The organism is Aliiglaciecola sp. CAU 1673 (assembly GCF_029223185.1).
GTDB lineage: Bacteria > Pseudomonadota > Gammaproteobacteria > Enterobacterales > Alteromonadaceae > Bowmanella.
In genome coordinates this window covers 288,357-346,027 of the sequence record NZ_JARHUG010000002.1, presented here as the reverse complement: position 1 = coordinate 346,027, position 57,671 = coordinate 288,357, and the positions used below count along the sequence as shown (strand labels likewise).

Annotated in this window: 52 protein-coding genes (2 of these 52 cut by a window edge); 20 read left to right on the top strand and 32 right to left on the bottom strand. The window is 50.4% G+C overall.

Annotated features, from left to right (window positions below; genetic code table 11):
* The 3 genes from P2G88_RS03330 to P2G88_RS03320 all read left to right on the top strand — a co-directional run.
* Window positions 1–369 carry the end of a DUF3570 domain-containing protein gene (locus tag P2G88_RS03330; RefSeq protein ID WP_275794248.1) on the top strand. It extends 933 nt beyond the left edge of the window, so the window shows 369 of its 1,302 coding nt (coding positions 934–1,302); the start codon falls outside the window, past its left edge; its stop codon occupies window positions 367–369.
* A gap of 8 nt (window positions 370–377) precedes the next feature.
* Window positions 378–1,274, top strand: coding sequence for an FAD:protein FMN transferase (locus P2G88_RS03325; protein WP_275794247.1), 897 nt, complete (start codon window positions 378–380; stop codon window positions 1,272–1,274).
* A gap of 299 nt (window positions 1,275–1,573) precedes the next feature.
* Complete coding sequence (locus tag P2G88_RS03320; RefSeq protein ID WP_275794246.1) at window positions 1,574–2,110, top strand: cytochrome b; 537 nt, start codon at window positions 1,574–1,576, stop codon at window positions 2,108–2,110.
* 156 nt (window positions 2,111–2,266) lie between these two features.
* Here the strand turns inward: P2G88_RS03320 and P2G88_RS03315 are convergent, their stop codons facing one another.
* Complete coding sequence (locus tag P2G88_RS03315) at window positions 2,267–2,944, bottom strand: tRNA (adenine(22)-N(1))-methyltransferase TrmK (protein ID WP_275794245.1); 678 nt, start codon at window positions 2,942–2,944, stop codon at window positions 2,267–2,269.
* 202 nt (window positions 2,945–3,146) lie between these two features.
* Between P2G88_RS03315 and P2G88_RS03310 the strand changes: the two genes are divergently transcribed.
* Window positions 3,147–3,542, top strand: coding sequence for a hypothetical protein (locus P2G88_RS03310; RefSeq protein ID WP_275794244.1), 396 nt, complete (start codon window positions 3,147–3,149; stop codon window positions 3,540–3,542).
* Between the two features lie 8 nt (window positions 3,543–3,550).
* On the opposite strand, the gene P2G88_RS03305 is transcribed toward P2G88_RS03310, so the two are convergent.
* From P2G88_RS03305 to P2G88_RS03280, 6 genes are read right to left on the bottom strand one after another with little or no spacing between them, the layout of a single operon-like run.
* Window positions 3,551–4,225 (bottom strand): hypothetical protein, encoded by a 675-nt coding sequence (locus tag P2G88_RS03305; RefSeq protein WP_275794263.1) that lies wholly within the window; start codon window positions 4,223–4,225, stop codon window positions 3,551–3,553.
* Window positions 4,226–4,247: 22 nt separating this feature from the next.
* Entirely contained in the window at window positions 4,248–5,018 is a 771-nt protein-coding gene (locus P2G88_RS03300; protein ID WP_275794243.1) for a hypothetical protein, read from the bottom strand.
* Window positions 5,008–5,358: a cupredoxin domain-containing protein gene (locus P2G88_RS03295; RefSeq protein WP_275794242.1), complete on the bottom strand. Its 351-nt coding sequence runs from the start codon at window positions 5,356–5,358 to the stop codon at window positions 5,008–5,010. The genes P2G88_RS03300 and P2G88_RS03295 overlap by 11 nt, the downstream gene beginning before the upstream one ends.
* Window positions 5,351–6,670, bottom strand: a complete 1,320-nt coding sequence (locus P2G88_RS03290) for an ATP-binding protein (RefSeq protein ID WP_275794241.1) — start codon at window positions 6,668–6,670, stop codon at window positions 5,351–5,353. Before P2G88_RS03290 ends, P2G88_RS03295 begins: the two co-directional genes overlap by 8 nt.
* A gap of 9 nt (window positions 6,671–6,679) precedes the next feature.
* Complete coding sequence (locus P2G88_RS03285; RefSeq protein ID WP_275794240.1) at window positions 6,680–7,339, bottom strand: response regulator transcription factor; 660 nt, start codon at window positions 7,337–7,339, stop codon at window positions 6,680–6,682.
* Between the two features lie 14 nt (window positions 7,340–7,353).
* Window positions 7,354–8,004: a tetratricopeptide repeat protein gene (locus tag P2G88_RS03280; RefSeq protein WP_275794239.1), complete on the bottom strand. Its 651-nt coding sequence runs from the start codon at window positions 8,002–8,004 to the stop codon at window positions 7,354–7,356.
* 101 nt (window positions 8,005–8,105) lie between these two features.
* Here P2G88_RS03280 and P2G88_RS03275 point away from each other — a divergent pair, with 101 nt between their 5' ends.
* Complete coding sequence (locus P2G88_RS03275; RefSeq protein ID WP_275794238.1) at window positions 8,106–10,163, top strand: protein-disulfide reductase DsbD domain-containing protein; 2,058 nt, start codon at window positions 8,106–8,108, stop codon at window positions 10,161–10,163.
* Window positions 10,164–10,178: 15 nt separating this feature from the next.
* Window positions 10,179–10,793 carry a thioredoxin family protein gene (locus tag P2G88_RS03270; protein WP_275794237.1) on the top strand — a complete coding sequence of 205 codons (615 nt, stop codon included), beginning with the start codon at window positions 10,179–10,181 and terminating at the stop codon, window positions 10,791–10,793.
* Here the strand turns inward: P2G88_RS03270 and P2G88_RS03265 are convergent.
* From P2G88_RS03265 to P2G88_RS03235, 7 genes are all read right to left on the bottom strand, one after another.
* Entirely contained in the window at window positions 10,790–12,553 is a 1,764-nt protein-coding gene (locus tag P2G88_RS03265; protein WP_275794236.1) for a GGDEF domain-containing protein, read from the bottom strand. The genes P2G88_RS03270 and P2G88_RS03265 overlap by 4 nt on opposite strands.
* Before the next feature lie 139 nt (window positions 12,554–12,692).
* Complete coding sequence (locus tag P2G88_RS03260; RefSeq protein WP_275794235.1) at window positions 12,693–13,352, bottom strand: rhomboid family intramembrane serine protease; 660 nt, start codon at window positions 13,350–13,352, stop codon at window positions 12,693–12,695.
* A 91-nt stretch (window positions 13,353–13,443) separates the two neighbouring features.
* Window positions 13,444–15,681 carry a molybdopterin cofactor-binding domain-containing protein gene (locus P2G88_RS03255; protein WP_275794234.1) on the bottom strand — a complete coding sequence of 746 codons (2,238 nt, stop codon included), beginning with the start codon at window positions 15,679–15,681 and terminating at the stop codon, window positions 13,444–13,446.
* Window positions 15,678–16,145, bottom strand: coding sequence for a (2Fe-2S)-binding protein (locus tag P2G88_RS03250; protein ID WP_275794233.1), 468 nt, complete (start codon window positions 16,143–16,145; stop codon window positions 15,678–15,680). Before P2G88_RS03250 ends, P2G88_RS03255 begins: the two co-directional genes overlap by 4 nt.
* Entirely contained in the window at window positions 16,123–16,740 is a 618-nt protein-coding gene (locus tag P2G88_RS03245) for a nucleotidyltransferase family protein (protein ID WP_275794232.1), read from the bottom strand. The genes P2G88_RS03250 and P2G88_RS03245 overlap by 23 nt, the downstream gene beginning before the upstream one ends.
* Window positions 16,731–17,771 carry an XdhC/CoxI family protein gene (locus P2G88_RS03240; protein ID WP_275794231.1) on the bottom strand — a complete coding sequence of 347 codons (1,041 nt, stop codon included), beginning with the start codon at window positions 17,769–17,771 and terminating at the stop codon, window positions 16,731–16,733. Before P2G88_RS03240 ends, P2G88_RS03245 begins: the two co-directional genes overlap by 10 nt.
* Window positions 17,772–17,885: 114 nt before the next feature.
* A complete protein-coding gene (locus P2G88_RS03235; RefSeq protein ID WP_275794230.1) occupies window positions 17,886–18,419 on the bottom strand; it encodes an SRPBCC family protein in 534 nt (177 codons plus the stop codon).
* A 145-nt stretch (window positions 18,420–18,564) separates the two neighbouring features.
* On the opposite strand from P2G88_RS03235, the gene P2G88_RS03230 reads away from it, so the two are divergent.
* Window positions 18,565–20,127, top strand: a complete 1,563-nt coding sequence (locus P2G88_RS03230) for an amidohydrolase family protein (protein WP_275794229.1) — start codon at window positions 18,565–18,567, stop codon at window positions 20,125–20,127.
* Here the strand turns inward: P2G88_RS03230 and P2G88_RS03225 are convergent, their stop codons facing one another.
* Together P2G88_RS03225 and P2G88_RS03220 are read right to left on the bottom strand one after the other, a co-directional pair.
* A complete protein-coding gene (locus P2G88_RS03225; protein WP_275794228.1) occupies window positions 20,128–20,589 on the bottom strand; it encodes an isoprenylcysteine carboxylmethyltransferase family protein in 462 nt (153 codons plus the stop codon). It abuts the gene before it with no gap.
* The gene (locus P2G88_RS03220; protein WP_275794227.1) at window positions 20,589–21,332 is read right to left on the bottom strand and encodes an alpha/beta hydrolase; all 744 of its coding nucleotides are present in this window, start codon (window positions 21,330–21,332) and stop codon (window positions 20,589–20,591) included. The genes P2G88_RS03225 and P2G88_RS03220 overlap by 1 nt, the downstream gene beginning before the upstream one ends.
* A gap of 136 nt (window positions 21,333–21,468) precedes the next feature.
* Here P2G88_RS03220 and P2G88_RS03215 point away from each other — a divergent pair, with 136 nt between their 5' ends.
* Genes P2G88_RS03215 through P2G88_RS03205 form a run of 3 tightly spaced genes read left to right on the top strand, consistent with a single transcriptional unit; the run spans window position 21,469 to window position 24,499 of the window.
* The gene (locus P2G88_RS03215; RefSeq protein WP_275794226.1) at window positions 21,469–22,335 is read left to right on the top strand and encodes a mechanosensitive ion channel; all 867 of its coding nucleotides are present in this window, start codon (window positions 21,469–21,471) and stop codon (window positions 22,333–22,335) included.
* Window positions 22,332–23,156 carry a CBS domain-containing protein gene (locus P2G88_RS03210; protein ID WP_275794225.1) on the top strand — a complete coding sequence of 275 codons (825 nt, stop codon included), beginning with the start codon at window positions 22,332–22,334 and terminating at the stop codon, window positions 23,154–23,156. The genes P2G88_RS03215 and P2G88_RS03210 overlap by 4 nt, the downstream gene beginning before the upstream one ends.
* An 8-nt stretch (window positions 23,157–23,164) precedes the next feature.
* A complete protein-coding gene (locus P2G88_RS03205) occupies window positions 23,165–24,499 on the top strand; it encodes a magnesium transporter (RefSeq protein WP_275794224.1) in 1,335 nt (444 codons plus the stop codon).
* Here the strand turns inward: P2G88_RS03205 and P2G88_RS03200 are convergent, their stop codons facing one another.
* Window positions 24,500–25,957: a TIGR00366 family protein gene (locus P2G88_RS03200; protein WP_275794223.1), complete on the bottom strand. Its 1,458-nt coding sequence runs from the start codon at window positions 25,955–25,957 to the stop codon at window positions 24,500–24,502.
* Between the two features lie 85 nt (window positions 25,958–26,042).
* Between P2G88_RS03200 and P2G88_RS03195 the strand changes: the two genes are divergently transcribed.
* The gene (locus tag P2G88_RS03195; RefSeq protein WP_275794222.1) at window positions 26,043–26,978 is read left to right on the top strand and encodes a hypothetical protein; all 936 of its coding nucleotides are present in this window, start codon (window positions 26,043–26,045) and stop codon (window positions 26,976–26,978) included.
* Here P2G88_RS03195 and P2G88_RS03190 read toward each other — a convergent pair.
* The gene (locus P2G88_RS03190) at window positions 26,970–28,004 is read right to left on the bottom strand and encodes a 2-dehydropantoate 2-reductase (protein WP_275794221.1); all 1,035 of its coding nucleotides are present in this window, start codon (window positions 28,002–28,004) and stop codon (window positions 26,970–26,972) included. The genes P2G88_RS03195 and P2G88_RS03190 overlap by 9 nt on opposite strands.
* Window positions 28,005–28,105: 101 nt before the next feature.
* On the opposite strand from P2G88_RS03190, the gene P2G88_RS03185 reads away from it, so the two are divergent.
* The 3 genes from P2G88_RS03185 (at window position 28,106) to P2G88_RS03175 (ending at window position 29,776) form a co-directional block, all read left to right on the top strand.
* Complete coding sequence (locus P2G88_RS03185; protein ID WP_275794220.1) at window positions 28,106–28,504, top strand: DUF3224 domain-containing protein; 399 nt, start codon at window positions 28,106–28,108, stop codon at window positions 28,502–28,504.
* An 8-nt stretch (window positions 28,505–28,512) separates the two neighbouring features.
* The gene (locus tag P2G88_RS03180; RefSeq protein WP_275794219.1) at window positions 28,513–29,061 is read left to right on the top strand and encodes a GNAT family N-acetyltransferase; all 549 of its coding nucleotides are present in this window, start codon (window positions 28,513–28,515) and stop codon (window positions 29,059–29,061) included.
* 124 nt (window positions 29,062–29,185) lie between these two features.
* Complete coding sequence (locus tag P2G88_RS03175) at window positions 29,186–29,776, top strand: nucleoside deaminase (RefSeq protein WP_275794218.1); 591 nt, start codon at window positions 29,186–29,188, stop codon at window positions 29,774–29,776.
* 59 nt (window positions 29,777–29,835) lie between these two features.
* On the opposite strand, the gene tnpA is transcribed toward P2G88_RS03175, so the two are convergent.
* The 5 genes from tnpA to ahpC all read right to left on the bottom strand — a co-directional run bounded on the left by tnpA (window position 29,836) and on the right by ahpC (window position 36,066).
* Window positions 29,836–30,282, bottom strand: coding sequence for an IS200/IS605 family transposase (tnpA, locus tag P2G88_RS03170; protein WP_275794217.1), 447 nt, complete (start codon window positions 30,280–30,282; stop codon window positions 29,836–29,838).
* A 142-nt stretch (window positions 30,283–30,424) separates the two neighbouring features.
* Entirely contained in the window at window positions 30,425–31,834 is a 1,410-nt protein-coding gene (locus P2G88_RS03165) for a UvrD-helicase domain-containing protein (protein ID WP_275794216.1), read from the bottom strand.
* A gap of 3 nt (window positions 31,835–31,837) precedes the next feature.
* Entirely contained in the window at window positions 31,838–33,565 is a 1,728-nt protein-coding gene (locus P2G88_RS03160) for an AAA family ATPase (protein ID WP_275794215.1), read from the bottom strand.
* 221 nt (window positions 33,566–33,786) lie between these two features.
* Window positions 33,787–35,346, bottom strand: a complete 1,560-nt coding sequence (gene ahpF, locus P2G88_RS03155) for an alkyl hydroperoxide reductase subunit F (RefSeq protein WP_275794214.1) — start codon at window positions 35,344–35,346, stop codon at window positions 33,787–33,789.
* A 150-nt stretch (window positions 35,347–35,496) separates the two neighbouring features.
* On the bottom strand, window positions 35,497–36,066 hold the full coding sequence (ahpC, locus tag P2G88_RS03150) for an alkyl hydroperoxide reductase subunit C (protein ID WP_275794211.1): 570 nt from the start codon (window positions 36,064–36,066) through the stop codon (window positions 35,497–35,499).
* Between the two features lie 206 nt (window positions 36,067–36,272).
* Between ahpC and P2G88_RS03145 the strand changes: the two genes are divergently transcribed.
* Together P2G88_RS03145 and P2G88_RS03140 are read left to right on the top strand one after the other, a co-directional pair.
* Window positions 36,273–37,193: a LysR family transcriptional regulator gene (locus P2G88_RS03145; protein WP_275794209.1), complete on the top strand. Its 921-nt coding sequence runs from the start codon at window positions 36,273–36,275 to the stop codon at window positions 37,191–37,193.
* Entirely contained in the window at window positions 37,193–37,606 is a 414-nt protein-coding gene (locus tag P2G88_RS03140) for a hypothetical protein (RefSeq protein ID WP_275794208.1), read from the top strand. Before P2G88_RS03145 ends, P2G88_RS03140 begins: the two co-directional genes overlap by 1 nt.
* On the opposite strand, the gene P2G88_RS03135 is transcribed toward P2G88_RS03140, so the two are convergent.
* The 5 genes from P2G88_RS03135 to smc all read right to left on the bottom strand — a co-directional run bounded on the left by P2G88_RS03135 (window position 37,600) and on the right by smc (window position 45,186).
* Window positions 37,600–38,091 carry a DUF2919 family protein gene (locus P2G88_RS03135; protein ID WP_275794207.1) on the bottom strand — a complete coding sequence of 164 codons (492 nt, stop codon included), beginning with the start codon at window positions 38,089–38,091 and terminating at the stop codon, window positions 37,600–37,602. The two genes, P2G88_RS03140 and P2G88_RS03135, sit on opposite strands and share 7 nt — an antisense overlap.
* 1 nt (window position 38,092) lies before the next feature.
* Entirely contained in the window at window positions 38,093–38,416 is a 324-nt protein-coding gene (locus tag P2G88_RS03130) for a DUF3392 family protein (RefSeq protein ID WP_275794206.1), read from the bottom strand.
* Window positions 38,417–38,418: 2 nt separating this feature from the next.
* Window positions 38,419–40,446 (bottom strand): NAD-dependent DNA ligase LigA, encoded by a 2,028-nt coding sequence (gene ligA, locus P2G88_RS03125; protein WP_275794205.1) that lies wholly within the window; start codon window positions 40,444–40,446, stop codon window positions 38,419–38,421.
* Between the two features lie 79 nt (window positions 40,447–40,525).
* The gene (gene zipA / locus P2G88_RS03120; protein WP_275794203.1) at window positions 40,526–41,701 is read right to left on the bottom strand and encodes a cell division protein ZipA; all 1,176 of its coding nucleotides are present in this window, start codon (window positions 41,699–41,701) and stop codon (window positions 40,526–40,528) included.
* An 8-nt stretch (window positions 41,702–41,709) separates the two neighbouring features.
* Window positions 41,710–45,186: a chromosome segregation protein SMC gene (gene smc / locus P2G88_RS03115; protein WP_275794201.1), complete on the bottom strand. Its 3,477-nt coding sequence runs from the start codon at window positions 45,184–45,186 to the stop codon at window positions 41,710–41,712.
* 145 nt (window positions 45,187–45,331) lie between these two features.
* On the opposite strand from smc, the gene cysZ reads away from it, so the two are divergent.
* Window positions 45,332–46,084 (top strand): sulfate transporter CysZ, encoded by a 753-nt coding sequence (gene cysZ, locus P2G88_RS03110; protein ID WP_275794199.1) that lies wholly within the window; start codon window positions 45,332–45,334, stop codon window positions 46,082–46,084.
* On the opposite strand, the gene P2G88_RS03105 is transcribed toward cysZ, so the two are convergent.
* Together P2G88_RS03105 and P2G88_RS03100 are read right to left on the bottom strand one after the other, a co-directional pair.
* Window positions 46,081–48,117 carry an EAL domain-containing protein gene (locus P2G88_RS03105; RefSeq protein ID WP_275794197.1) on the bottom strand — a complete coding sequence of 679 codons (2,037 nt, stop codon included), beginning with the start codon at window positions 48,115–48,117 and terminating at the stop codon, window positions 46,081–46,083. The two genes, cysZ and P2G88_RS03105, sit on opposite strands and share 4 nt — an antisense overlap.
* Before the next feature lie 158 nt (window positions 48,118–48,275).
* Window positions 48,276–50,435: a S46 family peptidase gene (locus tag P2G88_RS03100; RefSeq protein WP_275794196.1), complete on the bottom strand. Its 2,160-nt coding sequence runs from the start codon at window positions 50,433–50,435 to the stop codon at window positions 48,276–48,278.
* A 371-nt stretch (window positions 50,436–50,806) separates the two neighbouring features.
* Between P2G88_RS03100 and P2G88_RS03095 the strand changes: the two genes are divergently transcribed.
* Window positions 50,807–51,100 carry an RNA-binding protein gene (locus P2G88_RS03095; RefSeq protein WP_275794195.1) on the top strand — a complete coding sequence of 98 codons (294 nt, stop codon included), beginning with the start codon at window positions 50,807–50,809 and terminating at the stop codon, window positions 51,098–51,100.
* A 207-nt stretch (window positions 51,101–51,307) separates the two neighbouring features.
* On the opposite strand, the gene P2G88_RS03090 is transcribed toward P2G88_RS03095, so the two are convergent.
* Together P2G88_RS03090 and P2G88_RS03085 are read right to left on the bottom strand one after the other, a co-directional pair.
* Window positions 51,308–54,448: an efflux RND transporter permease subunit gene (locus tag P2G88_RS03090; protein ID WP_275794194.1), complete on the bottom strand. Its 3,141-nt coding sequence runs from the start codon at window positions 54,446–54,448 to the stop codon at window positions 51,308–51,310.
* Window positions 54,445–55,653 (bottom strand): efflux RND transporter periplasmic adaptor subunit, encoded by a 1,209-nt coding sequence (locus tag P2G88_RS03085; protein WP_275794193.1) that lies wholly within the window; start codon window positions 55,651–55,653, stop codon window positions 54,445–54,447. The genes P2G88_RS03090 and P2G88_RS03085 overlap by 4 nt, the downstream gene beginning before the upstream one ends.
* 369 nt (window positions 55,654–56,022) lie before the next feature.
* Between P2G88_RS03085 and P2G88_RS03080 the strand changes: the two genes are divergently transcribed.
* Together P2G88_RS03080 and ppc are read left to right on the top strand one after the other, a co-directional pair.
* The gene (locus tag P2G88_RS03080) at window positions 56,023–56,331 is read left to right on the top strand and encodes an isoamylase early set domain-containing protein (protein ID WP_275794192.1); all 309 of its coding nucleotides are present in this window, start codon (window positions 56,023–56,025) and stop codon (window positions 56,329–56,331) included.
* A 248-nt stretch (window positions 56,332–56,579) separates the two neighbouring features.
* A protein-coding gene (gene ppc, locus P2G88_RS03075; RefSeq protein WP_275794191.1) for a phosphoenolpyruvate carboxylase crosses the window boundary here: on the top strand, window positions 56,580–57,671 show its 5' end (the start). 1,530 nt of this gene lie beyond the right edge of the window; only the first 1,092 of its 2,622 coding nucleotides appear in the window; its start codon is at window positions 56,580–56,582; the stop codon falls past the right edge of the window.

Sequence of the window (57,671 nt, the reverse complement as noted above, 5' to 3'; positions counted from 1 at the left end):
GATTGGGATATTCATTCCCATACATTGGATTCCAAACTGCGTTTCGATTTATCCGATAACACCTATATCCAGCCGCACTTTCGCTACTATCAGCAAAGCGCCGCCGAATTTTACCGGCCTTATCTGATGCAAGGTGATGCCTTACCGGACTTCGCCAGTGCCGACTACCGTATCGGTGAGATGACAGCCTATACCTTAGGTTTGAAATACGGCATATTGCTGAAAGAAGGCCGCGAGTTGGCATTCAGGCTCGAGTACTACCAGCAAGATCCCAAGAATGCCGGATTCGAGGCGCCGGGTGTACTGCAGGATCTGGACTTATACCCCAGCGTTAAGGCGGTGATTGCCCAGGTCAGTTATCGGTTCTAAGGAGATTGATGCAGGATTTATCCTCCAGCCTGGCATGGCGCGGCGACCACTTTTGTGGTCGCTTTCGCGCCATGGCCAGCCCCTGCGAACTGTTGATCGACTGCCAGGATGAAATACTGGCCCGCCGTATTCTGGATAGCGCCATCAGTGAAACCCGGCGCATCGAGCAAAAATACAGCCGCTACCTGCCCGATAATATGATGGCGCAGATCAATAATGGCCAGGGCCAACCCGTTGCCATTGATGATGAAACCTATCGATTACTGCAATTTGCCAACACCTGTTATGAGCTTAGCGATGGTTTGTTCGATATCACCTCCGGTGTGCTAAGACGCGCATGGAAGTTTGATGGCTCAGACCGCTTGTCCAGCGCAGAAAAAGTTCAAGCTCTGCTGCCACTGATTGGCTGGCACAAGGTTAACCTTGATGAGAAGACACTCTCCATGCCCCCAGGGTTTGAACTGGATTTTGGCGGCATCGGCAAAGAGTATGCGGTAGATGCGGTGGCTAAACTTGCCATGCAAATCGCTCCAAAGCATTCAGTATTGGTCAATTTTGGCGGTGATATTCAAGTTACCCAGCCAAGGGCGGCACAACAGCCCTGGCAAATCGGTATCGAAGATCCCAATCGCGATGACCACGCCCTTAAGCTGATTCAAATTCGCCACGGCGGTCTTGCCACCAGCGGCGATGCCAGGCGTTTTTTGCTTAAAAACGGTATCCGCTACGGTCATATCCTCAACCCCAAAACCGGTTACCCTATTGTTGGCGCCCCGCGCAGCGTAACTGTCGCCGCAGAGCATTGTATTCAGGCTGGTATGTTGGCCACTCTGGCCTTGCTGCAGGGACCTGATGCCAAGGACTTTCTGGAGGCTCAGGGAGTGTGTTACTGGATTTGTGAATAGTCGCTTTTAACCACGGACAAACTGAGGGCATGAGGCTTCAAAGACTCAACTCTGAGAAATGTCATGGCCATGCTCATGGCAGACAACCTGAGCTTCAGAGTAAAGAAGGCGTGCTTTGCAATTTGCCAATTTCAAGACCTGTCCCTGAAAAAGCGTAAGCATATAAATGCAAGTAATTCATACCGTATTTCCGTCATGTTAGTAGCGGGAACCTGCTATAAAGCAATTCAGTGCAGCTGACCTAAAATCATCACCAAAGACTTGTAACTTATACGAAAACAATAAAACGGAGCAATCCTATGCAACAGACCTACAGATACCACAGTGCCAGTATTGTTCTGCATTGGCTGATGCTGATTCTGCTGGTAGCGGTTTACGCTTGTATCGAGTTACGTGAGTTTTTTGAGCGCGGCTCTGAAACCAGAGAATTGTTCAAGCACTGGCATTTTATGCTGGGCTTGTCGGTGGGTTTATTGGTCATTGCGCGACTCTATTTTCGGCTTCGTTTCCCCACTCCGCCCATTATCCCCACACCACCTGCATGGCAAAGCAAACTGGCCAAGCTGGTGCATGGCCTGCTGTACCTGTTAATGATTGGCATGCCGATTGGCGGATGGCTTATCTTAAGCGGCGAGGCCAAGCCCATCCCCTTCTTTGGGTTGGAACTGCCTGCCCTGATGGGCCCCGATAAAGATCTGGCGCACAAAATCGAAGAGATCCATGAAACCGTGGGTAAAATAGGCTACTTCCTGATTGCCCTGCATACCGTGGCAGCGCTGTTTCATCATTATGTGGTGAAGGACGATACGATGCTGCGGATGAAGATTGGAAAATGAATAAGGTGTAAAAACCACAGGGTCACAAAGAGCACAGAGAAGTTCACATATTGTTAAATATCCCTAAGAGTCCCTCTTATTGGTCAAGATTGTGAAGTCGAAAGAAAGGAACAAGCAGTTAAAATCTCTGTGCTCTGCGTGTCTATATGGTAAAAATCAGCCATTATCCAAACAAACTGCCGAGTAAGCGGCAATTTCTTCCCGCACATCAACCTTGCCCCCTTTTTCAATGCGTTGGTAATGGGCCAGGGTCTTGTGCAAATAACGCTGAGCCCTCAGCGCTTCTTCCTCGCTGTTTGCCTGCCAAAGCTTATCCCCCACAGGATGTACATTGGCCAGAGCTTCTCCATATACCGACAAATGCAGTATTTCATAAAAGCGCTGATTATCTTCCACCAGCACTTCGTCAATCAGACCCAACTCCAGTTCGATGAGTCGTTGGCGCAAGGCATATTGGTGATACACAGGGCAAAGCAAAAACTCCAGTTCGGCGGCCCGGTGGTTCTTCACTAAGGCGCTGACAAAGTCCATCATCAGATCGCCGCCAACGCCGGCAATAATAATCAGTTGTTTCCCCTGATACTTTTCAAGTGGCAGTAAGGACACATCCAAACAATGGGTTTGCCAGGCCCCATGAGGGTAAAAGCGCAGCAGCTTAGCGTTAACCTCATCAATCAGCTTTTCAACGATATCGACAAAATGCACCGTTTTGCCTACCTTGCGGGACAACAGCGAAGCACCTAGCAAACCGTGATCACAACAACAGTCCCAAATATGATCGAAGGGACCTGTCACCATTTTTTCAAGCTGCGTTAATCTTTGGCCAAGTTTCAATCGTAAAAGCTAATGTAAAGGTTTAATTAGAGCGTATTGTAGAGTGTCACCTTGTGCGGCGATATCAGTTTTAAGATTTGCTGCGATGTGATTGGTTCAGGTATTTCACTGCCAGCAAAGGTGCAATATTCACCACTTTTGCAATGCTTTCGCTACAGTTACTGTTGTACGTGATATGGATTAATCGCTTATAGGAGTTGTTATGGTGGAGTTTGAACCACATGGTGAATTCAGTCTTTCCACTTCAGGACGGGTGTTGACCATACGCGCCACCGGCGCCTTTAATGCAGAAGCCTGCAAAAAGTTTTTTCACGATTCGGTAAAAATAGCTGAAACCGGCTTTTATGATGAGCCATGGGGCTGTGTGATGGTTTTTAAAGATTGGTTTCCCACCCATGACTCCATCGACATCTTAAAGGAAGTGAATGAGAACGCGCTTCGCAATAGACGGGCAGCCATCGCCATCGTTGTCGGAGAAGCCCTGCCCAAACAAATATTAAAAATAATCTTGGGCCATGAAACCCATATATTTACTGATGAAAACGAAGCAAATCAGTGGGTTAACAATAAGTTAATCGCTTTGATACGCGCTGGGTAACCCCAACGCTAAAATTCATACTCCAATACAAAGCGCAAGGTATGATCTTTAGTCACGCCGCTAAGTTCAGAGATAAAGCCCAGTTCCCACTTTAATTGCTTTTGCGCTTCGAAGCGTTGAATGCCCATCAGGGCCGGGCCAATACCGACAAAATCTTCACCCACAAACAGCTCCAGCGAGGGTTGTACTTGTGGTTTCCAGCGAAAGCGGTATTGCATCCGAAACTCACCTTCCCACTCATCCTGGATATCATTGCCCCATTCATAAATAGAAAACCAGTTAAGGGTCAGGCTGTTACGACCAAATTCCTTCTCCATCAACAGGCCGGCGCTGGCCTCCCAGGCATCCAGGCCGTGGCGCTTTTCCAGCTCAAAGACCATCCCCCAATCAGCCCAGTAGCGGCCTTGTTCGGTTATCATCCAACGGCTTTCCAGCTCATAAGCTTCAATACCGAAGTTGTCGTCCCGATCTCGCTCTCCGAGCAAATAGAACTCCACCGTCACAGTCTCAGACAGGGACTGACCATAGCCAATACGCTGAGCCAGGATATTTTTTTCTTCTGTCTGTCGCGACATAAAGCGCCATTCAACCCGGTGCTCATTGGGTAGCACGATAGGATGATAAACCTTATCCACCACCGTGCCATCGGCTCTGATGCTGAGTGAGGCAGCCATCAGCAGCATGGCGAAAGCAAAACGCCACATATCAGTTCCTCCCTTTACCAAGCTTTAGTTGTCTGCTCAGGCCAAGCCCTAACAGCGGCAGACCAACCGCTAAAAAATACACCAGCAATTGCAGTGGACCAGGCGCCTCTTCATAGCCCATCAATGAATTGAGCAAATGCCCTACCTCCGACTCATCGCTGATCCAGGCACTGCTGTCCCAAAGAGATGGGAAGCTGGGTAACAAATCGACCTGAGAGAGTAAGGTAAATGCCTGTGTCAGCTGTCCTGCGGCATACAGCAATACCAAGCAAATAAAGGCTCGGCGAGCACCATTTAAAAGCAGATGATAGGCAGCTAAATAGAGCAGTACCGCCAGACTAAAACACAGCGCCAGCCCCATTACGGTGCCTAAGATTAGCGCCAGAGGTGTCTCTTCAAAGGCCCAATATCCCCAGAGATAAACCAGCAAATTGGCGCCGTTTAACATCACCGTGATGGCAAAAGCCGCCAGCGCGAACGCTGGATGAGAATGCTGAGCGCGACAGAAATCCACTACTATCAGTATCAAGAACAGGTAAGCCAGGCTCTGAGAGCAGAACAGTATCAGTTCCAGTCCAGCCCCTTCCTGCCACTGACTGATAACGTTCACCAGCGCGGTTAATATCAGTGCACCGCTCAACCCCAGCACAGTCCCCCAACCTAACCAGTGATGATTGGCCTTAGTGTGATTACTCCAGGCAAGGAGAAAACTTGCCAGCACAAAGACCGGTAAGGCATCACGTAAAAACAGAATAATGGAGTTAATCAGCATCCTTAACCTCCACCGCAATCACTTCACCTCGTGCCGTATGGGGATTAAATTCGCCGAAAAACTCGTAAGTGCCAGGCTTCAGCGGGCCGATGTAGATGGTGGCTTTACGCTGCGGGAAGACTACTTTTTCCCGGTTAAGGTCAAAACTGTCAAACTCTTCGGGGGTGTCGTCCTGATTATGGATAATCAGCCGCACCTTTTGACCACTGGGCACCTCGACCTTGGCGGGATAAAACAGATGATCTTTGAGCACCAGCTCAAAGGCCGGGACTTCTGCCCAAATCGGTGCAGCAAACAACCACAGGCCGAAGGCAGGGAAATGGCGCATCAGTCTATCCATGGATCTTTCCTTTTAAGGGAAAGGTGATATTGACCGCCAACCCGCCGAGAGAAGCGGAACGGCCCAATGTAATCGCGGCCCCATACAGCTCGACAATGTGTTTAACGATGGCCAGCCCCAATCCACATCCACTGACGCCAGATTGATGGCGATCGGCCCCCACCCGGTAGAAACGTTCAAATACGCGTTCGTATTCCGACTCCGGCAAGCCAGGTCCTGAATCCGCGACAGCCAGCACAATATTGTCATTGCCTTTGCTGACCTGCACATCAATGCTGCTGCCCTCAGGGCTGTACTTACTGGCATTGGAGATCAAATTTTGTAGTAGCACGGTCAGGGAAAACTCGTCTCCCAACAAAATAGCCGATGTACCATCCAGTCCAATTTGCTGCCTTTTGTCGGCAATTTGTGGATAGAGACTGGCGATAGTGGCCTGACAGACTTTGTATAAATCCACCGGTTTGGATTGCCTCTGAAAATGTTCAGGGTTTGTGCGATTTAAAAGCAGAATCTGATCCACCACGTGGCTCATGCGCTCAACACCCTCTTTCAAAAGCTGCATGTTAGCCGAATCCTCACCCACTTCCAGAGCAAGATTGTGGGTATTGATTTTAAGTACGCTCAGCGGGGTGCGAAGTTCGTGAGCCGCATCAGAGGCAAAGCGTCGCTCACGGGCCATGGCGCCCTCCAATCGTGCCAACAAGCGATTGATAGTGTCTACCACTGGATTCAGTTCGGCCGGGGTGCGCTCCAAGGTAATAGGGTACATATCATCGGCTTTTTTGCGTTTAAGAGCGTCGGAGAGATCGACCAAAGGATGCAGGCCTTGTTTCACTGCCAGTGATATCAGTAGCGCCAGTAGCGGCAGGCTCAGTACCAATGGCTGCATGGCCACAACGATCAATTCCTCGGCCAGTTCAAAGCGCAGACTCAGGGGTTGTGCCACCAACAGTAAACGGCCCTCAGCGGCATAAGATCGGGCCAATGTGCGCCATCGCAAGCCATTGAAGTTTTCCTCACCGTAGCCATTTACCATAGAACTCATGGGGAGGACTGGAGCATTGGCTGAGCGCAGCAGCAAGCGATCATTTTGCCAAATCTGCACAGCGAGATCGCCGCCCAGACTGACCTCAGAGGAGGGATGATTGGCGTACATGGCATTGAGGCTGTCTGCCAGGGAGGAAAGCTGCACATCAAATAAACGGGTCGCCTTATCCATACTGCTGCGATAGCCCTGAATGGCGGCGACGAAAATCACCAGAGTGATCACCGACAACAGCAGCAGTACCAGATAGCGACGGATAGAGCTCATGGCGAGGGCTTAGCCTTTAGCAATGGTATACCCCACCCCACGGATAGTTTGGATAAACCCCTCTGGTAACTTTTTACGCAGGTGATGAATATGCACTTCCACCGCGTTGCTGGCTACCTCCTCTCCCCACTCATAAAGTTTGGTCTCCAGCTGTTCACGGGATTGCACGCGCCCGGCATTTTCCATCAGGATCTTCACCAGCATATATTCTTTGCGCGCCAGGGAGAGGTTTTCACCATTGACACTTAAGCTATGCGCTGCGGTATCCAAGCTAACTGGCCCGATATTGATACAGGCCGATTGCGCCGTCCCTAAGCGACGTTCAATGACCCGCAGTCTGGCTAGCAGCTCTTCCATGTCGAACGGCTTGGCCAGATAGTCATCGGCGCCTAAGTCCAGACCATGAATCTTATCGCTGATGCTGTCACGGGCCGTCAACACCAGAATGGGAGTGCGATTTTTCTCGCTGCGCAATTTTCTGAGCAGTTCTGTGCCGTCCATGTCCGGTAGACCCAGATCCAAAATCGCCGCATCTACCATGCCTACCTTTAAGGACAGCAGTGCTTCTTTGGCAGTGCCTACGTGATCTACCGCATAGCCTTGCGCTCGCAAGGCTCGTTGCAGCGCCACGGCCAGCTGCCTGTCATCCTCTATCAGCAGTAACCTCATTGTTATTTTTGCTCTTATCTGGTGATTTTGCGCAGCATATCCCTGGCTTGTTGGAGATCAAGCACGAGCAGGGGATCGCTGTTATCAGCGTCAGCCATATTGATGGCAGTTTCAAGGTAAGTAAGGGACTTGTCAAAATCTCGCTGCTCAAAATAATAACGTCCCAAGGCAAAATTCGCGGCCATACTTTGAGGAAAATGCTCACGCGCCTGCTGCAAAAGCATCAAGGCTTTGTCCTTATCGCCAAAGGACAAAGGCCAACCTGGTGTATCCAGATACAGCAGTCCAAGTTGCACCAGGCCAAAACCCTGCTGCACATTTTCATCAAGACGTACTGCACGCAACATGGCTAACTGCGCCGCTTTGGCCTTTTTTAAGGAAGAGAGACCGCTGTTAAGCTGAGCCTGCTCGCGATAAATCATGCCAAGTAGCAGCCAGGGCTCTGCACAAGTATGGCAATCCGCAATTTGGTGTTTCAACTCGTCAATCAGATCGTGATAGGCCACTTTAGCCCGTCTGGGCTCCACATTAAGCTTCTCTCTGGTAAATGCCTGATAAGCCGCCTGCCAACCTTCCTGGGTAGGCAAAGCCTGTGCTGTTGATAGCAGGCCAACAAGCCCTATCAACAACACATATCCGATTTTCACCATAGTATTTCGACTCATCGCTCACCCAAGGGATCCCCACGCTGTGATAAAGCGTAATGTTTTTGTCTTAAATGAGGCTTAACGCTAGGCTAGCTAATCACAAACAATCCGGAGTCATGGTGAGTTTAAGAGCACTTTGGTATCTCCTTTGCTGGACACCCGGCTTATTACTGGCAGCGGCTCAAAGTGCCAGTGAATCGCGCTCAGGGACGTTGCAGCCGCATATTCAGTTAACACTGGTGGCGGAGCATCAGGCGTGGGACAGCGATACCCCCACCCAATGGGTGGGTCTCTATCTTGAGCCCGAACAAGATTGGCACACCTATTGGCAAAATCCCGGCGATTCAGGTGAAGCCCCTGCTATTGACTGGCAACTGCCAGAAGGCATCAGTGCGGGCGATATACAATGGCCGCTACCACAGACCATCCCCGTCGCCCATCTGACCAATTACGGCTATGAGGGTGCTCACTTGCTGATGGTACCCATTGAGATATCTGATAACGCCCACTTTCCTATTGCGCTTAAAGCCGATATTTCTTATCTGGTTTGCCAGGAAGACTGTATCCCCGGCTGGGCCACACTGACCCTGAACATCCCCGGTTCAGCAGAGAATATTCCCTCGTCCAGCGCCGCACTTTTTGAACAGGCGCGCAAGCAGTTGCCGCTAGCGGAGGTTCTTCAGGCACGACATTGGCAAGCCGGCAATACCCTGCAGTTGGCTTTGCCAAATCCGACAAAGCGACAAGCCAATTGGCATCTTTTTCCCTTACGCGGGGATGTGATTGACCACAGTGCGCCTCAGCAGGTGGTAGCGAAACAAAATACCCTCACATTCAGCACAAAGGTGTCGGATTATCTGCCAAATACGCTGCCAAAAGCTGAATTTTTACTCAGTAACGGCGAACAGGGATGGTATGTGCAAAGCGTTCTCGGTGCCCCCTCTCAGTCTCCTGAGGGTGTGTCTTCTGAATCCTTGCTGTTGACGCTTATGATGGCCTTTCTGGGAGGCCTGATTTTAAATTTAATGCCCTGTGTGTTACCGGTACTGTGCCTAAAGGCCATGTCCTTTGTTAACGGCATCAACAATAGCATCGGCACCAAGCTAGGTTATGGTATTGGCGTGCTTGTCAGTTTTTGGGGCTTTGCGGCGCTGATTGCTTTACTTAAAAGTTCAGGGGAAGCACTTGGCTGGGGCTTCCATCTTCAAAATCCGCTGGTAGTCGCTTTACTCACTTATCTGTTTTTCGTTATCGGTCTGATGCTACTGGATATTTTGCCTGCCGGCGGACGACTAGCGGGAGTTGGACAGCGCTTAACCCAAGGACAGGGTTTGACTCCATCTTTTTTTACCGGGGTGTTGGCGGTGATTGTGGCCTCACCTTGTACCGCCCCGTTTATGGCTGCGGCCCTTGGCGTTGCCATGGTCAGCGATAGCATGACGGCCTTTTTGATCTTTACTGCCCTTGCGCTGGGTTTTGCCCTGCCTCTCACTTTAGTGGCCATATTGCCTGTGCTGAGCAGCTTTTTGCCACAACCTGGCGCTTGGATGGCCCAGGTTAAACACCTTCTTGCGTTTCCCATGTTCGCGACTTGTGTATGGCTTGTCTGGATTTATCAAAGCCAGGCTGGAGGTGATCATCAGGCAGTATTGTTACTTGGTATGCTGGCGCTGGCCATGATGGGCTATGGCTTACGTTTAGTAAGTCGTCTGGCCCGGTATGGGCTTATCACCCTTGGTTTGGCATTGGCAGCATTACCGCTACTTCGCCCCGCACCGTCATTAACGGAGGCAGCCACGTTGGCCAAGGCCGATACATTTAGTGAAGGGAAATTGGCGCAATTGCTTGCAGACGACAAGGTGGTATTTGTGAATATCACCGCCGACTGGTGTATCAGTTGTAAGGTGAATGAGGCGGTAGCGCTGAAAAGCCGGGAAGTACAAGCCTATCTGCAGCAACAGAATGTCGCCTACTTGGTGGGCGATTGGACCAATAAAAATGCTCCCTTACTAGCCTATTTGAACAGTTTTCAACGCAGCGGCGTACCCTTATATGTGGTGTATGGTCCCGGTGGATACAGTCAGATATTACCGCAAATACTGACGCCGCAAATTATCATTAACGCCCTCAACCGGGCGCAACAACGTGCTGATGCAGATACTGATACAGACTACTGACAAAGGAGACTGAATATGATTTTAAGACGCCTTACCCACCTATTGATATTGGCTGTTGGCATTGGCCTGGCGATGGCCACACAAGCCCTGGAGATTGACTCAGCTGCGCCCAATTTCAGCTTAACGGACAGCAAAGGGCAAGCCCATGCTTTGTCTGATTTCAAAGGTAAGACAGTGGTGCTGGAATGGACCAATCACCTGTGCCCCTATGTGCAGAAGCACTATGGCAGTGGCAATATGCAGGCCTTACAAAAGCGATACACCGAGCAGGGCGTGATTTGGCTTTCGATTATTTCGTCGGCTCCCGGCAAACAGGGATTCGTCAGTGCGGCGGAAGCTGAAAAGTTAACCGAGGACCGAAAGGCGTCACCGACAGCTGTGTTGTTTGATCCAAGCGGTGAAGTGGGCAAACTCTACGACGCAAAAACCACACCACACATGTATATCATCGACGAAGCTGGGGTATTGCGCTATGCCGGCGCCATCGACAGCATCAAATCGGCTAACCCTGCGGATATTCCCAAAGCGGTCAACTATGTCACAGCAGCAATGGATGCCATGGCCAAGGATGAATCCATTAAGCAGAACATGACTGTGCCCTACGGCTGTTCAGTTAAGTACGCTGGTTAACCAACGGAATGCTGGGCCTGGCGCTGCTTTTTGCCCTGCGCCATGGCCTGACATAAGCCCTGGTACAAAGACCTCACATCGCTTGGTGCATCATCGAGGATCATAATGGAATAGGCCGGTTGTAACTTCATACTCTGACCGCCAGCGACAGAAAAGCCGCTGTCGGCAATAGCCAGGCTTAGCCTTTCGATGTGGGTTCTGGCGCGTACTTCATCGATATCGTTAAGGCAGACCAGAAATTCGTTAATGCCCATCCTGCCGACCACATCGCCATGGCGGGTAGCCCGCTGCATATTCATGGCGATATGCTTTAATGCCTTATCCCCTGCGCTGTGGCCATACTCGGCATTGATATCATCCAGTTCATCCAGTTCAAAACGAGCCAGCGCATGGACTCGCAAAGGCGATGGCCGTTCCAGGGTTTTCAATTTATCCAAGGTGGCCTTGCTGTTGAGTAACCCGGTCAGTTCATCCTGGCGGTAGTAGCGGGCATGGCGGTTATACAAAAACCAGCCCATAGCCACTAAAACCACTACGCCAAAGACGATGGCGGCAATCATCTGTGCCATCGCCAGGGCTCTTTCCTGTTCGGCTCTTTCTAGATTGGATTCCAGATTGACAATATCGGCACGCAATTGCGCCACCCCCAGAATCTTGGCCGCTGACTGCTGCTTACGTAGGGTTTTCTCTGAAGTATCGGCAAAATAGGTAAAGGCTTGCTCGGCTGCCTTGTTTTCACCTAAAGCAAAATAGGCCTCTGTCACCAACCGCAGGTAAGGCAAGTCGTCACTCTCAGCCAATGGCCGCTGGGGCACCTCGAGTTCCAAATAATCGCGGACACACAGCAAATCCTGCTGATGCAGGCATAAGCTGGCTTGCAGACGCCGGTAGTGCTGTTCCATGTCCACTATTGAGAGTTCGGGAAGAAATACCGCCCACTTCAGCAAACTTTCTTCCAGCGCTTGAAAATCGCCGCTCTGTTCTGCCTGAGTCGCCAATAGTTGATGTAAAAGTGCATTGGATAACGGACTTTGTGTGGCGATATTCAGCTGGATCATTTTTTCTACCAGCGGCTTCACTTTATCCAGGTTGCCACTGCGCAAATATGCATGACTGGCATTTGCCAGTGCGGTCATCAGGGTTTCACCAGTATAAGTCTCTTCGGACAATTCATATGCCTTGTAGAACTGATCGCCGGCCAATTCATTTTGGCCTAATTCAACATGCAACATGCCCAAGCTATTAAAGATATCTGAGCGAACTAATTGATGTTCCGGGCCACTATAACGTTCCAACAAGGCATACATCTGACTTAAATTCTTTTCGATCCCAGCGGTATCGAGATCGCAGCCAGCTATGTATTCCAGTTTTACATCCAGCAGAATTGGATCTACACCCGAGGTTTTGGCTAAATCGGCTGCTTTGGCAAACCAGTCACAGCGAGTTTTGAGATCTTTCCAGGAAGTGGTATACCCGGCTAAAAACATGGCATAGGCATAATCACCATCATTTGCCTCATCTCGCTCTTCCAAAAGCGGCATCAGCAGTTCACGCGCCTCTTCATGCTTGCCACTGCAGGTCAGATATTGCACTTTACGAAGCTTAAGATGAAAAGCCTGAGGCGGGGTCAAACGACGATCGGCCAGATGCTGATCGAGTTCGGCAAACTGTTCTTGTGACAGGCAGTAACGTGGCGTGCTTTGAATATCCCGTAAGAATTCATTGAGTGCCAAGGTTTTGGCATATACCGCGAATGGCATCAATAGTCCCGCGATTAGCGCGAAAATTCTCAAACGGCCTCCCGGTAGGTTGACAGGCTTCACCACAGTAGCTCCGCATTTTAGCCAGAGCACCACAAAAAATGAAGGCAACTATCTGATAAAAATAATTTTTTAGGTATTAACGGTCGGTTTCACTCTTACTCCCAGACTGCCATTCGTCACCGATCAACGGATCCTCGGAATCCTTGGACTCGCCCTCCCAGGGATACTTCTTTTCCGCGGGTTTGGGATCCAGGTGTTGGAACAATAGAGAAGCAAGTAAACCGGCCATGGCACCAAAGAAATGATACTCGAAAGAGATGTTGGGCTCACGAGGAAAAATGCTCATCAGCATGCCACCATACAAAAAAGCGCCAATCATCATCAGACCAACAGAGCGCTTGTCCCGGCGGATGATGCTGGATAACAGCAGAAAGAAAAACAAACCATGGTTCAAACCGCTGGCACCCAAATGAATGGCCTGACGGGCAAAAAGCCAGACACCAAGCCCGGAGAGCAACCAGATCAACACCACCGCCCGCTTCCAGGCCCGTGGATAACCATAAATAAACAAGCTACCGAGTATCAGGATGGGTAATGAGTTGGCAAATAAATGACTGTATGAGCCGTGCAGCAGAGGGCCGGTAAGGATACCAATCAGTCCCATTGGCTCCAGTGGACGAAGTCCCCAAGCCCCCAGGTCGATACCGCTGAATGACTCAAATAACTTAATCCACCAAAGAAAACAGAGGAACAAAACGCTTATTAACATGGCGCTGCGCAAACGGGCTTGGGTCACAATGTTGTTGCCAAATCTGAGTGATATACAGCAAATGGGGATAGCCGTAGGAAATTGCAAGAAAAGAAAGGGAGGCTAATGCCTCCCTCTATCACACTTGCAGGTGTTTATTGATTGGTAAATGGCGAATACGCTTGCCGCTCGCCCGATAAATGGCATTGGCTAAACTTGCCGCTACCGGCGGGACTCCCGGCTCCCCCACCCCGCCAGGCGGAGCATCAGAAGCAATCAGGTGCACTTGCATGGGTGGGCATTGCTGGATACGCAGCAGCGGATAGTCATGGAAGTTTGACTGCTGCACAGCCCCCTCTTTGACACTGATCTCGCCCATCAGCGCCAATGACAAACCGAAGATCATCGCCCCTTCCATCTGTGCTTTTACCCTGTCCGGGTTCACCACCGTGCCGCAATCGGCAGCACAGTGCATTTCTAGCACTTTAACTTTTTTGCCTTCCACTTTGACCTTAGTAGCAATGGCTACGTAGCTGACAAAACTGCGATGCACGCTTATCCCCCACGCTTCCCCGGCTTTTTGCGGCACCTCAATACCGGCCTTGTCTGCAGCCAAATCCAAAACCGCTTTTAAGCGCTTGGTGTCGATAGGGAAAGTCTCTTTGGGATCCCCGTAGTTGCTGTACTTGAAGCCCTCGGGCTCAGGATCGACCATGCGGTCAGGTCCGAGCAGCTCATGCCACATTTGCCTCGGCGGCTTTTCCAATTTGGCTGCCAATTCGTCGACAAAGGAGCCGATAGCAAAACCATGATGAATATTACTTACCGAGCGCACCCAACCAATGCGCAAATGACCTTCGGCCTTTTGTGTTTCGCAAGAAAGATTATCCAATGCAAAAGGCAGGTCGCCAAAGCCCAAGGAGAGTTCACCATCTGACGGCTCATCGGCAGTGCCATTAAATGTCCAGCCAATACTGGGAAACGCAGTACGTTGCACCCAGCTAGATACCCTTCCACTGTCATCCACACCGGCCTGAAAATATTGAGCGCTGATCGCATGGTAGTAACCATGCCGGATTTCATCTTCCCGGCTCCATACCACTTTTACCGGTTGGCCGGATGCCTTGGCTAAAATGGCCGCTTCTACGGAGTAATCCGCTTTCGATTTACGACCAAAACCGCCACCCAATAAGGTGACATGCACAGTCACCTTGTCTTTTTCGATGCCCAACACCTGCGCTACCGTATTTTGAATGCTCTGCGGATTCTGGGTACAAGACCAAATTTCCACCTCGCCATCATTAAACACTGCCGTAGCCGCAGGGGGCTCCATGGGTGCATGGATCAAATAGGGCATGCTGTACTGTGCTTCATGGGTTTGCACCGCATTGGCAAGCCCGGCGTAGGCATCGCCGACGCTGCGAAACACTCTGCCGGGCTCCTGCACACGCTTATTCAGGGTTTGTTGAAAAGCGGCTGAATCGTGTTCACCATGAGGACTTTGCTGCCAACTGATGTTGAGTTTTTTGCGGCCTTGCATCGCGGCCCAGGTGTTACTGGCCAAAACCGCCACCCCGGGCAACGAACTAAACCCGACCGGGATATTTTGCTCCGGCATGCGGATGACTTTCACCACACCCGGCACTTTGCGCGCTTCGGCGTCATCCAGGCTGTCAATGTTGGCACCTATCACCGGACTGCGCTCAATGCTGGCATAAAGCATATTGTCCATACGCATATCCTGACCGTATTGGGCCTGACCGGTGATAATGTCATGCATATCCACAATCGGCAGGTCTTTACCGATATACACAAAGTCAGCCTTGGATTTGAAACTTAAGGCACTGATATCCGGTGCGGGTAACGCTGCTGCATCAGCGGCCAGTTCACCAAAGCCTGCATGCTTGCCGCTGGGCTTATGCCATACCTGGTGATCTTTGGCAGCCACCTCTGACAAAGGCACCTGCCAGCGATTGGCAGCAGCTTGCTCCAACATAGTTCTGGCGGATGCGCCCATTTCACGCATGGTCTGATAGAAGTGACGTACAGAGCGGGAGCCATCGGTGTTTTGACTGCCATATCGCTCATCGGCCAAGCCTTGCACGACCTTGACCTTTTGCCAGTCGGCCATTAATTCATCGGCGACCACCTGTGGCAAACCGGTGCGAATGCCCTGCCCCATCTCTGAGCGGTGGCAAACAATAGATACCGTGCCGTCGGCATCAATGGCGACAAACAAGTTGAGCTCTGATGCTTTATTGGACTGTGCCCATACCGGCGCCCATCCGGGCAAGGCCGCGCCTAACACCAAGGCCGAACCGGTTATCCCCATGCCCTTTAAAAACTTCCGCCGGCTGACGTTTTGCAGGGTACTCATACCGCACCTCCCACTTTCTTAGCCGCTACGCTTTTAATTGCAGCCTTGATGCGGGGATAGGTGCCGCAGCGACAAATATTGCCCTGCATGGCATTGTCGATGGCGGTATCGTCTGGTTTGGGGTTGCTGGACAGCAAGGCTGCCGCGCTCATGATCTGTCCACACTGGCAATAACCGCATTGGGGTACCTTATGCTCTGCCCAAGCGATCTGCAGCGGATGGTCGCCGTCATCGGACAGCCCTTCGATGGTGGTCACTGACTTGCCTTGCACCGCTGATACCGGCAAGGTGCAGCTGCGCACTGCCGTACCGTCCAGATGCACCGTACAGGCACCACACTGTGCCATGCCGCATCCATATTTGGTGCCTGTCAGTCCCATTAAATCCCTTAGCACCCATAACAGGGGCATATCGGGCTGTACGTCCACTTCGACGTTTTTGTCATTCAGTTTGAAGGGGATCATGGCCGCTCCTTTGTCTGTTTTCTTGCCATTGGATTAAATCGTCTTGGGTATCAATATCGGTTCTTGCATTTGGCATGAATACCAACTGCAGCCTTGCTATTTGCTGTTGCAGATAATCTCGTGCCCCCTTATCACCTGATAACTTTGTCAAGGCACAAAAATCGCTTCGGCAAAAGATAGCGGGCACGCCCATCCTTTGTCCGTAGTCACTGGCGATGATCTTTTCGGGATGCTGATGGCTACGCTGCAATAACCTTTGGTAATCACCCTGCTCTATGGCCACCTGATCACACAGGGTCACCAGCACATGGTTAATATCATCTGGCAACTGCTCAATGCCACAGGCAAGACTATGTCCCATGCCTCTCCCCCAATCGGGCGCGTGAACAACGGTAACTGTCGCTGGCAGATGCACTTGAATCGCTTCGTCATTGGCCCCCAACACCACGTAAACCGCCTGCAACGACAGTCCTTCAAGACGGGCAAGAGCGTGGATGATCATGGGCAGGCCGTTCAGGTTGGCCAGTTGTTTGATTGCGCCAAATCGACTGGCCTGCCCCGCTGCCAGCACCAGTGCAGCAGTGTTTATGCCCATGAGCGCTGCATATTATCGGTTTGGCCCAACACTCCGCTGATTGAACAGGCATCGGCCTTTTCAAGCTGCGCATGGATTTCGGCTAAAATAGCCAAGGCAATGGATTCCGGCAGTTCACCGCCAAGGCGCAGGCCAATGGGGCTGGCGAGCGGAAGCCTTAACTGTGCAAAGCTTACACCTGCACATTTGAGCACCCGTTCTGTGCGATGAACTGGCCCGAGCAAGCCGAGATACTGAAGGGGTAAATGATTCACTAACGTAAGCGCCTCGGCATCCAGTTGTACGTTATGAGTCATCAATACGGCCGCATCAACCGTTGAAAGCCAGTCTGCGTCGGTCAATGCTGAAAAGGGCTCTCTGATAATGCGAGTGGCCCCCTGAAAATAGGGCTCTCGCGCATAGGCCGGACGGGGATCCAATAGGCTAACCTGCCAACCAAGCTCCTTGGCCATCGCCACCACAGGCCTGGCATCCACGCCTCCGCCAAATACAGCCAGGTGAGGGGGTGGCAGAAGACGCTGCAACAATACTCGCTGGCCATCTATTTGCTGCACTACCAGCTTTTTCTGAGGGCCTAAAAGGGCATTAAGTTCTGGCTCAGTGATACATCGATTGTGGGGTACCCCTTCTGCAATCTGTTGCCAGTAGCCACAGCGCTGATGACGACTAAGGTGAGAAAACAACGTATCCAGGGCCAGGTATTGATTCTGCTGGCTAACCGGTTGCAGCAAAATCCTGACCAAGCCACCGCAGCCCAACTGCCAGGCCAGCTCATCTTCGTCCTGCATGTCATATTGGATAATACGGGCTTGGCCATCATCCAAGCAGCGCCTGGCCTGACGCATGATATCGGCTTCCAGGCAGCCACCGCTGAGCAGGCCATGGTATTGACCCAAATGGTTGATCAGCATCATGGCTCCCGCTTTGCGATAAGCCGAACCTTCGGTGCCAATTACGGTAGCTAGCACCCACTGGAGCTGGTCTTTTTGAGCATGCCAATGAGAAAGCAATTGGATGAGTTGATTCGCCATCTGTCCCTTCCCAAATAGTTTATTAAGCTACTACAACAACTTTTAGCTTAGTTTTCGCCTGACAAACGACCAGCTGTATGAGGAATAAGATAAAAGGGAGGGTAAGCCTCCCCGTTAGTGGCGGTTTTCCACTAACACTTTGAGGTTTTCAAGGCCGGTCTCAAAATCCGGCCCAACCATGGAGTCCATCATTGCCGCGAAGTAATGATTGATGGGGTTAGACCCCACATCACCGTAGTCCTGCCAAATGACTTCCGTTTTGCCATCGGCTTCTTTGAGCACAATTTCACCGGTGCTGCCCATTTCAAAGTCAGGGAAATACAAACTGTAGACCAGACGTTTATTGGCATCGGCAGCAATAATCTTCATTTCTCCGTTGCCTTCTGACTCGCTGACCCATTTGGAGACCATGCCTACTTCCGCCTCAGGCCCTTCGTAGCTGACCTGCATCGCCGGATCACGTTGGAACCATACTCCCCAATTGCGCCAATTCTTTAAGTCCACCACCTGTGCATAGACCTTGTCTGCCGGTGCATCAATGCTGATGGAGCGTTCAACTTTAAACTCAGAAGGTAAGATGAAACCCACTCCGACAAACAACAACACCAGAATCAGTAGCGCCATTACCAGCTTTTTCAGTAAGTCCATATTCCCCTCCTTATCCAAATAGGCTAACCCATTCGTTTATAACATATTATTTACATCTCACCAGTGCATTTTTTCGACTTGGGGTTGCCAAGGTTAAGTCACCGGGGATAGTGTCCTGAATATGTTTACGAGGAATCTTAAAAAGATGAAAAAACTGATTTTCACATTGGCTCTGACCTTGTGTCTGAGTCCGCTTGCCGATGCCAAACCCGGAGCTAACGCTCCAGACAAAGCGAAAAATGAGGGTCAGGGCCCCTTCCCAAAGCTAATTCTGCGCGGTCTGACATTGATCAATGGCGAGGGCGCACCACCACGTGGGCCGGTGGATATTGTCATTGAGGGCAATCGTATCAGTGAGATTGTCAGCGTCGGCAATCCCGGCGTGCCGGTACTCGACACAGGCCGGCCAGAGGCCTCAGCCGATGATAAGGAGCTCGATCTCAGTGGTCATTATGCCTTGCCCGGCTTTATTGACATGCATGGCCATGTAGGCGGCTCGGCCGATGATATTCCGGCTGAATATGTGTTTAAGCTTTGGCTTGCCCATGGCATTACCACGGTGCGCGAACCGGGCAGTTTTAACGGTGTGGACTGGGTAATGGACCATGTTAAACGCAGTCAAAAGAATCAGATCGTGGCCCCGCGTATTGTTCCCTATTTTGGTTTTGGGCTGGGTTCAGAGGCGTCCATTCATACCGAGCAACAGGCCCGCGCCTGGATCGATTGGGCGGCCAAGCAAGGAGCCAAAGGCGTAAAGTTTTTCGGCGCATCGCCTGATGTGATGAAAGCCGCCCTGGAGCAGACCCATAAACGCGGCCTTGGCAGCGCCATGCACCATGCGCAGCTAAATGTCATGGGCACTAATGCCCTGGACTCGGCCAGATTGGGCCTGACCACCATGGAACATTGGTATGGCCTGCCCGAAGCCTTATTTGAAGACAAGGTGCTGCAGGACTATCCCAGCCATTACAACTATAACGATGAGCAGCATCGTTTTGCCGAAGCCGGTCGACTGTGGCAACAAGCGGCTAAACCAGGCACAGAGAAATGGAACAAGGTACGGGATGAGTTGATTGCTCTTAACTTTACCCTCGATCCCACCCTGACCATCTATGAAGCCAGCCGCGATTTGATGCGTGAACAGCAGGCCATCTGGCATCAGGACTATACCCTGCCCACCTTATGGGACTTCTTCCAACCCAACCGTTATGCGCACGGCAGCTACTGGTTCGACTGGACCACCGCCGATGAGATTGCCTGGAAAGACAATTATCGTTTGTGGATGCAGTTTTTAAATGACTACAAAAACCATGGTGGACGGGTTACCACAGGCTCTGACTCCGGCTATATCTATAAAATTTATGGCTTTGGCTACATTCGCGAGTTGGAATTATTACAGGAGGCCGGCTTCCATCCTCTTGAGGTGATTCAAGCGGCCACCCTAAACGGTGCCCAAGCCCTGGGCATGGACACACAAATTGGCTCGGTCAGCGTGGGTAAGTTGGCGGATATAGTGATTGTGGAGGAAAATCCCCTGGCCAACTTTAAGGTGCTGTATGGCACCGGACATTTTAAGCTGGGCGAGGATAACAAGCCCACCCGCGTTGGTGGCGTTAAATACACCATCAAAGACGGCATTGTTTACGACGCCAAAGCCTTGCTTAAGGATGTGCGGGAAATAGTCAGCGAAGCAAAAACAAGCCGCTAATTAAAACCAGCGTCTGACCCGGCGCATATAGTCCCGGTAAGGCTCGCCAAACAGGCTCTTCAGGGCCCGCTCTTCCGGCTGTATTTGAAAGCGGTTCATATACAGCACAAACAGCGGGCACAACAACAGTGCGCCAGCATTTTGCAGGTACAGCGCCAGTGCCAACAGCCAGCACAGAAACCCCAGGTACATTGGATTTCGGCTAAAGGCGTAAATGCCTGTATCGACAAGCGTTGAGCTTTGCCTGGGGTCGCGCGGATCCACGGTCGTTTTGGCCAGACGAAAGGCGATGACACCCCACAGCGTTACCACAGCGCCAATGACAAAAATGCCAATTGCCGCCCACAGCCCAGGAAAGTTTGTCATCTGGCCCCATCCAAGCCAGTGCAACAGTCCCATCAAAACAGCAAAAATCATTACCAGTGCTAAGGGGGGAATACGGGTTTCCAGTACTTTCATCATTAACTCGCTTTGTGATCGATTGGGTTGCAACTACCTTGCAAGAAATTCTTGATAAGACTGGCCACCCTGTTCTTCAACCATTGGGGTCCCTGGTCGGTTAGGTCGTTATGCTTTGCGCCTTCAATCGTCCGGATACAAGGGTGGTTTGGCCAGGGAGTATGCACGTCGGGCAGGACACCGTCATCGGCGGGGTAATCGTCGGCGCGGATACTGAGTACCTTGATGTTGCTGGCTTTGGGTAAGGGTACACGCCGGTGATCAAGGGTGATAAGAGTGGTGGCGAATTGAGATGAATCCCTGAGTAACCAGGCAGCGATATCACCGCCATTGGAATGTCCCACCAATATCATTTGTGTTAAGTCGGCTTCAGGGTGTTCCGATTGCAGGTATGCATGCAGCAGCTTCAGGGTTTGCGCACCACGTTGCCAGTTTTCAGTACGAGTTTGCAGAAAAGGCGGTTCCCGGGATAAAGGCGGATCGCCAGGTAATTCATGGCCCACAGCCACCACCAGGTAACCCTGTTGATTCAGCGTGTGAGCGATAAACCCATAGTCGGTATGGGCAACTCCGTAACCTGAGCCCAGGAGCGCCACCGGACAAGATGCATCAGGCTTACATGATGTTGGCGGCGAATAGATCTCTACGGGAATAGCACGGTTTCGTTGTGTATCCTGCACAATCAGTGTTTGCGCCTGAACAGTGGAAATCATCAGTGAGCACAACAGCAACCCTCTCCACTTCATCTTTGCATGCCCCTTATTGAACATCTCTTATCCTTGTATATGGCAATTCACTCGTTCTCAAACTATGTTTCCTAAAGAACGGGAGACAAATCATAACCTTAGGCAAAGCCGCCTGGGAAGTTTGGAGGGGAATTCGTTGCAATCCACTACCGCAACAGATTGGCAAGCCGCCATCACCACGATATATAACCAGGTCATCGATTATCTACTGGCTTTTGTGCCACAGTTATTGGGTGCCCTGCTTCTGATCCTCCTGGGCTGGCTGGTCGCCTGGTTATTCTCGAAACTGACCTTGTCCTTTTTGCAGTTGATCAACCGTTTGCTGACCCTGCTTCCCCCCGCTTTACTCCGGGAAAAACGTCTGGAGATCCAAGCCTCCCATGGGCGGGTTGCCAGTAAAATTATCTTCTGGATGGTGATGTTGTTTTTCCTGGCAGCGGCAGCTTCATTCTTGGGGTTAGTCTTTTTTGCTAATTGGTTGAGTGCATTTTTAGGCTACCTGCCTAGCCTGCTTTCCGGCTTCCTAATCATCCTTGGTGGCTACCTACTGGGTAATCTGTTGAGCACCATGGCTCGCGCAGGCGCCGAATCGGCAGGATTACCTAATCCACTGTGGGTGGGTACTGCGGTGCGCTTTGCCATCGTGTTTACTGCGCTTTTGATTGGCGTCGAGCAGTTAGGCATCAATATTCAGTTTATTACTAACCTGGTGATTGTCCTCACCGCTGTATTCTGTTTTGGCCTGGCACTGGCTTTTGGCCTTGGCAGCAGGGATTTTATTGCTAACGTGATTGGCGCCCGTCAAGCCCATAAGCATTGCCGCCTGCGTGAACACCTGGTCATCGGCGATATTGAAGGCATGTTAGTGGAAATTACCGACACTATGTTGGTACTGGAAACCCGCGACGGTCGTACCTTGATGCCAGCCAAGCACTACCTGGACCGCTCTAGCACTGTCAGAAACCAAGGAGCTCAGCCCAACAATTCTGAGGCGTCATCATGACCTCCCCGACCCTCAGCCTGGCCCTGAAATTTTTAGAGGAAGAGCCACAGGCCGCCGCCAGACGCCTGGAGCTTGAGGCCCCTGCACACATCGCCGCCCTGCTTAATAAAGCGCCCCGCCACAATGCCGCCAGAGTGTTATGTCAGATGCTGCCGGCCTTTGCGGCCCCGGTGATGAGTGCGATGTCACAAGAACAAGCGGGACACCTGATGCAGGAGCTGAATCAAGCAGAAATCGCTGCCATCTTGCGTCATGTGCCTGACAGCAGCACGTTGTTGAGCTTATTGCCAGTGCGCAAGCAGCGCGGCTGTGAGCTGTTAATGGCTTATCCCGAATATACCGTCGGCGCATGGACCGAAACCGACCTGTTGGTGCTAGATGGACAGATGGAAGTGCAGGAAGCTTTGCTGAGACTGAAGAAAAAAGCCTTTTCTGAAACCCATGATATTTTCGTGGTCAACCGCGACCGGCAGGTGGTGGGCTGTCTGTCCGTGTATGAGTTGATACGTCGCCCGGGCAACAGTCAGGTTCAGACATTAATGCAAAAAGGCGTAGCTACCTTAAGCGGTTACACTGAGCTTGAGGCTGCACTGAAAATGCCTCTTTGGCGGGATGATGATGCGGTAGCGGTGGTCAATCTGATGCAAGAGTTTATCGGCGTTATCCACCATCACCAGCTACTTCGCGCCCTACACCGTACAGAGCGCGCCGAAGAAAACCTTAGCGCAACAGCCGATATCATTGGCACCTACAGCAGCACCATACAGGCCATGCTGGATCTGCTTTCACCAGCGCTGGCCCCCCGTCGTCAGCGAAACTAGAGGTCATCATGCAAATAGCCGAGAATACCCTGAATGCCACGGCGGCACAGCTTAGCCAAGCTTTTTTGAGTAACTATCCGGTTAAAAGTGCACGATTTCTGGAGACACAGCCACCAAAACAAGCGGCCAAGTTACTGGCCGAACAGCCTGTCTATCTGGTCAGCAATCTGTGGAAGTTCCTGCCGCCCGGCAGTGGCGATGCTATCTTTGATGAGCTCCCTGGCGACTATGCCAGCAGGCTGATTTTGGGGTTGGACAGCCATCTGGCAATTGGACTACTAAGTCGGCTGGAGCCGCAGGAGAGAGAGCCACTTTTTACGCTGCTCGCCAAACACTCGCAAACCCTGGCCGATGAGTACAGAGGGCTAATGGAATATCCCGAAGATACGGCAGGGAGACTCATGCATACCCGCATACAGGCCTTTGCCGCCGACACCACGGCACAATCAGCTTTGCAGCAGTTGAAACACCAGATGGTTTCCAGCGTAGATTGTCTCTATTTGCTCGATCAGCAACAAAAACTGGTAGGTGAAGTGGCCCTGACTGATTTATTGCACTGCCCGCCATCCGCCCCTTTGTCCAGTATCGCTACTCCCATCAAGACATTCTTAAATGCTTTGGATGATATAGACCAGGTCACTGAAAAATTTGAAGGTTATCGGGTGCAGGCGATTCCTGTTTTGGATTTGCATGGGCAACTTATTGGTGCCATTCGTTTTTTCGATGTCTACCAAAGCACCAAGGAAGACCTGGTCAGCGACATGCAGACGATGGTGGGTGCCAGTGCCGATGAGCGAGCCCTCTCCAGTAGTTTTTTTGCGGTCAAAAAACGCCTACCTTGGTTGCATATTAACCTTTTGACCGCCTTTGCAGCGGCAGCTGTGGTGGGAGCCTTTGAGGGATTGATTTCAGAAGTCACGGCTCTGGCCATTCTGTTGCCCGTCGCCGCGGGCCAATCGGGTAATGCGGGCGCTCAGGCCCTGGCTGTGACCATGCGCGGTCTTACCCTTCGCGAAATAACCACGCGGCATTGGTCAAAAGTGTTTTTTAAGGAAATGTTTGCCGGTTTTATGATTGGTATTGCCATCGCTATTACCTGTGGCTTAGGGGTATATGTGTGGAGTCAGTCCATCGGCCTGGCGTTAGTCATCTCGCTGGCCATGATCCTGTCTTTGGCGGTGGCCTGTAGCGCTGGTGCGCTGGTGCCGATCATCCTTAAAAAGGCAGGACTGGATCCGGCCCAGTCCTCTTCTATTGTTCTGACCACTATCACCGATATTACCGGCTTTATGTCCTTTTTAGGCATCGCCATGTTACTGACCGATATGCTGCCTAGGGGATAATTATCCGGCTTGGATTGTGGCCTCTGCGGTCACTGGCACTATTATCTGGGCCCCTTCGGCACGGGGCTGCTCTGCATCGCCATAACTAAAGGTCACGGCCAGCACCAATACCACGGCACTGGCGGCAAGCAGCTTCAGCATCAGCGGTGCACAGAACTTAAACCACAAATGGTAAGGCACCCCCGCGATGCCGATGATCCCCATCAGCACCGCATTGGTGGGCACGATCATATTGGAAAAGCCATCGCCAAACTGATAAGCCAACACCGCTACCTGACGGTTGACTCCGATAATATCGCCAATGGGCGCCATCAGCGGCATGGTGACATAGGCCTGACCGCTACCGGAGGGGATGAACAGATTAAGCAGGGTCTGGATGGCTAACATCCCCACAGCAGCCAGCTCCGCGCCAAGCAACGACAGGGGCTCAGACAGCGCATAGACCAGAGTATGCAAAATCTGTCCGTCTTCCATCACCAGGGCAATGCCCCGGGCCACACCAATTAGCAGCGCCGTCCCGGTGAGATCCTTGACCCCTTCGATAAAGCGACTGGCCGCTTCATCACTGCTTAATTTACCGACAATGGCGGTAAACATGCCCCAGCCCAGGAATAATGCCCCCAGTTCGTTCAGGTACCAATCATGGGTGGCGATGCCCCACACCGCCACCGCCAGAATGGCGACTAATCCCAGTAAGATAAACTGGTGGCGGCGCTCAAGCTTAGGATATGCTCCCTCTGCAACCCCCGCCAACGGACAGGGCAACCCGACCACCAAGGAATCCTGGGGATTTTTCAGAACCATAGCCGCGTAGCGCCAGACATGATGAAAGCCGATTAACACAAAAGGCAGGAAAATGGCCAGACGCAATTCCAGGCCGGAATATACAGGCACTTCAGCAATTTGCTGGGCAATCAGCACGGTAAAGGGATTAAAAGCTGAAACCCCATAGCCGATACCATAGCCTGTGATCACCATTCCAACTGCGGTCATCGCATCGAGGCGCATGGCCTTACACAAAGCCACCAAAATCAACACAAACGGCACATACTCACCCGCCACACCGATGGCGCCAGAGGCCATGGCAAAGCAAAACACCACCATGAAGATAAGCATGTTGGGACTATGCCCAAAGCGCTCAAGCAATGCCCCGATCATGGCATCGATAGCGCCAGTGGCGCGAGCCACGGACAAGACTCCGCCAACAATAAAAACGAAAAAGATCACATCCTGCGCCGAGCCCAGCGCTCGCGGTATGACCATCAACAGATCCCAAGGACTCAGATAGCTGGCACCCTCACTGAACGCGAAGGTTCCCGGGACCACCATCTGTCGGCCATGGTCGGTGGCGATCATTTGAAAGAAGCCCTGGGGCACCAACCAGGTAGCCAGATAGGCAATAAACATCATACCGAGAAGCAGCACTAAGGTGTGAGGCACTTTGATTTTTTGCAGCATGTTATTGTTGTTTTGACGTAAAGTGGGGAGAGTCTACTCAACCTGCACCATAATGACCATTAGCCTGTGGACTTGAGATTGCAAAATGCAGCGAGAAAGGGAATCAACGACAGCCAACTGGCTTAATGCACTTTGTCTGTTAGGCATGCTGATAGCAAACAGTCATGTCTCGGCCGACAAAATTTTGTCTTCCTCCCTCAGAACGCTCCCCCTTGTTTTGCACTATCCACGCCCTATGCGAGATGCGGACTTTGACAGTTCTTATCCAGTGCAATTGCTAAGTGAGGCACTGCATCATTGTGAGATCCCACACCAGTTACTGCCAAGTCGGGACGTGATGGTGCAAAGCCGAGCAATCAGGGATTTACAGCAAAATATCAACATTGATTTTATGTGGACCATGACCAGTGTTGAACGCGAAGAGGAGCTACTTCCCATACGCATCCCCATCTACAAAGGTCTTTATGGTTGGCGATTATTGCTAATACTGTCTGCCAATCAGCAGATGCTTCAGAAAGTGAAAACACAGAAGGGGCTAAAAGCATTCGATTTCATTCAAGGGCATGACTGGCCTGATACCGCGATTTTACGTGCAAATGGATTGCAAGTGGCAACCTCAACCAGCTTTGATTCCCTGTTTAACATGTTAAAAAGCAAACGAGGAGTACTGTTCCCACGTTCGGTACTGGAAATTTGGTGGGAAAAGCGACATTACCAAGGCGACAGTTCGCTGGCCATTGAGAAAGACTTGGTCTTGCATTACCCCAGTGCGATGTATTTTTTTGTCAACAAGACCAACACTGAATTAGCCGACACGCTAGATAGATGCCTGATGCAACTGCACCAAATCGGCAAATTCGATGAAATCTTCAGGCAACATCATCAAGTCTATTTAGACCAGGCGGCCATCCACAGACGCAGGATCATTCACCTTCACAATCCTCTATTACCCAAAGAAACGCCGTTATCGGAAAGTGCCTTCTGGTACCAACCCATTCCTCCTCCAGAAGATTCACAATAATCCCACCGCACTTTGCAACTGCGAAGGCGTCAATCCCCATTGACTGCGCCCGGCTTCCACATCCCCAATCAGGCGAACAATAGCCCTGTTGACGGGACAAGGCAGTCCCAAAGCGACGGCCTCATCCACCAAAGCGCCGTTGAGAAAGGCGATTTCAGTGGGACGCTGTAAATGCAAATCCCACCACATGGATGTGCGTACCTTAGGATCAATAGCTAGCATAGAGTTAGCGAGCAGCTTAAATAGCCAATCAGGCTGGCGTAATAGACCTGGCAGCCAGGTTGGGGGCAGAGCTGTGAGACGAGGGAGGCTCAGCGACTTATGCTGAGCAACGCTTAGAAGCTCAGCCATCAGGGCTGCCAGTACCATGCGATACCCGCGCTGTCTGAGCATATAGTGCACTGGTACGTTGGCCAGGGCATTGACGGCATTACCCAAATTCAACTGTAATTTGGCCCATTGCAACGCGGTCATGTCTTTGCAGGTCTTTACCGGTAATAACTTGTTGTTTAGCTGTTTGACCAGCCTGGCGATATCTTCTGCGTCCACTGGTTTTTCAATATTCAGGGCGCCTTCGGAGCCACGATGCAGATAACCGGGGCGCTCCTCAACCACATTAAACGGCACCATGACCCTAAGCACTCTGTTGTTAGGATAGATACGTTTAACGATGGCATCGGCACTCAGGCCATTCTGACAACATAATATCAGGGTATGGGGGGCAATCAGTGGCGCCATTTCTTCGGCAGCGTCCTGCACCCCCGTGCATTTAACCGTTAACCACAGCACGTCACAGGGGGAAGCATGGTTGCGCCAGTCTTCACCAAACAGCAGCGGCTTTAGTGCCATACTTTTATTGCCGCGGTAATCGCTCAGTCGCAAGCCATCTTGCCAACGTTGCACGATACGATCGCGGGCAATCAAACCGACACTCTGCCCCTGATGAGCCAAGGCTGCGCCAACATAGCCGCCGATAAGCCCGGCGCCAAACACCAAATGCTGCATACCGCTTTCCACGCTTTTCATTTTTCTTATCCTGTCATAAGGTAAGCATAAACCACAATAACAGTCGCCTGGCATTGCCGGTTTTTCTATACCACACAACTACATAGCAAGAGGATAGCGGGATGCATGCCACGGGAAGTTTTGAAGTCAGTCTGAAACCCATGTCAGCCTATGCACAGGGCCAGCAAGGAATGAAACTGGGCAGAATGTCTATTGATAAAACCTTTAGCGGTGATTTGTCTGCCACCAGTAAAGGCGAAATGCTCAGTGCCATGACCCCGGTACCAGGGTCGGCTGGTTATGTTGCCATTGAGCAAGTCAGTGGCAGCTTGGCCGGTAAATCGGGCACTTTTGTGTTGCAACACTTCGGCATGATGCACGAAGGCGCTCAGCGATTGGTACTGGAAGTGGTGCCTGGCACCGGTACCGGCGAATTGCAGGGTATAAGCGGCTTAATGAGTATTCAGATTGAAGCCGGCAAACATTTCTACCAATTTGATTATCAACTGCCTGAAGCCTGAGTTTCTTGATGCTGATAAGTCCTCGTCTCAGTTTGCAGCCTCTTGAACAGAGTCATTGGCATTTTTTTTACAGTTTGCATCAGCAATCTCAATTACTGCAATTTGTCTGCGATCCGTTGGATGACACACAAATCCGCCATAAATTTGAACGCAAATGCGCAAGCCTAAGCAGCCAAGGCGCCCCTCAGAGAAACTGGCTTATCAGCGAAAGGACCAGCCATGAACCTGTTGGGGTCATTGGCCTGGTTTGCAGTGAGGATGATCATAAACAGGCCGAAGTGGGCTTTATTCTCAGCAGTCAATTTCAGGGTAAAGGTTACGGCCTTGAGAGCCTGAAGACGGTGCTGGAATATGCTTTTGATAACCAGGCCCTTGAGCAGGTGCTAGCCAAAGTCATTAAGGATAACCACCCCAGTCAGATGTTATTAGGAAAGGCCGGATTCTTCCTGCAAAAAGAGCTTTCTAACGAGGTCAGGCTCAATGGCAAATGGCTTGATGAGCAGATATTTACCCTTTCCCATGAACAGTGGCGGCTACACAACGCCCTTCAGGCCTGAAAATATCAATGCCTTAGCGCTGGCATTTCCCCAAGCAGCTATGATATGAATGCCGCCCCAAAAAGCCCGGCGAACAGAATGTAAATAGCGACTGCTTCCCGGCATCGATTTCTGGAGGTTAATTATGTGCGCATCAGGCGTACCCCATAAACATGCCACCACGGTAACTGCCGATCTCCCGGCCTGGGTTGACGAGGTGGTGGATTGGCATAAGCAGTATCACACCGATGAAGAGAAAATGCTGCTGGCTGTTGAGCTATCCAAGCAGAATGTACTGCGCGGAAGCGGCGGCCCTTTTGGGGCGGCTATCTTCGATAGACCCAGCGGTAGATTGGTCGGGGTTGGCGTCAATCGGGTAATGCCCTGCAATAACTCTGCACTGCATGCGGAAGTATTAGCCATTATGCTAAGCCAAAGTGCTGAACAGCAATTTACCTTAGGTGCCAATGGTCAGGAAAGAGAGCTTTTTGCCTCCTGCGAACCCTGCGCCATGTGCCTGGGGGCAACGCTTTGGAGCGGTGTTAAACGCCTGGTTTGCGGTGCAACTGGCGACGATGCCAGGGCCATTGGTTTTGATGAAGGACCGGTATTTGAGCAATCTTTCGATTATCTCAAAGAGGCTGGTTTAGAGGTCGTCAGACAGGTTTGTCGTACACAAGCCAATCAGGTTTTACAGGACTATGTAAAACATGGTGGAGAGATTTATAACGGTTAGTAAAAATCCACCTTCATAGAAGGTGGCTTTGAGTAGAGGCACCCTCAAAGGGTGCCTTGTTATCTTGGCATTTCCAATATTAGTTGCCTCTCTTCTTCCTCTTTGGCTTTTTTATCTTGGTACTTCACGTAGCGCCTTATGATTTCCTCATTCGCTCCTACTGAATCCACAAAGTACCCTCTCTGCCAAAAGTGATTTCCCCAGAGTTTCTTTTTCCTGAGGTAAGGAAACTTATTGAACAATCTTATTGCTGTTCGTCCCTTCAACGTTCCCATTAACTCCGAAACGCTTACACTCGGCGGGGTCCTGACAACTAAGTGAACATGATCCACCTGCACATTCAGCTCCACTACATGACATTTTTTCATGCTGCAGAATACGTAAATGCTACGGTAAACCTCATTTCCTACTTGCCCTTTAAGGATTTTGTACCTGTACTTGGGCGTCCACATGATGTGATACTGACATCGATAGAATACGTGTGATGCGTATCCATATCGGCTCATGCTATTTCTCCTTTCATTTGCTGGTAACAAACGAATGGTGTTTTAGCATGAGCGCTATCCGGGCTGAGCCCCTGAGGAACGATCACAACTCCATAGGAGGTGGTTTAAAGCTGACAACAAAAAAGCTAAATAGTAATTTTAGTTAACCAACAATTGGAGAGCGAGAAAATACGGTTATAGACTTAACGCCTCTAGATAAAGCCACATATAAATTTTGGCTATTCATATCATCAGCATTTTGAATTAAAACATGATCTGATTCTAAGCCTTTCAGCAACAGTGTACTTCCTATTGCCCTATAGGGAACTCTGTTTTCACCATTATTCCTTCTCGATTCACGAACTACTTCTGCCGATTGAATAAAAGTATAGGCTGGGTTAGAAACTTTTAGTTGCAACACTTCTTTGACAGCACTGAAAGCTGATGTTCGAAAAACTCTGGTATTTTCCGATTCTTCTAGCGCACGGACTAATGAATTAGCTACTTCTGGGCAGAACGAATCACGCATTTTGATATACGCTAATTCGATGGCAGAGGCTGGAGTTCGATTTCGACCATTAGTGATTGATTCTGCTCTTTGTTTTAATTTAGCCTTCTCTGCACCTAAAATCATTGTTGTTATAACAGTCAAAAACTGTTCTAAACAAGTTTCTCCTTTGAAATTATCCAAAATATTTGCCAGAAAGATCACATCCTTCAAGTCAACAGTTTCAACAACATCAACACCATTAACTGAGCTAGCGAAGCTATGGCGAGACTCAGCTCGATATGGATTTCCAATAATCAAAAGAGAGTCATTATTGTTCTTTCTAATTTCATACTGTGAATCGACCTGCTGCTGGTGATCCGCTCGGTCGTCACCTGTTAGCGGTTTCCAATATATATAATTTGGACAGGTAGTTAGATCTATTTTGTTTCCTTTTGCCAATAGGCTACGACTCTCCAATAACCAACTTCCTAAGTCGCTAGTACCAGCATTTTCCCACCGCCAAGGCGTGTTTAACTCACAGATAAGTGGAAATTTGACTAAAACCTCAGCTTCCCAATTGGGAAGCTTCACTCCTCTAAAGTTAAATATCCTTTGCATTGGATCGCCAAACACTGTTGTTGGCAATATGTTCGATAAAGTACAAATAATATTGTGCTGATCAAAATCACAATCTTGATACTCGTCAACTAATAGCCTTGAGTATGTAGAAATAATGATTTCATTGACCGCACCAGAGGTTAAATAACTTAAAACCGATTTTCTTAACTCAGGATAGAACTTTCCCGGTTCATAGACACTAGATTTAATCGGGCAAGAGTTATTGAAGGAATTAGCAAACTTAATGCACCAACCATCAATTGTAGTAATAACACAATTTTTATTAGGAATTTTAAGTTTTGTTAGCCGCTTTTTTAGCGCTGCTACGCCTGCGGTGGTGTGAGTAAGAACCAGATATGGTGCAGGTAGAGCTTGCCCTAAAATCTCTGTTAAAAGGTGAGTTTTGCCACAACCCGCTGGCGCTATTACCGCTCCATTACCGCTATCGAGTACAGTTTTTATCATATACTAGCCTTGCGGGTTAAGAACATTTAGAAAGAGTTGATTTATTGGTGTAGTAAATTGGGATGAAAAGTAGCTGTAGTTTGGACCAATAATATAGCGAGATATGTATTCTGCTGGTTCAATATCTTTAAACCAGCCTTTCTTTTTTGCAGCATTTCCTAAAATTACTCTTAAATCGGGGGTGTCAGTAACTAATGCAGTCTGCAAGTTATACCTATTTTGAGACATTTCAGAAATGTGCTGACTTATTGATTGCTCACCTTTCAGCGAAGCAGCATAATTCAGCAATAGAGGAATACACGTTGATGGACAACAAGAGAACAAAGCATTTTCAGTAGCGAAGTTATTGCCCCATGAAAAAATTCCTATACCATGATTTATGCATGTTTGAACATGTTGTTGATGTTCAGTATCCTTGTCTGAATCCTTTAGTATCACGGTGTGATATCCTAGATTTTTGAACACTAAAGCCCTAGTAAACATTGAGTCACCACCACCATCAGTACAAAAGATACCTTGCGCTTGAATACTATCTCTACCTAACGATTGGCTAAATAAATCAATACCTTTAACTAAGCCGATTTCAGTTTTTCCTTCACACACAATAACAACTTTACTAAAGAAAGCTTCCGCACAAACCCTCAGCGTTGACTGATCTTCGTAGCTGCTCGTTAAGCTGTAAATAATATGCGAATACGATGGATTCGGTGGAGGCAACGGAACTTGCAGTTTTCTGACTACAAATAATTGCTTTGCTTGTAACTCTCTCAGAACATATGGTGAATGAGTAGTAATGAATACTTGTTGCTGAGGTTCTGCATCTTTTGAGCCCAATTCATTCAACAGTCTTGTTATTCTGAATGGTTCAAGACCATATTCAGCTTCGTCAATAATAAATATGTTAGAGCTAGTAGATTCTTTCTGAAGACCACTAATCAACAATCTAGATGAGCCTGTGCCTAATTGCTTCAGTGGAGTGTTATTGTCTCCATGTAAACTGATAGCACCATTTGAAAAAGAAATACTCCCTACATCTAGTTGAGCTTCTAATTGTTCAACGGCAACTCCCAACTTATTTGCGATTGTCTTAACTTTAGCAAGTATTTCATCAATACCATCTATTTTCTGCTCACGAAACGAGTCACGAGTAGCTCTACCTAATCGAGTCAAGGTATCTGAAACGTCTATGCTATCTTCTGAAAGCTTATTTAGTACAGATCTATTACTCCAACCTAAGTGGTGAGAAGATATTGTGCCAAGACGGGCTGGAGATATTAGCTCTCGGTGCTTCCAAGGAAGTCTTCTTTCAATATCTTCTGCAAGTGCTCTGTCAGAATATAACAGCCAGTCAGGATTCAGATCTTTGTCTACTACTAACCTAATTGTTATAACAGTTTCATAACCATTATTTGGCTCATCATGTAGTAATTTATTTTGTAAGTCGAATGCTCTTAGAAATTTCCCATACTTTTCGTAATTTAGTAAATCTGGAGCTAGCAGTCCTAGGGTGACAAATATTTCGATAGGAGTATCTGTGTTTAATCCATTAAAATCAGCATCAGAAAACGAATAAGAACGTCTAGCGCCCAAGGCCAAATCTATAGCCTCCAGAATTGTCGACTTGCCAGAATCACCAGCTCCAATTAAACAGTTTAATCCGGGGTTTGGTGTCCAAACCAAATGTTTAATCACTCTAAAATTCTTTATTTCAACATGTCTAATTTGAGACATCACTAATCCTTGTAAGAAAGCTACTACAGATAGTTGACAAATTAAGACTAATTGTAAAATAGCCCTCTTAGAGTATGCCAACCTGAAGAAAATAAAGCATTATATTTATTGATGTTATAGGTGTTTAGATATAAAAAAGCTACCACTGAAATCAGTGGTAGCTCCAAGTTCATTCAATAGCCCGGATAGACCGGGCTTTTTTCTTGGGCTTGTGGCAGGTTTTATGCCGGTGCCGATGAACGCATCAGGTAATCGAACGCTCCCAGCGAAGCCGTCGCACCGCTGCCCATGGCAATGATAATCTGCTTGAAAGGTACGGTAGTGGCATCGCCTGCGGCAAAGATCCCTTTAATATTGGTCTCGCCGTTAGCGGCTATGACGACCTCTCCGCGGGGGGTCAGTTCCAATCCAGAGCCCTTCAACCATTCTGTGTTGGGTACCAAGCCAATCTGCACAAAGATACCGGCCAGCTCAACTTCATGCATTTCACCACTGGCTCGATCCTTATAGCTTAACCCCACGACGCGCTTGCCATCGCCACGCACCTCGGTGGTTTGCGCCTCGGTGATAATGTGGATATTGCCCATGGAACGTGCTTTACGCACCAGTACATCGTCTGCTCGCAGCTTGGCGTCAAATTCAAGCACTGTGACATGCTCAACGATATTGGCCAGGTCGATAGCGGCTTCGATGCCGGAGTTACCGCCACCGATGACTGCTACCTTTTTCCCCTTGAACAATGGACCATCGCAATGCGGACAGTAAGCCACACCGCGACCTCGGTATTCGCGCTCACCGGGCACGTTCATTTCCCGCCAACGGGCACCGGTGGCAATCACCAGGCTGCGGCTTTGCAGGACAGCACCGTTTTCCAGTGTCACTTCGAGCATATTGCCCTCACGCAGAGACTTCACCTTCTGGTTGCTCATAATGTCCACTTCGTAGTCGCGCACATGCTCTTCCAAATGAGCGACCAGCTTTGGCCCTTCAGTGGCCTTGACCGAGATAAAGTTTTCAATGCCCATGGTATCGGCCACCTGTCCGCCAAAGCGCTCGGTAACCAAACCGGTACGAATGCCTTTACGGGCGGCATAAATTGCCGCAGACGCGCCGGCTGGGCCTGCCCCCACCACCAACATGTCAAACGGCGCTTTTCTCTTCAGAGCCTCGGCCTGACGTGCTGCCGCATTGCTATCTACCTTGGATAAGATTTTGTCCAGCGTAATGGCCCCCTGGGAGAACTGCTCACCATTAAGGAATACGGTCGGCACCGCCAACACATTGCGCTCGCTGACTTCATCCTGGAACAAGGCACCGTCCACCATGGTGGTGCGAATATTGGGATTCACTGCCGCCATTAAATTAAGGGCCTGCACCACACCTGGGCAGGTTTGGCAGCTTAAAGAAACAAAGATTTCAAAATCCAGCAGACCTGGAAGCGCCCTAATCTGTTCTAAAACCGCGGCCTCCTGCTTCACCGGATGACCGCCGGTATGCAACAGCGCTAACACCAGTGAAGTAAATTCGTGGCCCATCGGCAAGCCGGCAAAAGTAATGGCCGTGCCCGTCTCAGCACTGGTTACCCGCATGCAAGGCGTGCGACTGTCAGCACTGCTTTGCTGCTTAACGCTGACTAATTCAGAGAGCTCTGCAATTTCGTTTGCCAGGGCCAACAACTGTTTCGATTTGTCACCGTCATCGGCATTTACCTGCAACTCGACGGGACGCTTCAGATTGGCCAGATAGGCCTTTAATTCATTCTTTAACTTAGTGTCTAACATGGTCACTCCGATATATCTTGTCAGGTCGACGGTGAACACTTGTTTTTGGCACGACAACAGCCCTACGAACCGGGATTCGCACCATTAACGTTGGTTGGGTTGGCACAGGAGGAAGATCCCTCCCGTGCCTTTTGCCGGAAAGGCTTTAGGTTAGATCTTGCCGACCAGATCCAAAGATGGAGACAGGGTTTCCTCACCTGGCTGCCACTTGGCCGGGCAGACTTCACCGTCGTGGCTGGCAACATACTGAGCCGCTTGCACCTTACGGAACAGCTCGGCAGCGCTTCGACCAATGCCAAGATCATGGATTTCCATTACCTTGATCTCACCCTCAGGGTTAATCACGAAGGTACCACGCAGGGCCAGACCGTCTTCTTCGATCATCACACCGAAATTACGGGTGATGCGGCCGGTTGGGTCGCCGATCATGGGGAACTTGATCTTACGAATGGTATCGGAAGTATCATGCCAGGCCTTGTGGGTGAAGTGCGTATCGGTAGAAACGGAGTACACTTCTACACCCAACGCCTGCAGCTTGTCGTAGTAGTCGGCAAGGTCACCCAGTTCAGTAGGACAAACGAAAGTGAAGTCGGCTGGGTAGAACATCACCACAGACCACTTGCCCAGCAGGTCTTGATCGCTGACCTGAATAAACTCGCCGTTGTGGAAAGCTGTGGCATTGAAAGGCTTGATCTTGGTGTTGATAAGAGATTGTGTCATTTACGGTTCTCCTTGATAAAAATGGGTTGTCATTCGAGACAGGAGCAAGTCTAGCCAAGCGCCTTTGATTATTACAATTGATTGGATTAATCTTGCTAATCAAATAATGCGATTAACAACCCTTCTTTAAGCACAGCTGGAAATTGCTTTTCCCGTTGGCCAGCGCTAGCATGGCTAGACTTATCTAAAAAATAGAACGCTTTCCCGTGTACAGGCCCAAAACCACCCTGGAACAATGGCGGATATTGCAAGCTGTCGTCGATTTCGGCGGCTATGCCCAAGCAGCAGCCCAACTCAATAAGAGTCAGTCTTCCCTAAATCATGCGGTAGCCAAGTTGCAAAGCCAGCTGGATGTTCAGCTACTGGAAGTGCGCGGTCGCAAGGCTTTTCTGACCGAAGCCGGCGAAGTGATGCTGCGCCGCTCCCGGCATCTGACCCAGAATGTGCATGACCTGGAAGCCCTGGCGGAAAATATCCATCAGGATTGGGAGCCTGAAATTACCCTGGCATTGGATCTCGCCTATCCCCGACACTGTATCTTGCCCGTGCTTCAGGCTTTCTATCCACAAAGCCGTGGTAGCCGGCTTAAAATTATCGATACCGTGCTGACCGGCTCCGATGAAGCAGTGCAGGAAGGCTGGGCCGATATTGTGATCAGCACCAGCGTGCCCAAAGGTTTTTTGGGGGAGCCCTTGGCCGACATTTATTTTGTCACTGTGTGTCATCCTTCCCACCCGCTGGCAGCCATCGAAGGAAAAGTGGATCCCAACGAACTCTTGCATCATTTGCAGATAGTGATCAAGGATACTGCTAAGAGCCCCCAGGAAAAGCAGGGCTGGTTGCGCGCTGAAATGCGCTGGACGGTCAGTCATTTCCAAAGTGCCATCGATTTGCTGTTGCAAAACATCGGCTTTTGCTGGCTGCCTTTCCATGAAGTGCATAACAAGTTAGACAGTGGTGAATTGGTAAGGTTGGACATACAAGGCAGTAGTTATCGCAAGGGTGGATTATTTTTGATCCACCCCAGGCCAGACAACCTGGGTCCCGGTAGTCGGCTGCTGTCGGATTTGATCCTGGGTCACAAGCATACAACCGAAACACCGCCAAATTTGAAAAAGGAACGCTGATGGAGATGACAAGAGAAGAGCTTGAAAGCCTGATGGCCGACAGTGCCCATAATGCGGTACTGACTACCAAAGAAGAATTTGGTGTTGAGCTGGACAACAGTCCGCACAGCATTGCCAAAGTAGATGAAGTGCTGCATAAATGGCTGGCAAAGTATAAAGGGCAGGCTCTTGAGGAAAAAGCCGTGTTCACCTTGTGTAATCTTTATGGTGCCTACGTGGGTGAAATATTCCGTAAGCTGGTGGGAGGGCATTGGCATTATGACCTAAGCAATCCTGAAGCCCCCTATATCGTGCTTGAGTATGCAGGTCATACTTATGCCTTTGCCGGGATCTGCTATCAGCGTTTGGTTAACGACAGCCAGATTAGTGTGAAACGTTATTTCGATCAGGCCCTATCCAATAACGTTCAGTGAATACGTCGCTGCCAATCGGCAAGCATCAAGCTTAGCAATCGGCTTCTGCTCCAATAGCTGAGCAATAAGCCATCCAGGACCAGAGTCAGGGCTAAAGGCCATGAAAACAGCCACTGACTCTGCCACGCCATATGCACATGAAAAGACAGGTCAGCCAGCAAGGTAATAACGGTGACCGGCCACAGTAGTCTGAAAACGCCCCGCCAGGCACTGTCCAACAGCTTCTGCCGCCACATTAAAAGCGCCAATAACACCAGCGCTGGCAATCCCAAAAACAAACTGGCGTAGAAATACGCCCGATCTGGATAAAACACCTTTAACAGAAGGCTTCCATCAGCCAAATAAGAGGCCGAGGCGATAAAGATAAGGTAGCCGCGCATCAGAAACAAAAGGCTTGCAAACACCGGCCAGGGTGGCTTGATACGTCCCTCTTCGTCATAGTGACGAAGGGGGACGATAGGCCGGGTAAATTTCGCTGAACTCAACCTAAATATACCGACGCTGTTCTGCCAGATAGCCCAGCAGCAAAAAGATAGCAACGATACTGATCCCCTGATAAACGTATGGGATCATCAATAAAAGCTGTTTGGTAAAGGGCGTCACAAACAGCAACAATGCCCCGTAACCAAAGGCACAAATCAACACAAAGGCCAGGGTGCGCAGGATAAAATGAAATGGGGCCAGTGCCCTTTTCACTTGTTTATTGAGTAAGTCGCCGTACACCACCATCACAGTGGCGACTAAGGTCAGGGCAATTTCACCGTAGTACGGGGCCAATTCTTGTGTCAGCTGCAACAATAACGCTTGCATCGTCACACACCGTGCTCAGCAAACAGGGCCAGCATGTCATCTTCGCTCAGTACCTTAATACCAAGTTCATTGGCTTTGGCCAGCTTCGACCCGGCTTTTTCACCGGCCACGACACAATGGGTTTTGGCCGACACGCTGCCAGAGACTTTTGCCCCCAAACGCTCGAGTTTGGCCTTGGCCTCGCTTCTATCCATGCTCGACAACGTCCCGGTCAGCACATAGGTTTGGCCGGATAGGGGTTGTTCCGCTTGTTCAATCACTTCAATCTCAGGCCAATGCACTCCCACCGCCAAAAGCTTTTCCACTACCTGCTGATTATGGGGTTCGGCGAAAAAGTTGTAGATATGGCGGGCAACTACCTCCCCCACATCTGGTACACTTTGTAATGTATCGATATCGGCTTTTTGCAAAGCATCCAGGGTCAGGAAGTGATTCGCCAGGGCGGCGGCGGTAGCCTCCCCGACTTCACGTATACCCAGAGCATAGAGAAAACGCGGCAGCGTGGTCTGTTTCGCATTCTCCAGAGCATTAACCAGGTTAACAGCCGATTTCTCCCCCATGCGTTCCATGCTGGCAAGCTTTGCCAAATCCAGATTAAACAGTTGATCGGGGGTTTCTACCCAACCCAGATCCACCAGTTGCTCAATCAGCTTATCGCCAAGGCCATCAATATCCATGGCCTTACGGGAAGCGAAATGTTTTAGCGCTTCTTTGCGCTGAGCAGCGCAATAGAGCCCTCCCGTGCAGCGTGCAACCGCTTCCGATTCGAGCTTTTCCACCGCCGATTGACAGATGGGACAATGCTCTGGAAAGACAATATCTTTAGCATCATCGGGACGCTTTTCTGCCACCACCGACACCACCTGCGGGATCACATCCCCGGCCCGGCGGATAATCACGGTATCGCCGATTTTCACTTGAAGGCGATTGATCTCATCCTGATTGTGCAAAGTGGCGTTGGAAACAGTCACTCCACCGACAAACACCGGCTCGAGCCTGGCAACGGGCGTAATAGCCCCGGTACGGCCCACCTGGAATTCCACATCGAGCAGACGGGTCATCTCTTCCTGGGCAGGAAACTTCCAGGCAATGGCCCAGCGTGGCGCCCTGGCCACAAAACCCAAGGACTGCTGCACAGCCAGCTCGTCCACTTTGACCACCACACCATCGATTTCATAGGCGAGATCCGCTCTGCGCTGGAGTATATCCTGATAGTACTGAAGACAACCCTCTGCATCCTCCACCAGGCGGCTCTCAGGACAAAGGGGCAGTCCCCACTCGCGAAGCTGCTGTAGACGGGCGAAATGGGTATTGGCAAGAGGGATTTTTTCCCCTTCCACTAAGCCGACCGAATAGGCGTAAATGTATAAGGGCCTGGCCGCCGTTATCCTGGAATCCAGCTGACGCAAACTGCCAGCGGCGGCATTTCTGGGGTTTACAAAGGTCTTTTTGCCCTGCTCGGCTTGTAGCGCATTCAATTTTTCAAATCCGGCCTTACTCATAAATACCTCGCCGCGCACTTCCAGCCGCGCCGGGAAATCTTCACCGCGTAATCTCAGGGGCAGATTTTGTATGGTACGTACATTGGCGGTAATATCCTCTCCTGTGCGACCGTCACCACGAGTAGCACCGCGCACCAGCACACCATTTTCATACAGCAGACTGACCGCCAGACCATCGAGTTTAGGCTCACAACAAAATGCGCTGTCCAACCGCGTTTTCAGACGGTCTTGCATACGCTTAACGAAAGCAAAGAATTCATCGTTATCGAAAGCATTGTCTAAGGACAACATGGGCACATCGTGCTCTACCTCAGCAAAAGCTTTCAGTGGCGGTGCACCGACTTTCTGGGTCGGCGAGTCTGGCGTTATCCATTCCGGATGCTCGGATTCCAAGGCCTGTAACTCGCGCATCAGCCGGTCGTATTCGGCATCAGGCACGGAGGGTGCGTCCAGCACGTAATATTGATAATTGTATTCGTTCAGTTGGCGCCTGAGCTGTTCCAGGCGGGGACTATTAGCTGTCTGCATCTGCGCTTATTGAATCGATTGAAGTTAGAGGGAACGAACAAGCGGTTTGTCCTCTTATACAGGACAAACCGCGCCAGCCTCAGTTGGCTTTTTTGATCATACGACGACGTTCAAATTCACGAATTTTCTCAACATACTGCTGCAAGCTTTGCTTGGTCAGTACACTGCGTCTGCCATCCAGAACCTGGGCGTCAAATTCGTCCGCCAGTTTACGGGCGGCATTGTGCATCATATTGAATACCTGGTGGGGATCACCTTCGATCGGCAAGATCATAAATAGCGACAAGCCCTGCGTTGAGAACGTTTCCATATTGTCGATATCAAATACGCCAGGCTTAAACATGTTGGCCAGGCTGAACAGTACCGGGCCTTTACCGTTACTGTTAACATGACGGTGAAAAATATCCTGATCGCCAAACTTAAAGCCCAGGGTCAACAACGCAGGTAACAAGGACGCACCAGGAATAGGTTTGTAGTCTGGCGCTTTTACATTCAGCACCAGCACTTCCTGATTCGGGGTTTTAACCGTGCTGTCTACCCTATCCTCTTCAGGTTCGCCAACCTCGTGAGCCTCTTCAAAGTCCATGTGCATCTGGTCTTCTTTGACGGTAGGTTCCTTGCGTAGCGCCGGCTCTTTACGTTTTACCGGTTCGGCTTTTTTGCGCTTTACCAGGTTTTTGGCCTGTGCGGCCAGGCCAGATAAGCCCATATTTTCTTCTTTAGGCTGTGGCTTTGCCTCAGGCTCAGGCTCGGGTTCTTTAACCTGTGGTGCCGGCTCTGTCACTTTGGCTCTTACCGTTGCAGGTGCATCGCGACGAAGCAGGAATGCAGGTGGCTCAGGTATATTAGGGTCCTGAAGCTGCGTCTCTTTATGTTCTTTAGCTGTAACAATCACCGGTGCCTCTTCACGCACCGGCGGACGCGGTTCATCGCGCACAATCGGTGTCATTCGAGGTTGCGCCGGAGCAGCAGGTTTTGCTGGCGCTTCGCCACGGATCACCCGAACCTTGCCGATCCCTAAGTCATCAAAATCATCTTGTTTTGATGAGCTACTCAAAGTGGGTTCATCATCAGGCAACTCAAAATCTGAGTCCTGCTCATCCCAATTTGCTTGTCTGTGCTGCAGATTGGCCGGTGCCGGGCGCTCTTGGCTTTGCTTGTTACGATTTTTGCGCACCGTCCACAGACCATGAGCCAGTATGCCGGCGATGGCCAGGGCGCCAAATATCAGAAAGGTGAGGCGTAGTTCTTCCATTTTTGACTTTATAATTCTGCCAGTGCGACGGCTTCGTCAACATCCACTGCAACCATGCGCGACACGCCTGGCTCAGCCATGGTGACGCCGGTTAAGTGAGTTGCCATTTCCATCGCTATCTTGTTGTGGGTGATATAAATAAATTGCACCGTCCTGGACATTTCTGACACTAATTTACAGAAACGTCCAACGTTAGCATCATCCAATGGCGCATCCACCTCATCCAATAAACAAAAAGGTGCCGGATTGAGGCGGAAAATCGCGAAGACCAATGATAAAGCGGTCAAGGCTTTTTCTCCACCGCTTAACAGGTGAATGGTGCTATTTTTCTTACCAGGTGGCCTGGCCATAATGCTGACCCCGGTTTCTAACAGGTCATCATCGGTGAGCTCAAGGTAGGCAGAGCCACCGCCAAAGACCTTGGGAAAGAGCATTTTCAAATCGTCATTGACCCGTTCAAAGGTATCCTTGAAGCGGGTTTTGGTCTCTTTATCGATTTTACGAATGGCTCCTTCCAAGGTTTCCAAGGCGCCACTAAGATCCTCATGTTGCTCATCCAGATGCTGCTTGCGCTGTGCCTGAATATCATATTCTTCCACCGCTGCCAGGTTGACGGCGCCTAAACGCCCAACCGCAGCCACAGTTTTATCCAGCTCCTGCTGCCAACTGTCTTCATCGGGCTCCTGCGCCATTTGTCGCAGTTGCTCTAGCAAAGGCTTAAGAGACTGTCCCGACTCTTCGAGTTGTTCGAGCACCCCGTTAGCCCTGACCCGATAACCTTCACATTCCAATTGCAGGCTTTGTTGTTCATCCCGCATTTTTTGGATTTTTGACTGCGTGCCCTGCTGCCCTTTTTGTGCAGCCCGAAGCCAATCATCCACTTCGGACAGTTTTGCGGCCAAATCTGCTTGCTGCTCTTCGATGATCAGTCGTTGTTCCAGCAATTGTTGCAGTTCGTCACCCTGATCGTTGAGCGGTGAGGTCGATTCTTGTTGTTCAGCTTGTAGCTGGGCCTGGCGAGTTGCCATGGCTTCTTTATCACGCCTCTGACGTTGCAGGTTTTGCGACAGATTTTGCACCTGGGCTTTTAACCCCTGCACGTTCAACTCCAATTGATGGCGCTTGTCCTTCAATTGCTGAACCTGATTACGCTTGTGATTGAGCTGCTGGCTCAGTTGCTCACGCTGCGCATGGATCTCTGTCAGTGGATCCTGTTCATTCTCCAGGGACTCCTGCAGGGATTCGCATTCCTCCATCAGTGCCGCCAATTGCAGCTGGTCTTCGTCGAGTTGCTGTACCTGTGTCTCTATTTGCGCCGACAAACGCTGCCGTTGCACCTGCATGGCCTGGCTTTGCTGTCTGAGCACTGACAGCTCTTGCTCAACCGCCATCAGCTGCCTTTCAAGGGTCAGCGTGGCGCTGCGCTCCTGTTCCAAGGCTATTGCCAGCTGCTGGTGTTCCTCTTCGGCGCTTTGCAATTGCTGCTGCAGGGAAACGGTCAGCTGTTGTTGCTCGCGGCACGTCTCTTCCAGTTCCTGGATCTGCTTTGCCCGCTCCAAAACGCCTGTTTGTCCCTGGCTTGGGCCCAGTAACTGCCAGTCAGGGCCATACCAATGCCCGGATTGGGTAATCAGACTTTGATGTGGCAAGAGGTTTGCCTGTCGCATCGCCAGCTCACTGTCCTTTTCCAGCACTTGGATATCACACAGCCAGCCTGGCACCTTTTCATTTTTTACTTTGGCAGCCAGGCTATCGGCGGGCTTTTTAGGGCTGAATTTGTCTTTGAGTAGCCAACGGCTTCCTTCAATCGCAGAGATTTGCCCTACCGCCACCAGCGGCGCATTAAGCCAATGGCCCAGCGCCGTCTCAAGGGCCTTTTCCCAACCGGGCTCTGCGACAAGGCTATGCCAGGCAATTTCGGGAGACTCTGGTAAGCTACCGAGGTAGTCTTCAAGTGCCTGACTTTGCTCGACATCCCCTTGCTGAAGGCTCTGCAAAGAAGCCAGTCTGGCTTGGCTGTGTTGAAGCTGACCTTTAGCCTCAAATTGCTGAGCCTGTAGCGCTTTGATGTGTTGAGCCTGACGCTCGTAATCTGCCTGCAGGGCCTGTAGTTTTGTCTGACCGTTTTGCAAGGCGGTTTTGGCGTCGCGGGCACGCTCCGAAAGAGCAGTTTGTTGCGGCTCCAACTGTGCATCAGACAGATCATTGAGCTCGCGCCTGAGTTCGCTAATGCGCTGCGCCTCCCTGGCAATCAAGGTCTGTTGAGACTGAACCTGGCTTTGCCGGCTTTTTAACTGCTGTTGGGCATCCAGATACTGGCGCTCCCGGGCTTGCCATGCCTGACTCTGGCTCTGCCAGTCTTGTTCTGCCTGGGTTAACGCCTCTTCGGCTTGATAGGCTTGTTCAAGCCGAATCTCTAGTTCCGGCGCCACCTCATCCAGCTGAGCATTAGCCTGCGCCAGTAGTTCTTCATCCTGCGTCAGGTTCAGCGACAGCTCTTCCATCTGCACAGACAGTCTGCTCAATTCATCGGCAAGTTGCTGCTGACGCTTTTTAGCATGGATTTGTGACTGCTCCAGGCGGGTAATTTGGTTACCCACCTGAAAGTATTGATTTTGCACGTCAGAGAGTTGCTGCTTCAGGTCTTGCTCACGCTCCTGATAGTGCAGCATACCGCTCTCTTCGCCGCGCTGATGGGCAATGACTTCCTCAATCTGGTTTTCCTGGACGGCGATTTGCAGCTCCAGTTGCGCTATCTTGTTGCTGTGCTTAAGCCAGCGAATCGCGGCCAGCTCACCTTTTAACTGCCTTTCTTTGGCTTTCAGTTCCTTGTAGCGTTTGGCAGCATGAGCCTGGCGCTGCAACTTTTCCAACTGCTGGGCCAATTCGCCCCGCACATCGTTGAGGCGTTCGAGGTTTTCACGGGTATGGCGGATGCGATTTTCGGTTTCCCGGCGACGTTCTTTGTATTTGGAGATGCCGGCCGCTTCTTCGATAAATACCCGCAGCTCTTGCGGCTTGGACTCTATCAGGCGCGAAATCATGCCCTGTTCAATAATGGCGTAACTACGAGGGCCTAATCCTGTGCCCAGAAACAAATCAGTCACATCCCGGCGGCGGCATTTACTGGCATTAAGGTAATACAACGACTGTCCATCACGGGTCACCACCCGTTTGACCGCCAATTCGTTGTAGTTGGCGTATTCGCCCTGAATGCGGCCGCTGCTGTTGTCGAACACCAGCTCGACGCTGCATTGAGACACCGGCTTGCGGGCGCTGGAGCCATTGAAGATAACATCGGTCATGGCATCGCCACGCAGATTTTTGGCCGAACTTTCGCCCAGCACCCAACGCACCGCGTCAATCACATTGGATTTTCCGCAGCCATTGGGACCGACGATGGCGGTCATGTCCTCTGGGAATGGAATGCTGGTGGGGTCAACGAAGGACTTGAAACCTGCCAGTTTTATCTTTTTAAGCCGCATGAGTCCTTTTGTTGATAAAATCCGACATTAAGTGCGGTTTTGATGCTAACAGAACTCAAGAAGTGTAACAATTGAGGAATTCACACAGGTCGGTTGCCTGGGGTACCCTAACCCAGGCACCTGTAACTGATTGAAAAGGATAACAATGTCTCAAGCAGATCCAACTAGCGGTGTGGGCTATTTTTTTAAAGGCTTTGAGCTGATTAAAACCAAAGGGCTACGCCGTTTTGTATTTGTGCCTCTGGCCGTCAATCTCTTGCTGTTTGCTGTCGCTTTTTATTTCCTGTTGCAGGAGATCGACAGCGCCATTTTGTGGCTACTGGATTTAATTCCCAATTGGCTGGAATGGCTGAAGGATTGGTTGGCCTATTTCATCTGGCCATTAGCTGTGATCATTATCCTGGTCACCTTCTCCTTTATCTTTAACAGTATCGCCAACTGGATTGCCGCCCCCTTCAATGGTTTGCTGGCTGAAAAGGTGGAGCAGCATCTGACCGGTCAACCGTTAAATGACGAGGGCCTGCTAGCGGTCATCAAAGACATCCCGCGTACGCTGGGGCGAGAATGGATCAAACTGGTTTATTACCTTCCACGGGCTATCGGCTTCTTGCTGATCTTTTTTCTGCTGCCGGTGGCAGGCCAGCTGGTGTGGTTTTTGTTTACCGCCTGGATGATGGCTATCCAATATTGTGATTACCCCTTTGATAATCACAAAGTGCCTTTTGGACGCATGCGTCAGAGCCTGGCGGACAGTAAAGGCAGCACCTTTGGCTTTGGTATTGCCGTGACCCTATTTGCCATGGTGCCCATTATCAATTTCTTGGTGATGCCGGTAGCTATCTGCGGCGCTACCGCCATGTGGGTGGATAAATTTCGCGGAGAAATGGTCGGCCGCTAGTCCGACTGGCGACGTAACAGGCCCGTCAACTGTTCAGCAGGGACGGGCCGGCTGAAATGAAATCCTTGCATAATGTGACAACCGTTTTCTTCCAGAAATTGCACCTGCTCCGGCTTTTCTACCCCTTGGGCCACTACGTCCACATCCAATAACTTAGACAGCTGAATAATGGCCTTGATAATGACCTTATCCCCAGGCTCCTGCTCCATATTCATTACAAAAGAACTGTCTATTTTAAGGGAGTCCACTGGCAAGATCCGAAGTTGTCTCAAAGAAGAATAGCCGCTGCCGAAATCATCCAGGGCAATACGAAAACCTGCAGATTTGACCCAGCTTAAACGCTCTAACAGGTAATGGCCGCTGTCTAACAGCGACGTCTCGGTAATCTCCGTCTTGAGGGCATTTGGGGAAATGCCGGAAGCTCGCATCATTTCTGACATCTGTTCGATATTCTGTTGATTGGCAAACTGATGACCAGACAAATTCACCGAGACCTGCACCTCAACACCCAGCTCCTTTTTCCAGGCCACCACATGCTCGATGGTGTTTTCCAACACCTGTAAAAACACCTCTTGGATCAGACCACTGCGTTCCGCCACCCGAATAAACTCTGAGGGTGCCAGGATACCGCGGTTGCGGTGCTGCCAACGGGCCAGGCACTCGACGCCAACAATTTTATTGGTACGGCTGTCCACCTGTGGCTGGAAATAAGGAATGAACTCCTTGAGTTTGAGGCCCCGGCGGATATCGTTTTCCAATTGACGATAACTGACCAGCTCCTGGTTGATTTCTTCGCAGTAAAATACGTAACTGCCCTTCTGTTGCTTTTTGGCGCGGTACATGGCGATATCCGCCAGGTGCATCAGGCTCTCACCATCATCGCTGTTTTGTGGAAACAGACTAATACCAATGCTGACACCAACCTCTACATCGCGATCCTTGATCTTGAAAGGCTTGCTCAATACATCCACTATTTTATCGGCCACCCTGACCAAGTCTTCGTTTTCGCTAACCTGGCTAGCCAACACAATAAATTCATCACCGCCGAGGCGAGCCACCGTATCGGTACTTCGCAACACATTCATTAGGCGCTGAGCCGCAGCTTTGAGTAAAATGTCGCCTGCTTCATGGCCCAAACTGTCATTAACCTGCTTAAATTTATCCAAGTCCAGAAACATCAGGCCAAAGCCACTATTGTCACGCCGACACTGATTAATTTGGTGCGGAATGATTTGCATCAGCAGCGAACGATTAGCCAGCCCGGTGAGTTCGTCATGATAAGCCATCTCCTGCAAGCGTTGCAGGCGACTCCTTTGACTGGATAAGTCGGTATACACACCGACGATGTAGACAGGCTGACCTTCCTCATCGACGATATTACGCAAGCGCACATGCCGGGGGAACGCCTGGCCACTGTGATTCAAACTCCACAACTCACCGCTCCAACTGCCTTCTTGATTAAGCTGCTGGCGGATCTGCTGATTGAATTCTGAGGTATGCCGGGCAGGCCTGAGCACAGACGCACTTTTTCCTAACAAAGCTTTGGTGGAAAACCCGGTCATCTCACAAAAAGCATTATTGACGAACTGGATTTGATCATCCTGATCAACAATCATCACCGGCTCGGTGGATGCTTCATAAATCTGACTATAGAGGCTCAATACCTGGTCGGCGCTGGGTGCGGATACGCCGATAGGTGAGATACCGACATGAATAAGCGCTTCTTCGCCTAAATTGACTGTGGAGCAATAAAACTGCGCTTTGACGTGACCCAGGCCATTTTGCTTGATCTTTAATTTGGCCTGGCCACCTCCGTTTGCCAAAAACTCCCGAATAACGGGCAGGATATGCTGATTGCCGTTTTGCTCAAAAAGTTGGGTCACGCTTTGGCCATCACCAAGCTCCACCGGCAAATTAAGAAATTCTCTGGCCGCAGAGTTGATATGCCTCACACGCTGCTGGCAAAGCAACAACATGGGCTGAGTGCTTTGCTGGAAAAAGCGCAAAAATTCTTTTTTTGAGGCCTCATTCATTATTTTATCCATTTATTCTCGTCGGCAGCCACATACGCGGGACGACCACATTACACTTTACTCTGTCACCATCATTGGCCTGATCCCTTAGTCTAGCCGTCAAGGGTAAACTTCGCCCTTTATCAAAGGAAAAAGCCGGCAAATTGCCGGCTTTATTGTTACTCAACGATCACCATTTCTGATAACAGGTTGTCAGCACCGTCCAACTTTTCCATTATCCACAGCATATAGCGGCTATCAACATGGATAGAGCGATTCAAACGGATGTCAAAATCCCAATCGCCGATAATGCTTTCATAAACGCCGTCAAACAACAGCCCCACCAGTTCAGCCCGTCCATTTAATGTAGGTGACCCTGAGTTACCGCCAGTGGTATCCACTGTGCTCAAGAAATTCACCGGCACAGAATCAAGCTCCGTCATACCATAGCGACCAAAATCCTTTGCCTTTGCCAGTTGCAGTAGCTTTGCTGGAGAATTGAACGGCTCGACGCCGGTTTCCTTCTGCAACAATCCCCGCAAACTGGTGAATGGGATATTCAGTACACCATCTTTTGGTGAATAGCCTTGTACGTTGCCGTAGGTCACGCGAAGCGTACTATTGGCGTCGGCGTATACCGGATTGCCCTGACTTTCCTGGTAGGCGATCACTGCACGCATATATTCAGGGCGCATGGTTTGGAAACGACCGGCCAGTTCTTTGTCTGCTTGCTCCATGGCCATATTGCGGTCATACATAGCCACCGCGTATTGAATAAAAGGGTCGTCACTTGTCTGGAAGGCCTCAACCCCAGCTTTCATCCATTTCAGACGGGTCTCTTCATCACCCAGCTTGGTTTGACGATACATTTTGTCCAATACCTGACGCATCCTGGCTTCATTCCAGCTGTCACCCATTTCGAAGAAGGCATCCAGCTCGGCGATATGCTGTTCTTGCGGCAAAGCATGATAGGTTTTCAGGAAATGCAGCAGCACGGCCTTATCCACCTCAGCATCGAAACGGCGCGACAAGCGTCGCATAGACTCTTCGATAGATTTAAGGTCCCGCTTCTGATATCCGGGCTCTCTTTGCATATCCGGCTTGGTGCGTTCATGGGCCAGGCGATAAAGCTGCTCGGCCACAGGCAACAATGCCGTACGATGAATGTAGCCAAGGGCCAGTTCCTGCTCTTTGGTTGCCGAATCCTCTTTCACCAGCGCCGCTAAGGCATCCAGGCTGCCACCAAAACGGGCCAGGCGTGCTTCATCCTCATTCAACCAACCCATCAGTTGATTTTCAAAGGCTTGCTTGCGCTTTAAAAAGCCGCTGCGCTGGTAGCTGTCAATCATGCTTTCGTAGTTCTTAGCGTAATTGGCCAACGAGGCGATGGTGCTCTCGTATTTGATCCTGGCATCGCTACCCTCTTGCGCAGTCTGCTCAATCACTTCAATCATCTGCTCGCGATAGGCCTTCGCCATGGGATAGGTATAAGTGAAAGCATCTTCCACTTCTTTGGCAGTACGGTAACGGTTGGTGCTACCAGGGTATCCGGCCACCATTACAAAGTCACCGTCACTGACGCCTTTAGCAGATACTTTTAAGAAGCTCGCTGGCGTAAATGGCTGGTTAGCTTTGTTGAAGTCTGCCGGTTTTCCATCAGGCCCCACATAGGCGCGATAAAAAGAAAAGTCACCGGTTTGACGCGGCCACATCCAGTTGTCCACATCACCACCATACTTGCCTACCGACATGCTTGGTGCATACACCAGACGTACGTCACGGATCTCCAGGGACTTGATCAGGAAATACTCTAATCCACCATGAAAACTGTACACTTCACAGCGATAGCCGGCGTCTTTTTCACACTCTGCCACTAAGGCCTTCTGACGTTCCTCAACCAATGCATAACGGGCTTGTCCGTCTCTTGTATCTTCAAGGTCCTTGTTTACCTGAGAGGTCACATCCTCTACCTGCTCGGTGACATACATCCTGGAGCCTGGCGCGGCGGGCAGTTCCTGCTCCAGTGACTTGGCCAGAAATCCATTTTCAAGGTGGTTTTTCTCTGGCGTGGAGTTGTATTGAATGCTGCCGTACGCGCAGTGATGGTTTGTTACCACCAGACCTTTAGGGGAAACAAAAGACGCCGTGCAGCCTCCCAAGCTAATAACCGCATTCATGGGAAACTCGGTGAGTTTTGAAATATTTTTGGGATCAATCTCAAGGCCTTTTTGCTTGAGAATGGATTCCAATTGCGGCAGTTGGTGAGGTTGCCACATGCCTTCGTCGGCATTGGCAAACATGGTCATCCCAGCCAAAAGGGTCAGACTGATTCTTCGCATCGTTGGGCTAAATCCTTATTATTGTTTTGGTTATCAGCGCCTAGGATAACCTCGGGTTTATCAGATAAAAACCTCAACGGCGATGTAATGACCATTTTTTGAGTCAATTGAAGCCCAGGCAACCGCGTTTCAGATGAAAATATTTCCGCAAAAGCCATTGACAGTAAAGGCAAAGCGATCGTTTCGCACGATTCTTCTCACAAATGCGTAGCTGAGCATAAAATAATCACGGTTTTACCAGAATCTTGTTGCTCTAGGCTGATCTTTGCCTCTAAACTAGACTTGAACTAAGTAAAGGGTATGGTTGCCCTTTACACGACATCGGGCGATTCTGGCTGTTGGCTCCTTGATGGCGTAGATAGACAACGGCCGTGAGAAAACTTGAAATGAAACTATATGTTGGAAACCTGTCATATCAAATGACAGACGCTGATTTGGAAGCCGCCTTCGCAGCTTTCGGTACTGTAAGCTCTGCCAAGATCATCACTGATCGTGAAACCAACCGCTCTAAGGGCTTTGGCTTTGTTGAGTTTGCAAACCGTTCAGAAGCGGAAGCTGCCATTGAGAGCCTCAATGGTAAAGACGTTTCCGGTCGCGCTCTCGTGGTAAACGAAGCTCGTCCACCTAAGCCAAGAACTGGCTCCAATCCTCGCGGCCGTTTCTGATTTAGATCCAGATTCAGTGCCGGCGACATTAGTCGGTGGCACAAGCTAGCGTCTCTGACCAAGGGGTGCAGTTTTTCCCCAAGTTCAGTTGCTTAGATGATTCAGCCATCTAGGCCTTTTAAAGCCCCTTCACCGGGGCTTTTTCATTTCTGTGTTCTACATAAAAAAGCCCCGGTAATCACCAGGGCTTTTTGTTAGTGCTGATTATCAGGCTTCTTGCACATCGCCGCCCACTGCAGCCTTACGCCGGGTAAACAGGGCCTTGATATCATGAAGGATCAAATACAGGCAAGGCACCAACAACAGCGTGATCACTGTGGCAAACAAGATCCCGAAAGCAAGGGAAATGGCCATAGGGATCACAATCTGCGCCTGCAGGCTGCGTTCAAACACAATAGGCATCAGTCCCATAAAGGTGGTCAGAGAAGTCAGCACGATAGCGCGAAAACGCTGGGTACCGGCCTGAATGGCAGATTCGAGCAATGAGTGTCCTTCTGCCCTGGCGCGGTTGACAAAATCGACCATGATCAAGCTGTCATTCACCACCACCCCGGACAGCGCAATAATGCCGCATAAGGACAACACACTGACCGCATGCCCCAGCAGCAAGTGACCGACAATAGCACCGACGATACCGAAGGGGATCACCGACATAATGATCAGCGGCTGTGCGTAGGACTTCAAGGGCACTGCCATCAGCGCATAAATGGCAAAGAGTGCAAAGAGTGCGCCCTGTGCCAGACTCATCAAAGCTTCACCTTCTTCCTTCGACTGGCCTTCAAGACCGAAATCAACGCTGGGGTAGCGCTCCAGCAAATCTGGAATAAAGTTTTCGGTCACTTCGTTGACCACCTGCGTGGGCTCGACTTTTCCTTTATCCACCTTGGCAGATACCGTGATGGCGCGGGTGCCATTGATCCTGACGATAGAGCCGTAGCCTTGGGCCAGTTCGATATCGGCTACTTCAGAGAACGGGATCTCATCACCCTTGGCAGTGCGTACACGCATATTCTCCAAATAGCCCACGGAGCTTCGCTCTTCTTTGGGATAACGCACCATAACTTTAACTTCTTCGTCACCTCGCTGAATACGCTGTGCTTCGGCACCATAGAACCCATGACGGACCTGACGAGCCAGGTTTTCCAGACTCAGGCCCTGGGCCTCTGCTTCGGGTTTGATTTTCAGACGGATTTCGTCGCTACCACCAGCGAAGTTGTCGTGAATATCGACCACGCCGTCATAGTTGGCCAAAAAGGCTTTTACTTCGTCGGTAGCCTGACGCAACTGCCCCAGGTTGGAACCACTAAATTGCAAAGTAATATCTTCGCCACCGCCAGGACCGCCAGGGTCGCCGATATCGATACTCTTCACGCCCGGAATTTCCGGCACGAAATCACGCCATCTGTCCTGAATAGCAAAGGCATCCAACTCACGGGTTTCACCTTTGGACAATTCGACAAAGACCTGACCATTCAATGATCCGCGGTCGAAAGCCATAGAGTGTTTGACCACACTCTGCCCGGTTTCCTCTTTCACCGCTTCATCCATCTTGTAGAGGGCATCCAACAAAGCCCGAATCGCTTGGTCCCGCTGGGCAATAGATGAGCCTGGCTGCAACTCTACCGAACCGGTCATGAAATCGCTGGGCACATTGGGGAAGAACACGAAGCGCACCATGCCACCGCCGAACAAACCGATGGTCAGGATCAAAGCGGCAAAGAAGGTCGCCAATGTGGTGTAGCGGTTACGAATGGCCTTTTCCAATAGCGGCTGATACTTAGTGGCCACAAAGGTCTTAATGCCCTCTGCGAAGAAGTCGCGAAAACGCTGAAAGCGATTGGCCTTAGCCGGATCGTAAGGGCCGGATTTCATATGCACCAAATGCGCAGGTAAAATCAGCTTGGATTCAATCAAAGAAAAGATAAGGCATAGGATCACAACCCAACCAATGGTCTTCCAAATCACTCCGAAGGTACCAGGGACCATCAACATGGGGGTAAACGCGGCAACAGTGGTCAACACACCGAAGGTTGCAGGCATGGCCACTTTTTTGACCCCGGCAATGACGTTATCGGCATTGTGGCCCTTCTTGTCTATCTCCGAATAGGCCGATTCGCCCATGATGATGGCATCATCCACCACTATCCCCAGCACCAGGATAAAGCCAAACAGGCTGATCATATTGATCGACAGGTTAAACATGCCCATGGGCATCAGCAGCAGCGTGCCCAGGAAGCACACCGGCAGGCCGACAATGACCCAGAAGGCCAGACGAATTTTCAGGAACAAGGAGAGCACCAAAAACACCAGTAGTGCGCCCATGGCCATGTTGCTGAGCATCATATTGAGGCGATCGGCCAGGTAGAAAGAGCTGTCTCCCCAGGTATCGGCATAGATCCCCGGTGGCCACTTATCGGCCTTGTCATTCAAGAAGGCATTTACCCTTTCGGATATTTTCAATGCATTCTGGTCGCCGATGGCGTTAACGCGCACGTTTACAGCGGGCTTACCATCAAACTCTGCAAACTCAGGATCTTCAACGAAACCGTCTCTGATAGTGGCAATATCACCCAAGGTCAGGCGAGTACCATCAGGATGAGTCAGCAATACCAGGTTGGCAAACTCATCTCCCCGGTAGGCTTGGCCCTTGGCGCGAAGCAGAATATCACCATCATCAGAGCGGATGGCGCCGCCGGGTAGGTCGATACTGCTGCGTCTGACCGCATCCACCAGTTCCTGAAAGGTCAGGCCGTATTCCTGCAAGCGCATTTCAGAGATTTCTACCGACACCTCGTAGTCTCTGGCACCCACCACCTGCACATTGGTAACCCCGGGCAGATTGGCAATATCATCCCGCAAGCCTTTAGCTAACTCTTTGAGGGTGCGTTCATCGGCCTGTCCATAGAGCGCGACCCATAACACTGTCTGCGTAGCCTTTTCACGATAGATAACCGGCTTTTCGATGTTTTCCGGGAAACTGGGGATGGCATCCACCTGCACCTTAACTTCATCGAGCAGCAGCAGCGGATCGTAGTCATCCTCCACCTCAATACTGACGGTGCCCATACCTTCGTTGGCGGTGGCGGTTATCTTTTTGATGCCTTCCAGATCCTTGATGGCCTCTTCTATCTTAACCAAGACCCCCTCTTCCACTTCCTGTGGCGCAGCTCCTAAGTAAGGAACACGGACATTGACGATATTCAGATCGAAGGTCGGAAAGACCTGCTTGCGAATACTAAAAGCGCCCAGCAAGCCACCGAGGATAAGGATAAACATCAGCAGGTTGGCGGCCACCGAATTGCGCGCAAACCAGGCAATCACACCAGAGTGCGTGTCAATGCGACTCATTGGGCGTCTCCTGCCATGGCGGTGGCGGTAGCAACGGGCTCGTTCTCATCGCCGCTATCATCATCAGTGGGCAAGCGCACGGCCATACCGTCAACCGGATTGGGCACCGCACTGGTGGTGACCAATTCGCCCTGCTCTAAACCACTTTGGATATAGACAAACTTTTCGTCGGCTTTTTGCACCTGCACCTCACGAATGCGCAGCTTGCGTTCGGTATCCACTACCAACACCGAGCCATCCAGTCGCAGCACGCTGCGTGGCAGTACCACCATATCTTCGGCGTGATTACCCTGGATTTCCGCTTTAACAAAGCGACCGAATTTTAATGGCAGATGGTTAGACGAGGCATTTCGGGCATAGGGATCGGGAACCTCAACAACGGCGTAGATAACACGGCTTTGCTGATCCACCACACCTTCGTTACGCACCAGTTTACCGGACCACTGCATCTGCTGACCGGCCACCTTGGCTGAGAGGACCACTGAGGCTTCGCCCTCGGCACTGGGTAATTCCAGGTAGGCCAGATCGTTATCGCTCAGCGGCAGCCTTACCTCGGCGACTTCGGTGCCGTAGATAACACCCAACTGGCTGCCGGTGGTCACAAAGTGCCCCACATCCACCAACTTGGATTTGACCATGCCATCATAAGGCGCACGGATTTCCGTTCTTGCCAGGTTACGTTTGGCCAATTCCAACTGCGCTTCGGCTGCCAGCACATTGGCCTTTTCTTTTGCCAACTGTGGTTTACGCAGACCCAGCTCTGGGGCAACACTATTTTTTACCGATTTCCATTCTTCGGCAGCCACTTTACCGCGCGCTTCTTCTTCTTCATAAGCAGCCTTGGCGCGGGCCAATTCCGCTTCGGCGGTCTTAAGGGCTGTCAGGTAATCATCCTGTTCCAGCATTAACAGAACATCGCCCTTTTTAAACATGCCACCCTCAATAAAGTTAGGCGACAAGGACATAATCTTTCCCGAAACCTGGCTGCTCAGCGTGGTTTCGTATTTCGGCAGTACCGTACCCTGGGAGTTAACCACAAAATTCAGGTCCTGCTTATAGACCGCGGTTGTATCTACAAGAAAGGCTTTGTTTTCCTGAACGGTTTTTTCTGGTGGTTCACGACCGGCAATCATACCAGCCGCAACCGCAATGGCGACGGCGATAATCGCCACGGGAATGCCGACCTTTTTCAGCTTAGAACTCATTCAATCCTTCCTTATACTGCATGTTCTGAAATGGGAGGCCCGAGTCAAAAAAGACCACGGATACCACAGATTGCCGCCATTTTACCGACAGGCGGCTCTAAGCGCTTGGTAGATAATGTTAAATTTTATGTCCTCTACCGAAACGGAGAATAAGCGGGTCATTATCTGTTAATGACAACATATAGCAAAGCCTGATTCTGTTTCTATGTGCATGGTGTTTCCCGGCTCGCGGAATAAGGGAACATTCAGCTCTTATAGCCAAGTGTTTTAAAGTTATGCCGCATTGATTGCTGTTTTTTTGCTCTACGCTGGTATAACTGTAGTAGTTTTGTAATTGAATTACAGCAATGGCGCACAGGAGAAAGACCAATGAGCTTTAAAAAACAGTACTTAAAATCAAAACCCGTTTGCAAAGTCACCTTTAAACTGACCAAAAAAGAAGCACATAACGCCGAATCGGTGTACTTGGTCGGCGACTTCAATCATTGGGACACCAAAGCAACCGAACTGAAACGTCTGAAGAACGGTGACTTCACGGCAACCGTTGAATTGCCTACAGATCATCAGTACCAATTCCGTTACCTTTTAGATGGTAAAACCTGGGAAAATGACTGGAACGCAGATCAATATATTCCCTCGCCGGTGTCCTTTGACGACAATTCAGTTATCCGGGTTTAATCTATCGGACTATGGCTGACAAAATACTGTTGGCGACCAAACAGGTGGGCCTTGCGCTCACCTTTTTTGTAGTTTTATTACATAGAAGTCGAACACAAAGACAAGCCATATCTTTACAGTAAAACGCTGTTGATGGTCGACTTTAGGCCTTTCACTGCCATCCCTTTCAGGATATTGTAATAAAATTACAGTGGCGGCAATGCAGATTTCCCGCGTTTTCCTCGCCCCATCTATAGAAGGAGAGCACTATGGCAGATACCATTGATCATCAGTTGATGGATACCGTGCGCCAATTGGGCACAATTTTAGGTGAGACCATCCAGGCCCAATTAGGCAATGAATGGCTGCAGCGGATTGAAACCATTCGCAAACAAGGCCGGCGGGCCAGTCAGGGAGATGAGCGAGCTGCATCAGAGTTGAAATCCTTGTTCTCCACACTGGATACTCCCTCATTGCTTACCATTGGTCGCGCCTTTGCCCAGTTTTTAAATCTGGCCAATATTGCCGAACAAGAATACAACAGCAGTCATCAGGGAGAAGATCCTTTGGCCTTGCTGATGCAAAAGCTAGAGGAGCAGGGTCTTAACAGCGCCAGTATCAGCGATGCTTTGGAGCAATTGGATATCGATCTGGTGCTTACCGCACACCCAACTGAAGTGACTCGCCGTACCCTGATCCACAAATACAGTGAACTGGCCCAATGCCTGGCTACCCTGAACCACCAGGCCCCGGATGAAGCACAACGGCAAAAACTGATCGACCGCATTTCCGCGCTGATCAGCCAGGCCTGGCATACCGAAGAAATACGCTCTGTGCGCCCTACTCCGGTGGATGAGGCACAATGGGGCTTTTCGGTCATTGAAAACTCCTTGTGGGATGCCGTGCCCGATTGCCTGAGGGATATGGACAACTTGTTTCAAAAGCAGTTTGGCCAGGGTTTGCCACTGGATGCCTGCCCTATTCGTTTTTCCTCCTGGATGGGTGGAGATCGCGACGGCAACCCCTTTGTTACCGCCAAGATCACCGAAGAAGTGCTGCTCTTGGCCCGTAAGCGAGCAGCAAGGCTGTTCTTTAGTGATGTCAATAAACTACAAGTCGAACTTTCAATGGGGCATGGCAATCAGGCATTGATGATGGCCAGTCAGTACCACCGTGAGCCCTATCGACATTTATTGAGAAAGCTCAGGGACAGACTGGAAGCTACCCATGACGGCATCAGTGATTATCTGGCCGGTAAGGACGTGGATCAGAGCCATTGGATCAGCCGCCAATCCGAACTGCTTGAGCCATTGATGCTGTGCTATCGATCGCTGATGGAAACCGGTCTGGAAAAGGTCGCC

Excerpts from the sequence above, each read along its gene's own strand:
- P2G88_RS03325 (WP_275794247.1), top strand. The coding sequence starts at position 378 with ATGCAGGATTTATCCTCCAGCCTGGCATGGCGCGGCGACCACTTTTGT.
- P2G88_RS03320 (WP_275794246.1), top strand. The coding sequence starts at position 1,574 with ATGCAACAGACCTACAGATACCACAGTGCCAGTATTGTTCTGCATTGG.
- P2G88_RS03310 (WP_275794244.1), top strand. The coding sequence starts at position 3,147 with ATGGTGGAGTTTGAACCACATGGTGAATTCAGTCTTTCCACTTCAGGA.
- P2G88_RS03305 (WP_275794263.1), bottom strand. The coding sequence starts at position 4,225 with ATGCTGCTGATGGCTGCCTCACTCAGCATCAGAGCCGATGGCACGGTG.
- P2G88_RS03300 (WP_275794243.1), bottom strand. The coding sequence starts at position 5,018 with ATGCTGATTAACTCCATTATTCTGTTTTTACGTGATGCCTTACCGGTC.
- P2G88_RS03295 (WP_275794242.1), bottom strand. The coding sequence starts at position 5,358 with ATGGATAGACTGATGCGCCATTTCCCTGCCTTCGGCCTGTGGTTGTTT.
- P2G88_RS03290 (WP_275794241.1), bottom strand. The coding sequence starts at position 6,670 with ATGAGCTCTATCCGTCGCTATCTGGTACTGCTGCTGTTGTCGGTGATC.
- P2G88_RS03285 (WP_275794240.1), bottom strand. The coding sequence starts at position 7,339 with ATGAGGTTACTGCTGATAGAGGATGACAGGCAGCTGGCCGTGGCGCTG.
- P2G88_RS03280 (WP_275794239.1), bottom strand. The coding sequence starts at position 8,004 with ATGAGTCGAAATACTATGGTGAAAATCGGATATGTGTTGTTGATAGGG.
- P2G88_RS03270 (WP_275794237.1), top strand. The coding sequence starts at position 10,179 with ATGATTTTAAGACGCCTTACCCACCTATTGATATTGGCTGTTGGCATT.
- P2G88_RS03265 (WP_275794236.1), bottom strand. The coding sequence starts at position 12,553 with ATGCCATTCGCGGTATATGCCAAAACCTTGGCACTCAATGAATTCTTA.
- P2G88_RS03255 (WP_275794234.1), bottom strand. The coding sequence starts at position 15,681 with ATGAGTACCCTGCAAAACGTCAGCCGGCGGAAGTTTTTAAAGGGCATG.
- P2G88_RS03250 (WP_275794233.1), bottom strand. The coding sequence starts at position 16,145 with ATGATCCCCTTCAAACTGAATGACAAAAACGTCGAAGTGGACGTACAG.
- P2G88_RS03245 (WP_275794232.1), bottom strand. The coding sequence starts at position 16,740 with ATGGGCATAAACACTGCTGCACTGGTGCTGGCAGCGGGGCAGGCCAGT.
- P2G88_RS03240 (WP_275794231.1), bottom strand. The coding sequence starts at position 17,771 with ATGGCGAATCAACTCATCCAATTGCTTTCTCATTGGCATGCTCAAAAA.
- P2G88_RS03235 (WP_275794230.1), bottom strand. The coding sequence starts at position 18,419 with ATGGACTTACTGAAAAAGCTGGTAATGGCGCTACTGATTCTGGTGTTG.
- P2G88_RS03230 (WP_275794229.1), top strand. The coding sequence starts at position 18,565 with ATGAAAAAACTGATTTTCACATTGGCTCTGACCTTGTGTCTGAGTCCG.
- P2G88_RS03225 (WP_275794228.1), bottom strand. The coding sequence starts at position 20,589 with ATGATGAAAGTACTGGAAACCCGTATTCCCCCCTTAGCACTGGTAATG.
- P2G88_RS03220 (WP_275794227.1), bottom strand. The coding sequence starts at position 21,332 with ATGAAGTGGAGAGGGTTGCTGTTGTGCTCACTGATGATTTCCACTGTT.
- P2G88_RS03210 (WP_275794225.1), top strand. The coding sequence starts at position 22,332 with ATGACCTCCCCGACCCTCAGCCTGGCCCTGAAATTTTTAGAGGAAGAG.
- P2G88_RS03205 (WP_275794224.1), top strand. The coding sequence starts at position 23,165 with ATGCAAATAGCCGAGAATACCCTGAATGCCACGGCGGCACAGCTTAGC.
- P2G88_RS03200 (WP_275794223.1), bottom strand. The coding sequence starts at position 25,957 with ATGCTGCAAAAAATCAAAGTGCCTCACACCTTAGTGCTGCTTCTCGGT.
- P2G88_RS03195 (WP_275794222.1), top strand. The coding sequence starts at position 26,043 with ATGCAGCGAGAAAGGGAATCAACGACAGCCAACTGGCTTAATGCACTT.
- P2G88_RS03190 (WP_275794221.1), bottom strand. The coding sequence starts at position 28,004 with ATGAAAAGCGTGGAAAGCGGTATGCAGCATTTGGTGTTTGGCGCCGGG.
- P2G88_RS03185 (WP_275794220.1), top strand. The coding sequence starts at position 28,106 with ATGCATGCCACGGGAAGTTTTGAAGTCAGTCTGAAACCCATGTCAGCC.
- P2G88_RS03180 (WP_275794219.1), top strand. The coding sequence starts at position 28,513 with ATGCTGATAAGTCCTCGTCTCAGTTTGCAGCCTCTTGAACAGAGTCAT.
- P2G88_RS03175 (WP_275794218.1), top strand. The coding sequence starts at position 29,186 with ATGTGCGCATCAGGCGTACCCCATAAACATGCCACCACGGTAACTGCC.
- tnpA (WP_275794217.1), bottom strand. The coding sequence starts at position 30,282 with ATGAGCCGATATGGATACGCATCACACGTATTCTATCGATGTCAGTAT.
- P2G88_RS03165 (WP_275794216.1), bottom strand. The coding sequence starts at position 31,834 with ATGATAAAAACTGTACTCGATAGCGGTAATGGAGCGGTAATAGCGCCA.
- P2G88_RS03160 (WP_275794215.1), bottom strand. The coding sequence starts at position 33,565 with ATGTCTCAAATTAGACATGTTGAAATAAAGAATTTTAGAGTGATTAAA.
- ahpF (WP_275794214.1), bottom strand. The coding sequence starts at position 35,346 with ATGTTAGACACTAAGTTAAAGAATGAATTAAAGGCCTATCTGGCCAAT.
- ahpC (WP_275794211.1), bottom strand. The coding sequence starts at position 36,066 with ATGACACAATCTCTTATCAACACCAAGATCAAGCCTTTCAATGCCACA.
- P2G88_RS03140 (WP_275794208.1), top strand. The coding sequence starts at position 37,193 with ATGGAGATGACAAGAGAAGAGCTTGAAAGCCTGATGGCCGACAGTGCC.
- P2G88_RS03130 (WP_275794206.1), bottom strand. The coding sequence starts at position 38,416 with ATGCAAGCGTTATTGTTGCAGCTGACACAAGAATTGGCCCCGTACTAC.
- ligA (WP_275794205.1), bottom strand. The coding sequence starts at position 40,446 with ATGCAGACAGCTAATAGTCCCCGCCTGGAACAGCTCAGGCGCCAACTG.
- zipA (WP_275794203.1), bottom strand. The coding sequence starts at position 41,701 with ATGGAAGAACTACGCCTCACCTTTCTGATATTTGGCGCCCTGGCCATC.
- smc (WP_275794201.1), bottom strand. The coding sequence starts at position 45,186 with ATGCGGCTTAAAAAGATAAAACTGGCAGGTTTCAAGTCCTTCGTTGAC.
- cysZ (WP_275794199.1), top strand. The coding sequence starts at position 45,332 with ATGTCTCAAGCAGATCCAACTAGCGGTGTGGGCTATTTTTTTAAAGGC.
- P2G88_RS03105 (WP_275794197.1), bottom strand. The coding sequence starts at position 48,117 with ATGAATGAGGCCTCAAAAAAAGAATTTTTGCGCTTTTTCCAGCAAAGC.
- P2G88_RS03100 (WP_275794196.1), bottom strand. The coding sequence starts at position 50,435 with ATGCGAAGAATCAGTCTGACCCTTTTGGCTGGGATGACCATGTTTGCC.
- P2G88_RS03090 (WP_275794194.1), bottom strand. The coding sequence starts at position 54,448 with ATGAGTCGCATTGACACGCACTCTGGTGTGATTGCCTGGTTTGCGCGC.
- P2G88_RS03085 (WP_275794193.1), bottom strand. The coding sequence starts at position 55,653 with ATGAGTTCTAAGCTGAAAAAGGTCGGCATTCCCGTGGCGATTATCGCC.
- P2G88_RS03080 (WP_275794192.1), top strand. The coding sequence starts at position 56,023 with ATGAGCTTTAAAAAACAGTACTTAAAATCAAAACCCGTTTGCAAAGTC.